The sequence below is a fragment of the Mesorhizobium sp. ESP7-2 genome, from assembly GCF_020164715.1.
GTDB lineage: Bacteria > Pseudomonadota > Alphaproteobacteria > Rhizobiales > Rhizobiaceae > Mesorhizobium.
This window is the reverse complement of record NZ_JAIUGQ010000024.1, coordinates 1-57,671: the sequence shown is the minus strand read 5'-3', so window position 1 is coordinate 57,671 and position 57,671 is coordinate 1. Positions and strand designations below refer to the sequence as shown.

44 protein-coding genes and 1 pseudogene (1 of these 45 running past the window's edge) are annotated in these 57,671 nt (G+C 59.0%); 16 read left to right on the top strand and 29 right to left on the bottom strand.

Annotation, left to right across the window (positions count from 1 at the left end):
- From LB543_RS21475 to LB543_RS21450, 6 genes and pseudogenes are all read right to left on the bottom strand, one after another.
- Positions 1–4,831, bottom strand: the 5' portion of a protein-coding gene (locus LB543_RS21475) for a calcium-binding protein (protein WP_224615486.1). It extends 3,530 nt beyond the left edge of the window; the window shows 4,831 of its 8,361 coding nt (coding positions 1–4,831); it begins with the start codon at positions 4,829–4,831; its stop codon lies off the left edge, out of view.
- A 198-nt stretch (positions 4,832–5,029) separates the two neighbouring features.
- A pseudogene (locus LB543_RS34170) lies at positions 5,030–6,022 on the bottom strand (hypothetical protein); the annotation flags it as partial.
- 1,778 nt (positions 6,023–7,800) lie between these two features.
- Complete coding sequence (locus LB543_RS21465; protein ID WP_224615460.1) at positions 7,801–8,427, bottom strand: toxin-activating lysine-acyltransferase; 627 nt, start codon at positions 8,425–8,427, stop codon at positions 7,801–7,803.
- Positions 8,428–9,202: 775 nt separating this feature from the next.
- Positions 9,203–9,436: a hypothetical protein gene (locus LB543_RS21460; protein ID WP_224615459.1), complete on the bottom strand. Its 234-nt coding sequence runs from the start codon at positions 9,434–9,436 to the stop codon at positions 9,203–9,205.
- A gap of 165 nt (positions 9,437–9,601) precedes the next feature.
- Positions 9,602–9,922, bottom strand: coding sequence for a DUF982 domain-containing protein (locus LB543_RS21455; RefSeq protein ID WP_140813608.1), 321 nt, complete (start codon positions 9,920–9,922; stop codon positions 9,602–9,604).
- Positions 9,923–10,819: 897 nt separating this feature from the next.
- Complete coding sequence (locus tag LB543_RS21450; protein WP_224615458.1) at positions 10,820–12,328, bottom strand: phosphomannomutase/phosphoglucomutase; 1,509 nt, start codon at positions 12,326–12,328, stop codon at positions 10,820–10,822.
- Between the two features lie 404 nt (positions 12,329–12,732).
- On the opposite strand from LB543_RS21450, the gene LB543_RS21445 reads away from it, so the two are divergent.
- Entirely contained in the window at positions 12,733–12,966 is a 234-nt protein-coding gene (locus LB543_RS21445) for a DUF6894 family protein (protein ID WP_140765871.1), read from the top strand.
- Between the two features lie 412 nt (positions 12,967–13,378).
- On the opposite strand, the gene LB543_RS21440 is transcribed toward LB543_RS21445, so the two are convergent.
- Complete coding sequence (locus tag LB543_RS21440) at positions 13,379–14,899, bottom strand: hypothetical protein (RefSeq protein WP_224592906.1); 1,521 nt, start codon at positions 14,897–14,899, stop codon at positions 13,379–13,381.
- A 486-nt stretch (positions 14,900–15,385) separates the two neighbouring features.
- On the opposite strand from LB543_RS21440, the gene LB543_RS21435 reads away from it, so the two are divergent.
- From LB543_RS21435 to LB543_RS21420, 4 genes are all read left to right on the top strand, one after another.
- The gene (locus LB543_RS21435; RefSeq protein WP_140765873.1) at positions 15,386–15,610 is read left to right on the top strand and encodes a hypothetical protein; all 225 of its coding nucleotides are present in this window, start codon (positions 15,386–15,388) and stop codon (positions 15,608–15,610) included.
- Positions 15,611–16,387: 777 nt separating this feature from the next.
- A complete protein-coding gene (locus tag LB543_RS21430) occupies positions 16,388–17,065 on the top strand; it encodes a response regulator transcription factor (protein WP_140765875.1) in 678 nt (225 codons plus the stop codon).
- Between the two features lie 648 nt (positions 17,066–17,713).
- Entirely contained in the window at positions 17,714–19,141 is a 1,428-nt protein-coding gene (locus tag LB543_RS21425; protein ID WP_140764560.1) for a glutamate-1-semialdehyde 2,1-aminomutase, read from the top strand.
- Positions 19,138–19,596: a response regulator gene (locus LB543_RS21420; protein ID WP_224615457.1), complete on the top strand. Its 459-nt coding sequence runs from the start codon at positions 19,138–19,140 to the stop codon at positions 19,594–19,596. Before LB543_RS21425 ends, LB543_RS21420 begins: the two co-directional genes overlap by 4 nt.
- Before the next feature lie 164 nt (positions 19,597–19,760).
- Here LB543_RS21420 and LB543_RS21415 read toward each other — a convergent pair whose 3' ends face one another.
- Genes LB543_RS21415 through LB543_RS21405 form a run of 3 tightly spaced genes read right to left on the bottom strand, consistent with a single transcriptional unit; the run spans position 19,761 to position 22,518 of the window.
- Positions 19,761–20,414: a PIG-L deacetylase family protein gene (locus tag LB543_RS21415; RefSeq protein WP_140764563.1), complete on the bottom strand. Its 654-nt coding sequence runs from the start codon at positions 20,412–20,414 to the stop codon at positions 19,761–19,763.
- Complete coding sequence (locus LB543_RS21410; protein WP_224615456.1) at positions 20,411–21,226, bottom strand: sugar phosphate nucleotidyltransferase; 816 nt, start codon at positions 21,224–21,226, stop codon at positions 20,411–20,413. Before LB543_RS21410 ends, LB543_RS21415 begins: the two co-directional genes overlap by 4 nt.
- Positions 21,223–22,518, bottom strand: coding sequence for a class I SAM-dependent methyltransferase (locus tag LB543_RS21405; RefSeq protein ID WP_224615455.1), 1,296 nt, complete (start codon positions 22,516–22,518; stop codon positions 21,223–21,225). The genes LB543_RS21410 and LB543_RS21405 overlap by 4 nt, the downstream gene beginning before the upstream one ends.
- A gap of 320 nt (positions 22,519–22,838) precedes the next feature.
- Between LB543_RS21405 and rfbC the strand changes: the two genes are divergently transcribed.
- Positions 22,839–23,387: a dTDP-4-dehydrorhamnose 3,5-epimerase gene (gene rfbC, locus LB543_RS21400; protein WP_140813498.1), complete on the top strand. Its 549-nt coding sequence runs from the start codon at positions 22,839–22,841 to the stop codon at positions 23,385–23,387.
- Here the strand turns inward: rfbC and LB543_RS21395 are convergent.
- From LB543_RS21395 to LB543_RS21380, 4 genes are all read right to left on the bottom strand, one after another.
- Positions 23,382–24,695 (bottom strand): DUF4910 domain-containing protein, encoded by a 1,314-nt coding sequence (locus LB543_RS21395; protein ID WP_224615454.1) that lies wholly within the window; start codon positions 24,693–24,695, stop codon positions 23,382–23,384. The genes rfbC and LB543_RS21395 overlap by 6 nt on opposite strands.
- 5 nt (positions 24,696–24,700) lie before the next feature.
- A complete protein-coding gene (locus LB543_RS21390; protein WP_224615453.1) occupies positions 24,701–25,762 on the bottom strand; it encodes an NAD-dependent epimerase/dehydratase family protein in 1,062 nt (353 codons plus the stop codon).
- A gap of 208 nt (positions 25,763–25,970) precedes the next feature.
- Complete coding sequence (locus LB543_RS21385; RefSeq protein ID WP_224615485.1) at positions 25,971–27,350, bottom strand: DUF4038 domain-containing protein; 1,380 nt, start codon at positions 27,348–27,350, stop codon at positions 25,971–25,973.
- Between the two features lie 2 nt (positions 27,351–27,352).
- The gene (locus tag LB543_RS21380) at positions 27,353–28,786 is read right to left on the bottom strand and encodes a DUF4214 domain-containing protein (protein ID WP_224615452.1); all 1,434 of its coding nucleotides are present in this window, start codon (positions 28,784–28,786) and stop codon (positions 27,353–27,355) included.
- A 357-nt stretch (positions 28,787–29,143) separates the two neighbouring features.
- Between LB543_RS21380 and LB543_RS21375 the strand changes: the two genes are divergently transcribed.
- Together LB543_RS21375 and LB543_RS21370 are read left to right on the top strand one after the other, a co-directional pair.
- The gene (locus LB543_RS21375; protein ID WP_224615451.1) at positions 29,144–30,577 is read left to right on the top strand and encodes an oligosaccharide flippase family protein; all 1,434 of its coding nucleotides are present in this window, start codon (positions 29,144–29,146) and stop codon (positions 30,575–30,577) included.
- Positions 30,578–30,824: 247 nt separating this feature from the next.
- The gene (locus LB543_RS21370) at positions 30,825–32,126 is read left to right on the top strand and encodes a polysaccharide pyruvyl transferase family protein (RefSeq protein WP_318012993.1); all 1,302 of its coding nucleotides are present in this window, start codon (positions 30,825–30,827) and stop codon (positions 32,124–32,126) included.
- 114 nt (positions 32,127–32,240) lie between these two features.
- Here LB543_RS21370 and LB543_RS21365 read toward each other — a convergent pair whose 3' ends face one another.
- From LB543_RS21365 to LB543_RS21355, 3 genes are all read right to left on the bottom strand, one after another.
- The gene (locus tag LB543_RS21365) at positions 32,241–33,251 is read right to left on the bottom strand and encodes a glycosyltransferase family A protein (RefSeq protein ID WP_224615450.1); all 1,011 of its coding nucleotides are present in this window, start codon (positions 33,249–33,251) and stop codon (positions 32,241–32,243) included.
- Between the two features lie 144 nt (positions 33,252–33,395).
- Positions 33,396–34,595 carry an acyltransferase family protein gene (locus tag LB543_RS21360; RefSeq protein ID WP_224615449.1) on the bottom strand — a complete coding sequence of 400 codons (1,200 nt, stop codon included), beginning with the start codon at positions 34,593–34,595 and terminating at the stop codon, positions 33,396–33,398.
- Positions 34,596–34,739: 144 nt separating this feature from the next.
- Positions 34,740–36,119 (bottom strand): glycosyltransferase family 4 protein, encoded by a 1,380-nt coding sequence (locus tag LB543_RS21355; RefSeq protein ID WP_224615448.1) that lies wholly within the window; start codon positions 36,117–36,119, stop codon positions 34,740–34,742.
- 369 nt (positions 36,120–36,488) lie between these two features.
- Here LB543_RS21355 and LB543_RS21350 point away from each other — a divergent pair, with 369 nt between their 5' ends.
- A complete protein-coding gene (locus LB543_RS21350) occupies positions 36,489–37,442 on the top strand; it encodes a glycosyltransferase family 4 protein (protein ID WP_224615447.1) in 954 nt (317 codons plus the stop codon).
- Here the strand turns inward: LB543_RS21350 and LB543_RS21345 are convergent.
- Entirely contained in the window at positions 37,435–38,664 is a 1,230-nt protein-coding gene (locus LB543_RS21345) for a glycosyltransferase (RefSeq protein WP_224615446.1), read from the bottom strand. The two genes, LB543_RS21350 and LB543_RS21345, sit on opposite strands and share 8 nt — an antisense overlap.
- Positions 38,665–38,921: 257 nt before the next feature.
- Between LB543_RS21345 and LB543_RS21340 the strand changes: the two genes are divergently transcribed.
- From LB543_RS21340 to LB543_RS21330, 3 genes are all read left to right on the top strand, one after another.
- Positions 38,922–39,794: a glycosyltransferase family 2 protein gene (locus LB543_RS21340; RefSeq protein ID WP_224615445.1), complete on the top strand. Its 873-nt coding sequence runs from the start codon at positions 38,922–38,924 to the stop codon at positions 39,792–39,794.
- 14 nt (positions 39,795–39,808) lie between these two features.
- Positions 39,809–41,119, top strand: a complete 1,311-nt coding sequence (locus tag LB543_RS21335; protein ID WP_140764610.1) for a polysaccharide biosynthesis/export family protein — start codon at positions 39,809–39,811, stop codon at positions 41,117–41,119.
- 319 nt (positions 41,120–41,438) lie between these two features.
- Positions 41,439–41,669, top strand: coding sequence for a hypothetical protein (locus LB543_RS21330; RefSeq protein WP_140764613.1), 231 nt, complete (start codon positions 41,439–41,441; stop codon positions 41,667–41,669).
- A 12-nt stretch (positions 41,670–41,681) separates the two neighbouring features.
- Here LB543_RS21330 and LB543_RS21325 read toward each other — a convergent pair whose 3' ends face one another.
- The 4 genes from LB543_RS21325 to LB543_RS21310 form a co-directional block, all read right to left on the bottom strand.
- Entirely contained in the window at positions 41,682–42,485 is an 804-nt protein-coding gene (locus LB543_RS21325; RefSeq protein WP_318012992.1) for a sugar transferase, read from the bottom strand.
- Between the two features lie 156 nt (positions 42,486–42,641).
- Entirely contained in the window at positions 42,642–44,498 is a 1,857-nt protein-coding gene (locus LB543_RS21320) for a GumC family protein (RefSeq protein WP_224615444.1), read from the bottom strand.
- Positions 44,499–44,672: 174 nt separating this feature from the next.
- Positions 44,673–44,996 carry a hypothetical protein gene (locus tag LB543_RS21315; protein WP_224615443.1) on the bottom strand — a complete coding sequence of 108 codons (324 nt, stop codon included), beginning with the start codon at positions 44,994–44,996 and terminating at the stop codon, positions 44,673–44,675.
- A gap of 247 nt (positions 44,997–45,243) precedes the next feature.
- Positions 45,244–45,456, bottom strand: a complete 213-nt coding sequence (locus LB543_RS21310; RefSeq protein WP_140764625.1) for a hypothetical protein — start codon at positions 45,454–45,456, stop codon at positions 45,244–45,246.
- 134 nt (positions 45,457–45,590) lie between these two features.
- On the opposite strand from LB543_RS21310, the gene LB543_RS21305 reads away from it, so the two are divergent.
- From LB543_RS21305 to LB543_RS21295, 3 genes are all read left to right on the top strand, one after another.
- Positions 45,591–47,891, top strand: coding sequence for a mannose-1-phosphate guanylyltransferase/mannose-6-phosphate isomerase (locus LB543_RS21305; RefSeq protein WP_140764628.1), 2,301 nt, complete (start codon positions 45,591–45,593; stop codon positions 47,889–47,891).
- A gap of 429 nt (positions 47,892–48,320) precedes the next feature.
- Positions 48,321–48,602, top strand: coding sequence for a hypothetical protein (locus LB543_RS21300; RefSeq protein ID WP_140764631.1), 282 nt, complete (start codon positions 48,321–48,323; stop codon positions 48,600–48,602).
- A 223-nt stretch (positions 48,603–48,825) separates the two neighbouring features.
- Positions 48,826–49,461, top strand: coding sequence for a Crp/Fnr family transcriptional regulator (locus LB543_RS21295; RefSeq protein ID WP_224615442.1), 636 nt, complete (start codon positions 48,826–48,828; stop codon positions 49,459–49,461).
- Positions 49,462–49,993: 532 nt separating this feature from the next.
- Here LB543_RS21295 and LB543_RS21290 read toward each other — a convergent pair.
- The 7 genes from LB543_RS21290 to LB543_RS21260 all read right to left on the bottom strand — a co-directional run bounded on the left by LB543_RS21290 (position 49,994) and on the right by LB543_RS21260 (position 56,102).
- On the bottom strand, positions 49,994–50,806 hold the full coding sequence (locus LB543_RS21290; protein WP_224592853.1) for a 3-methyl-2-oxobutanoate hydroxymethyltransferase: 813 nt from the start codon (positions 50,804–50,806) through the stop codon (positions 49,994–49,996).
- A 9-nt stretch (positions 50,807–50,815) separates the two neighbouring features.
- On the bottom strand, positions 50,816–51,598 hold the full coding sequence (locus LB543_RS21285; RefSeq protein WP_140813482.1) for a hydroxypyruvate isomerase family protein: 783 nt from the start codon (positions 51,596–51,598) through the stop codon (positions 50,816–50,818).
- A gap of 1 nt (position 51,599) precedes the next feature.
- Positions 51,600–51,911 carry a MocE family 2Fe-2S type ferredoxin gene (locus LB543_RS21280; RefSeq protein WP_140764643.1) on the bottom strand — a complete coding sequence of 104 codons (312 nt, stop codon included), beginning with the start codon at positions 51,909–51,911 and terminating at the stop codon, positions 51,600–51,602.
- Positions 51,912–52,042: 131 nt separating this feature from the next.
- The gene (locus LB543_RS21275; protein WP_224592850.1) at positions 52,043–52,840 is read right to left on the bottom strand and encodes an ATP-binding cassette domain-containing protein; all 798 of its coding nucleotides are present in this window, start codon (positions 52,838–52,840) and stop codon (positions 52,043–52,045) included.
- Complete coding sequence (locus LB543_RS21270; RefSeq protein WP_224592942.1) at positions 52,840–53,841, bottom strand: ABC transporter permease; 1,002 nt, start codon at positions 53,839–53,841, stop codon at positions 52,840–52,842. Before LB543_RS21270 ends, LB543_RS21275 begins: the two co-directional genes overlap by 1 nt.
- A 168-nt stretch (positions 53,842–54,009) precedes the next feature.
- The gene (locus tag LB543_RS21265) at positions 54,010–54,987 is read right to left on the bottom strand and encodes a sugar ABC transporter substrate-binding protein (RefSeq protein ID WP_224615441.1); all 978 of its coding nucleotides are present in this window, start codon (positions 54,985–54,987) and stop codon (positions 54,010–54,012) included.
- Between the two features lie 95 nt (positions 54,988–55,082).
- On the bottom strand, positions 55,083–56,102 hold the full coding sequence (locus LB543_RS21260) for a sterol desaturase family protein (RefSeq protein WP_224615440.1): 1,020 nt from the start codon (positions 56,100–56,102) through the stop codon (positions 55,083–55,085).
- 284 nt (positions 56,103–56,386) lie between these two features.
- Here LB543_RS21260 and LB543_RS21255 point away from each other — a divergent pair, with 284 nt between their 5' ends.
- The gene (locus tag LB543_RS21255) at positions 56,387–57,424 is read left to right on the top strand and encodes a LacI family DNA-binding transcriptional regulator (RefSeq protein ID WP_140764655.1); all 1,038 of its coding nucleotides are present in this window, start codon (positions 56,387–56,389) and stop codon (positions 57,422–57,424) included.
- Positions 57,425–57,671: the final 247 nt, after the last annotated feature.

Here is a 57,671-nt window from a genome sequence, read left to right as displayed (position 1 = left end):
TGTCGTTGCCGGACGTCGCCTGCGCGGCGATCAGCTGCTGAGCGACATCGAACTTGGTCAGGACCGTACTGTCTTCGAAAACGAACTGCTCGATATCGTACCAGGTGAACCAGTTCCACAGGGCGTACTCGCCCGAGATGGTGAGCGTTTCGCCGGTCGAATTCAGCGTTGCTATAAGATCATTGCGATCGGCACCAAGCGAGAAGGTGACGTCGTCTACCCCTATGCCGGCGCCGAAGCGGACCGTGTCGTTGTCACCCGACAAAACGACTTCCAGACTCTCGTGAATAGAATCATGTCCATCACCGTAGCCGAAGAGATAGGTATCATCGCCGTCGCCGCCAGCCAGAACGTCGTTGCCGGGCCCACCGGCGAGCGTATCGTTCCAGGGAGATCCGTAGATTTCGTCGTCGCCTGGCGTCGCCTGATCGGCAAGATAGCGCGCGACGAAATCGGTCTCGGTCCAGACCGTGCCGTCGGCGAAATGTATTTCCTCAATTCCATCCGGCCGCCAGTTGATGTTGGTGTGCCAGAACTGGTTGACCAGGCGGATGGTGCCACCGTCAGGCATGTTGATGATCAGGTCGTTGGCCGCAGCTGGATCGCGGCTGAAATGGACATCGTCGGGATCGATGCCAGTCAGCTCGATGACATCGAAGGTGCCGCCAAGGGGGGCCTGGCCGTTGTCCCATATGCTGTCATGACCATCGCCAAGCGTATAGCGATAGACATCGTTGCCATTGCCGCCACTCATGAGATCGTCACCGAGCCCACCTTCGATGAGGTCAGCGGTGCTGAAGGCATAAATGGTGTCGTTGCCGTCGGTGCTTGCCCTGTCGAGCATCACGAGTTGCAGGTCGAGCCATGAGAGCGTATGCGCCTGGCCCGCACGGTCGACATAGTTGAAATTGTCGATGCGGTTGAAATAGACGACATCAGGTATGAACGGGTAGATCGCATAGAACTGGTTGGCGATCGTCACATCGCTGCCGTCGGGCAGCCGCAATGTCAGATCCCACGAATTCCCGTCCCTCAGAAGCTGCAGCTCTTCGAGATTGAACCGCGTGGTGAAGGTCAACGCGTCGCCGTCCAGGCCGCCGAATATGTTGCCGGCACCATCGTCGATACGATCGTGACCATAGCCCTCGCCGAACAGGTACGTATCGTTGCCGTTGCCGCCCTGGGCAAAGTCGTTTCCACGGCCGAGGTCGATGCGGTCATCGGCGTTGAAGCCATAGATATTGTCATCGCCATCGGTCGACTGATAGTCGATGAGGCGGTCCATGATCTGGCGTTCGGTGATCGAGGAGCCGTCGGTGAAGACGATGTACTCGATGCTGCTGGTGAAGAACTCTGGATAGAACGCCGGATAAATCTTGTCGTTGGCGCCCTCGACGACAATCTGGTCGCCGAGATTGCCGTAGTGAATGGTGTAGTCGCTGGAATTGCCTTCCCGGGTGAACGAGACGTTGGCGGCGGTGATACCGGCGCCGAAATAGATCGAATCCGCCATCGAGCGGAAGGGATTGCTCTCGAAGTCGTGGATGACGTCATGGCCGTCGCCAAGGTCGAAACGATAGATGTCGAAGTCGCCGCCGCCTTCGAGCCGGTCGTCGCCCTTGCCGCCCCAGATGTAGTCGGTGTCGTTCGAGCCGATGACGGTGGTGGCGCCGGCATCGACCGTCGCCGCCTCGCGGGTCAGGTCGGCGTCGTTCCAGGTCGTGCCGTCGGCGAAGACGATCTGGTCGATGCCTGATACGGGCCAGGCATTGCCGATCAGGTCGCTCGGCCACTCGCCGGCGAACTGGTCCTTGATCGTCACCGTCTCGCCCGTCGAAAGCAAGGTCAGCACGAGGTTCGAGCCGTCGCGCGTGACGTCGAAATCGGACGCGACATGGTGCGAGAAGCGCATCTGGTTGCCGGTGCCATCGGCCAGCACGACCGTATCCTCGATGATGACATGGCCGAGATTGCGCCCGAAGACGTACGCGTCGGCTCCCGCCTTGCCGGAGACGTTGGTCTCGTCACCATTGAGATAGAACAGGTCGATATCGTTGCTGCCCACGACATTGCCGCTGCCGGCGATGATCGCTTCGCCAGGCAAGCCGATCGCGGTCGCCACATCGACGAAGTCGAGCGTCGAGCCTGCCGTCTCGTAGCCGTCGACGACGTTCTGCAGCAGGAACGGGTTCGAGTTCTGCAGAAAGGCCTCGCCGCGCTGGAAATTGCCGATGACGTAGTCGAGCAGCGGCTTCCAGTCATGCAGCCAGTCGATCGGATCGGCCTGGGTTCCTGCCTCGGCGATGATCTTTTCGAACGACCCGCCGAGCTGGCGCAGATGATTGGTGGCGACGAACACATTGGCATCGGTGTCGTAGGCGAGATCGCTGAAATAGCTGGACAGCGGACCGCCCTGCACAGCGACCCGGACAGCCAGTTGTTTGTAGCCTTCCTCCATGCGGGTGATCGTCTCGATCAGCGTCGTGACGGGCGCTGATTGCGGCGCCGGCCGCTGGTAGAAGACGGACAGGTCCGTGCCCGTGTAGCGCTCGAAGAAGGCCAGGTCTTCGCCCTGCACCCAATCGAGAACCGTACCCGGCGTCAGGCCGAGGTCACCGGTAGCGCCGTCGATCACCGGCCGGGGCGTGCCGCCGACCGATCCCGCCTGATAGCTTATGAGGCCGCCATCGGTGCCTTTCAAATTGTTCCAGACGGAGGTCGGGTCAAGTTCGTAGGCGTCGCCGGTGCCGAACAGGGCATCATAGAGATCATGCCAGTCGCCGATGGCCGACCCCGTCGACAGATCGGAATCGTGGCTGTGCACGATCCTGGCGCCGCTGGCGAATTCGACTGTGGTCAGCGTGATCGTGCTGCCGTCCGTGTCCAGCACGGTCGATTGCGTGCCGCCCCAGACATAATCCACGATCTGGCCGCCGACACGCACCACCCGAAGGTCGGGCAGGTCCTCGAGCCCGGTGACGATGGCGCCGGTGTCGTCGCGCACGGGCGCCGCATTGCCCCAGATCTGGGCGATGGGGCGCACCGCCGCCACGAGCGCACCGAGGTCGTTGGTGTCGAATGCCGCCAGCAGATCCTCGATCGCCGCCGCCCGGTCATGAGCCGCCTGCTGCTGCACAGGATCGGCGGGATTTTGCATATAGCTGATCGCCGAGCGCAGATCGGTCAGCGTGCCGAAGCCCTTGAGGTTCGGCAGCGCGGCCGCCTCGGTGGTGACCGTGATCGGCGGACCGTCATAGCGGGTGTTCATGTCGTCGATGTTGAACAGCACCTCGCCGACCGTTCCGGTCGAGCCGTCCGCCCGGGTGAAGCCCGAGGTTCCGATGACATGGTTGCCGTTGACGGTATCGAGGATCACGGCTTCGCCGTTCGGGCCGATCTCGACGGCGCCGTTGCCGGCTGTCGGCAGAGTGAACGAGACGATGCCATGCTGGCCGACCGTCTTCAGTTCGGCCGCTTCGGAAATCAGATTGCCGTTGAAATCCTGCCAGACGAGCAGGCTGCCGAACGTGTCGGAGGCGTTGACGACGCCGTCGCCATTGAAGTCGGCGAGACCGTTGTCGGCGGCGTCGACGACGCCGTCATGATTGCCGTCGAGCCCGGCCAGGATGCTGTAGCCATAGGTATCGCCATAGCCGAACAGCTCGCCGCCGCCGTCGATGACGCCATTGCCGTTGATGTCGCGCGCCAGCATGCCGTCATCGGGCTTCGCCCAAGCGGTGCGCTCGGAATAAAGGTCGAAATCGACGTCGAACCGCGCAGAGGTGCCGGTGCGCATCGTCAGTTCAAGTCCGTCCCCGTCGAGGTCGAGCACCAACGGATCGGCGGTTTCGGGACCGCAAGAACCGGTGAGCATACGCAACTGAAGGTCGACCAGACTCCAGAGATCGATCTCGTTCGCCATCTTTGGCCGCTCGTCCATCAGCCGATGCGACGTGATGGTGATTTCCGCGAGAAGGATGTTGCCGGGCCCGGTGCCGACACCGAATTCCCCGCCTTGCACCTGCTGCTGCCAGCCTTCGATGAACATGTGGGGATCGCGGCCGTCAGCCGGGATCATCCAGGGATTGATGACGAGCAGGTCGCCGTCCTGGTTGATGCCATACTGCACACCGTAGGCGCCGATGGCGTAGGGTGATTCCGAGGCCGAATTCTTCCAGCCGCCATATAGATTGAGCGTGCCGAACAGCGTCAGCCTATCGTCGGCATCGAAACCCTGCACGAGGATGCCGGGCTGTAGCCAGACTTTGTCCTGGCCGCCGCCGAGTTCGACGATCGAACCATATTGCGCGCCGATGAACACATCGTCCTTGTTCGTCAGGACAATCCTGTCGGCCCCTTCGACGCGCAGATTATCGACGTTGCCGAGGCCACTTATGAGCCCCAGCTCAGTCGCTAACCCGCCGGTTTGCGAAATGCCGGCAGTGAGCAGGCCCTGTTCGCGTTCTGTCGTTAGGCCGTTGAAATAGACCAGACCATGGCCGACGCCGGAATAGTCGACCGTGTCGACATTGTGAATGAAGGCATCGTGATCGAGCGTGTCGCCGGGCTTCAGTTCCGACTGGACGCGGCGTGACGTGCCCATGTCGATGATGATTTCGGCATCGAGAGACTGGTCGGTGACCTTCAGGATGTCGCCATTGTCCGACAGCTTCACACGCTCGATCGAGACCAGTGTATCGGTTCCCGAAGTGTGGCCCGTTTGCATGTCGCGGACGACGACTTCTATGCTTTTATGACCTTCCTCGGAAACAGTTTCCAGTCGCTCAACGATGACGCCGCTTCGGCTTTGCACCGCAGGTTCGTGCGTCACTGGTTCGATCAGATCAGGGGATTGGCCACCTGAATAGTACTTTATCGTGTCAGTCTCATCCGAGCCGTGGTCTCCAAGAACCCATTGCCTCCAAGAGATGGCGCGCTCGGCGCCGCCGACACAGGTGTCGTCATCGTCACCGCCACTAGGCAAGCCCGCATTGGCCATCCCCGGCAATGCGATGAATGTGTCATCTCCTTTGCCGCCGGCCAGAAAATCTTGCCCTGCCCCGCCCCCAAACGTGTCGTTTCCATCACCTCCGAAAAGGATGTCCGATCCACGGCCTCCTTCTAAAAAGTCAGCGCCCGCCCCACCGACCAGGATGTCGTCACCTGCGAGACCGACCAGATGATCGCCGCCGGCCCCACCCACGAGAGCTGAATTGATATCAACGCCATTGTGGGTCTGCGCATGAATTGTGACACCCGTTCCCCCTTGAGCATCAAACCCGTAGTATTGGATTTTCTTGATAGCAGTCTCTCGGGCGGTATCATCACCAGTCTCCCAGATCGTCCTGATTGCGCTCTCAAGGAGAGAGGCGGCATCGGCGTCTGGCTTTCCTGAAGACGCCAGCCCCCGATATACCGCATCTAGGGCGAATTGCCTTGGTTGCTCTTTCTCCAAGGAGCTCAGGCCCACTGAGCTGGGCGCGACATAATCAATGACGGCATTGATCTCGTCCGAAAACTCGACGGATAGAACACCGGAGTCGATCAGACCTGATTTAAGAATACCTGTGGATGTGCCACCTCCGACCGTGCCCGCACCCTCCGTTTTAGCAAAGCGGTCGGCGTACCAGGTGGCCAACTGCGCAAGCAGAATCTGGGCCTCGCCAGTAGAAACGTATGACTGGGGCGCTTGGTGCAAGATAGCGTTCAATTCACGCGTATCGTCAGCTAAGGCGTCCAGCCCGCCCCGCGCAGCCAATCCATGATCGGGGTTTGGCGAATTGAAAGCGGGATCATCGGCAAGCCTAATGCGAACCGCGTAACGAGTGTTAAGCTGCGCTATCAGCGTCTCATCAGTGACCTCAACGCCAATTTCGGTCTCCGTATTGTGTCGCCACCCGACAACGTCGTCGTTCTCCCCAATGATTGGAGTGAACCCATCAATATTATACGGATCACCGGCTAGGCTGGGGACTTCATGCGTGATGGCATATTCGTAAATACGCGTGATAATATCTGCCATGACTGACGATGGAACTTGCGCACTGACTGCGGACATAGCCTGTTCGGCCGTTAAACCAAACTTTGCCATGACATCGTAAGTTGACTTCGCGTTCGCCGCTATAAATTTGTCGTAGTCGAGGAGGTTGTTCGTGATTCTTTGACCTACGGTATCGCCCGGCGTCTCGGATAACTGAAAATTCCAATAGTAGAACGCACCGCCCCAGCCGCCATATGTTTGCCCACCATTCAATACGGCCTGACCGACATCTTTTTTTACGATTTCCTCAATCGGCGGCATCACGCGATTGGAGATCACGTCTCTGAGTACTGATTTACCTATGAACGTCGAATTTTGCTGAATATCGAAGTTAGTTATGCCATCGAACAAGAAGCCATTTCTGGTAACACCGCGCACGAAATTGGCGGCTTCGCTTGTCGAATCATTAATATTTATCTCACTGGCTTTCGTCAGCCAGTACACCGCTGATGAAGAGGCGGCATCCGATTCTATTGCCGATCGAATGAAAATATAACCTGCCCAAAAATTGTCGGTTCCATAGTTGGTGATAGCCTTTAACGTCTCTACCTGATCATCCGACAGCGCAACCATAACAAATCCTCATACGAATATAAATTTAATTTTTCTCAAGCTTCCAACGCATGAGAAGTGTCCTGATGCCCCGAGATGCATGCTGATACTCCCTGAGAACCTCCCTACGTATTGCGAATTGTGCTGTGAGATTCATATCTTTTAGGTCGAGGTACGCCTGGCAGTATGTTGGCATGCATGACAACAGCAGGCTATCCGTATCACTTCTAAAGTAATAGTCAGCATCTGTATTTGTAGTGTATTTTGTCTGCATTTTCGACAATCCGTACTGTTCGAGGATAATTAGCTGGTCGTTGCGATATAATCTTAACAGCCTGTCGATGCGATCGTCCGCGTTACTTTCCCCAAGTGGGAATCCTTGCCCGTAATACTGTATTCCGGTGACCCTAATTATCGAGTCTTCCGGCCCGGGATTCGGCCTGTCCGTTTCACTCGGATGGAACTCCGGCACCCCCCAAAGGTCGCGCTCGGGTGCCTTCAAGTCTGGTATCCAGAAAATAATCCCGACCGACTTGCGGTTCGGATTGCAATTGAGATGAGTGGAGAATGGGCGAGGATAGATATAAGCCCATGGCATCTTGAACTTCAGTGGCCCAAGATTGATGGCCACTGGGTGCGCGGGGTCGATCAGGCGCCTGCGGACGGCCTCCTTGCTTACATGCCCTGGTTCCGCACTAAGGTCGGGCTCCGTGCAGGGAAGGTTGTAGATATCTTGAGCCGTTTCAGCGGCGAAAGCCCCTGGCATCAGCAAAAAAAAGGTCAGTAGCCCGACTACAGATGGGAGACGAAACAGAAGCTGTAGCCTTGCCCTCCAATGGGCAGAACCGTCAGCCGAAGCACGCCTACGCGATGCCGGCTTCCACCCGCACACGTTACCAGCCATGCCAAGCGTGACGCCCGACATCATTAAACCCTCGCCGCATTTTTGGGTGGGCGGCGATCACCGCCGCGTTACCCCCGCAACGAATCTGGTAACATGGCCGTGATCGACTGTTAAGGCCTGACGGGAAAACAACTTAAGAAATTCTTGTCATTTTCTATCAGCTACATCTAATTTAAACTTCTATCTACTGGGCATGTATGAATGGAGCCCGCCGCCGTTCGTTGGGAGCAATATTCCCCGCCAGATTGGAGGTCGTGCAAAAAAATATACCTCTAACTGCCGCACAACTCTGCTTCTCCAAAATTCACGACGGCACGGGGGCACGCTTTTCACTGAGCTTGTCCAGTATGTCCTTGTCGACCAGTCGCCGGATCATCGGATGGACGCGAACCGGCGAGCCCTTGGAGAGCTGGCCGAAATTGATCAGCACGCTGGTGGCAAGCGCACGGTTTGCGGCAACGACGTCGAGCAGCCAGACGATGTCGCCGCTGTCCCAGTCATTGCCCTTGAGCCGGACCGGGAAATTGCCGGAGCGGGCCTGCTCCTCGATCCTGGCGCTGACAGCCTCCGAGACCTTTGCCCAGATCGCCATGCCCACCATCGGCCCTTCCTCGGCATTTGTCGGCAGCTTGCCGGAGGCGATCGCGATGCGGTCGCGCAGCAGCGGTTCGAGCACCAGCCACTCCAGATCGGAGATCGACAAGTTGCGATAACGCGGCGTCGCCATCAACGCCATGGTAACTTGGGAGAACGCAGTGGCGAGCTTGCTGCGCATCTCGCGCAGCTTCGCCTGCGCGTCCTCAGACAATTGAGGCTGAGCCGGCTTCAGTCCGCTCGCCGTGTCATTGTCCTTACCAGACTCGCGCGCACCGCCGTTCTGCTTCAACGATGGTTTTGAACCATCGCCATTACCGCTCTTTTCGTTCGCCATCAAATCCTCGCCATTCCTGTACTTCCGAAGCTCTTATGGTTGCTGCAACGCTCGTTCGGGTCAACAGCCGAATGTCTCTGATAGGAATGTGTTGCGTTTATAACTGGATGTCCGGAAAATGACCGATTTCCATACATCGCCGTAAGTGGTGCCCGGATAGCGATCCCAGGATAGTTTCACGTACGGAAACCATGTGCGGAATTCTATTGTGCGGATAACGTCCCACCAGCCAACCGAACAGACCTCATATGACCGTTAATTCCACCTCAGGCATTTGCACGTGGGCCTTCTTGGCCGATGCCGACAATTCCAAGCGGCGATGGGTCGTCAATTTTACCTAAGCAAGCGCACGTAGTTCGGGCTGGGACACGACCCAAAACGTTCGAAAACTTTCAGGAACCTCAGGCGAATTGGACGCTGCGGCCTACAATCACGCGGCATGTCGGCGATAGGAAAAAAACGCCTCCTCAATAGTGGGTCTGGCGATGTAGCGGTCTCCCGCTACCATCAATACAGCGTTAGGCGCCTCTCCTGTGGTTTGCCAGGTTGAGGAGCTCCGCCAGCGCACCGTGGACCTTGAGCTCAATCTGCCCCTGCCCTCCGCCGGTATGATCTCGATCCTCGCAACTAGCGAGCGGATAACCGGCCTCCTCGGCGGCCGCATCCCAGCGTGCCTAATGCGAAATCAGCTTCGGCCTTCTTGCGTAGAGCCGCCATATCCGGCCCCTTGCCAAGCGCTTCATTGAGCGCTTCGATCGAGTGGATCGTCACGTCCTCACCCTCTGGCAGGCGGGACGGTCGCACAAGGAAAGCCGACGCTCTCGACAAGCCTCGTCTCCAGGCGCTGCTGCCTGCGGCAAAGCCGCTCGGTCAGCTTGTGGGCTGTCTCCCATTCACGCTGATTACCGATGCGGATCGCGTCGATGAGGGCGAGATAGGCGTAGAACCGTTTATCTTTCTCGCAGGCCTCCGGCACGCTTTTGAACAGCGGATCGACCGATTGACACATGTCTTTCGCGTGCGCTTGGGGCCAGACGCAGATGAGATTGCCGTCGCTGTGGAGGCGCTCTGGTCATAGCCTAGAGCGGCTCAGTGGACTCGCCCAACCGCTTTAACTCTTTGTTTTCACGCAATTCCGGACGGAAAACCGCTTCGCACTTTTCCTGGAATTGCTTTAGCCGTCAACCACGACATCGGACCGCCTGTCATAGGCTGTCATCCAATCTTCTGCAGCACCACCAAAGGACTCGATTGCGTCCTGGCCCAGAATTCCCCGCGATCGAGCAAATGCCTCAAAGGCAAGGCGAGCCGTTTCAGCGTCCTTGTCGTCTGCAAGCGCAGACCGAAAAAGCGCAAGTGTGGCCGCATGCGTTGGGCTGCGGACCCCGACCCATTCGTCAAGAAGCTGATAGGCGTCCATGACAGATGACACCTCATGCGCAAAGCCAAGTTCCACAATCACTTGAATAGGGCGAGTGAATCGCTTGGGCGTCATTGCTGAGCTCCGTTAACCGCGACCGGTAGTCCGACTGCCACCAGCTGAGCACCTGAGGCGGGGCGGCCAAGGACCATCTGTGGCCTCAAGGATGCATCATGCTCTGGCAAGTATTCAAGTAGGTCTTACGGACTAAGATCTTCCGGCGAATTCAGGAGCCGCGCGTACTTGCAGGCAGCTGCAATAGATCGCGGTTGGGGCCGGTACATTCATTGCTCGGCACAGCACGCCAGAGCGGCTTTTCAAATAGGTACCTTGCAGGTTGCATACTGTCCGGAAATCGTTCGGCTGGGGAAGGACCTTGTAGACAGTCGAGGAGTACAGGTTCCCGTTACGGCCCCCGACCAGGTCACCAGAAGGGCCTGATCTTGGCGTCGGCTACGCAAGGGTCGATCGCCAGCGCGATGCTACTGCCGATCTTTGACTTCGGCACGCACGAGCCGCCCAAGCAAAAGCGCAAAACGGTAGACTTTTGTCCGACCCGTTCTTCCATCCCGCAGTTCAGGACGGCAAAGAGCGCGCGAAAGTGCTTCGGCTCGCCTTTCGTCGATCTCCAGCATCACATTCTCGCACGTGTCTGCAGCCCCACAACCAGGGCATCTCAAAAGATTCGATGGTCGTGTCTCATCGCCGACAAGAGCAAGTTTGCACCTGTTGCAGCCGAGCCGCAGTGTGTTTCCTATCATGATGGTTATCCCAGCGCTCGCCAAAGGTTCACCTCTGACGCCGGATGGGAGATGCAATTAAGGGACCATATGCGGGTGACCCATAACGGCACACCTTTGACGCTGCGAACCCGGGCAGAGCCTGCCTTGGAGCGTGAGGATGCAAGAGCCCGTCGTCCCACTTTGCAATGAATCAGTTGCACCAAGCCGCCATTCTCGCGGCTTGAGCCTCTCAAAAAGTCTGGTTATAGGTGCCGACTTCCGGACTGCGGCGCAGCACGGCGTCGACGGCATCGAACATCTGCCGGCGACGCTCGGACGAGACCGGGCTTTCGACGACCACGACCAGTTCCGGCTTGTTCGACGAGGCGCGCACCAGACCCCAGGTGCCGTCCTCGGCAACGACGCGCACGCCGTTGACGGTGACGAGGTCCGCGATCTTCTGGCCGGCGAAACTGCCACCGTCCCGCTTCATCGCCTGAAAATCGGAAACCACCCGTTCGACGACGCCGTACTTCACCTCGTCCGCGCAGTGCGGAGACATGGTGGGCGTGCCGAAGGTCAGCGGCAGCGTACGATAGAGATCGGCCATCGAACTGGCCGGGTTGCGGTCCAGCATCTGGCAGATGGCGATTGCCGTGACCAACCCGTCGTCATAACCGCGCCCGATCGGAGGGTTGAAGAAGAAATGACCTGACTTTTCGAAGCCGGCGACCGCGCCGAGTTCGGCAACGCGGCGCTTGATGTAGGAATGGCCGGTCTTCCAGTAGTCGGTAGCCGCGCCATTGGCGCGCAGCACCGCGTCGGTGTTGAACAGTCCGGTCGACTTGACGTCGACCACGAAGGTCGAACCCGGATATTGGCTGGAAATATCCCGCGCGAGCATGACGCCGACCTTGTCGGCGAAGATCTCGCTGCCTTCATTGTCGACGACGCCGCAGCGGTCGCCGTCGCCATCGAAGCCCAACCCGACATCGGCCCCCGTCTCCAGCACCTTGTCCCTGATGGCATGCAGCATCTGCATGTCTTCCGGATTGGGATTGTAGCGCGGGAAGGTGTGGTCGAGTTCGACATCGAGCGGGATCACCTCGCAGCCGATCCGTTCCAGCGCGTCAGGTGCAAAGGCGCCGGCAGTGCCATTGCCGCAAGCGGCAACCACTTTGAGCTTGCGCGTGATGCGCTTGTCTCGGGTCAGATCGTCGAGATATGTCTCTCGAAAGTTGGAAACGAAATCATAAGAGCCGCCGCCTGTAAGGTCGAAATCGCCGGCCAGCACGATCGCCTTCAGCGCGCTCATCTCCTCGGGCCCGAAGGTCAGCGGCCGCGCCGCACCCATCTTGACGCCGGTCCAGCCATTTTCGTTGTGCGAGGCAGTGACCATCGCCACCGACTGCGTCTCCAGTGCGAACTGCGCGAAATAGGCCATCGGCGACAGCGCCAGGCCGATATCCTTCACCCGTGCGCCGGCCGCCATGAGTCCGGAAACCAATGCCAGCTTGATGCCAAGCGAATAGGAACGGAAATCATGTCCGGTGACGATGTCGGGTCCAACGCCGAGACGGCGGATCATCGTGCCGAGCCCCATGCCAAGCGCCTGGACGCCGATCAGATTGAGTTCCGGCGCGACCTGTCCAAACCACCAGCGCGCATCATATTCTCGAAAGCCGCATGCCTTGATCAGCGCAGAGGATTCAAACGCGAACGTGTTGGGCCGGGCTTCGGCAATGAAATTCAGAGGCACGACAGGAAACTCCGAACGGATGCAAACGACATAATGCGGTTGTCGAGGCGGTAGCTTACCGGAACCATTCCTCGGGCCTATCTATCAGTTTGGTTGAGCCTGTCGCGACAGCCGTCGAGCAAGGGTGTCGGGGGTTTTCGATGGCCTGCTGTACAGTTTGGCGCCCTCAGCGGCAGGCCGACACTGCTTTTGGAATCGCGACAGCTGTCGCGCTACGTGGTGTTTTCTGCCGGCCAATCATGCTTTAATATTTTGTGATCGATGCGATTTGAGTTCTCCACAACCGTCTCCGGTTGACCATCTGCGGTTGCTAGAATGTTGCGGGAGAATGCCCTAAGCAGCCTTGAGCAAGATGCAAAACCCTCTGCTCTGACGATCGGTTTGTTGTTAAGCGCGGAGGCAAAATGCCACTGTTTTTTTTCGATGTCCGGGACGGCAAATCCCATTTTCCCGACACGGAGGGCACCCACTACGTTGGTGCGCTTGAGGCCCGGGTAGACGCAGTCAGAATGCTAGTCGCTATGGCGCAGGACGAAGTTCAGGGCGAGTTGCAAAGCAAACTTTCGGTAATTGTGTCCGACGAAAGCCGTCGCCCCGTCATGGAAGCAAATATTGATTGCAATATAAAAGTCTTCTGAAAATTCCCAAAACCCGGGTCAACTTCGCACGAACGGGTTGCCCTGGAACGATATAGCCGTGCGATGCGCAGGTGAGCTTAGACAAGCTTGTGGCGTCGGGCGCTCATCACTTCGATGTCGCGGTTGACGCTGACGCTGCCCGTTTCCCGCCCTAATAGCTCGGCCTTCCACTCACGGACATGCCCGTATTGGTCGCTTCCCTGGCAGCTTTGCCGCCCTGCGGCCAAGCATCCTTTTTGGCAACAGAAGGCCCTAACGGTAAGCAGGATGGTGCGTGTTGTTTGCGGGCACGACCTTGCTTCAATTCTTCGGCACAGCTTGCACGCTCCGAAAGGTCTGGCGGCAGCCCTCCTGCTCGTTGCCGGGCCGACCGGCGCCCCAGCCAAGGGCGTTCGCGCCCGGGGATCGCCGGTCACTCGACATCGCCGTCCATTTTGAACATGACCGGGCCCTGACTCATCGCTAGCAACCTTTGCCGTCGCGAAGCCAATGCGGCGGAACCGGAGTACACGACGTTGGCCCCGCCATGGCCGGACGCCGGGGCAGATCGTTCCAATGCGGCCATGGTGCGCCGAGCGCTGGCTCTCGTGGCGCAAACGACTGCAAGTGCGATGAAAAAGAGGATGCCTGGATCAGCGCTGCCGCCCGACACCGACATGGCAATTATGCTTGCAAGGGCCGCATTCCTGACGCTCGCCACGACGGCATCTGTTTCTGGATCCACCCATTCCCGAACCGCCCCCCTAGCCAGGACACACAGGAGGACACCCATCATAAGCGACCCGAACAAGCCCAACTGGGACAGGACAGCAATCGGCCAACTCGATGCTCTTGAGCTGCCGAACCCCACGCCCAGTCCGCTGGTATCGAGAAACGACTGCAGGCTCTTCACATTCCAATACGTGCGTTCATGGCCCGACCCGGAATCCGCTTTGTTGATGATGGTGCTGTTGATCAGCCTGACGAACGGGTCAAACGCCTCGGCCTTGTAAAGACTTATGCCCAATATGGCGGCCCCGCCCACCACCATGAGAGCCATTATCAGTATCTCTTCGCTCTCGACTTTTCCCCTCAGGACCGAGGCCAGCATCGACAAAGCAACCGGGATGCATAGCAGTGTCAGCCCTACGTAAGCGGTCGACGAAGTCGACAGAATGGTCAGGAAGAGCAAGATGGCAGATAGCCATTTGGCCAGCGGTGATTTCGTCTTTCTCCAGTAGCTGTAGCAGAATGCCAGACAGGCGAGGGAAACGCTGGCGAATGACGAGGCCTCCGAAAAAGGTCCGGTGATCCGCACGAATCCTGCCTCCGTCGCGTTCGATATGATCGCGTAGTTGGCGGTTCTAATCGGGGCCAGCAGGTCTCCCGCGCCCACGTTCTTGCTGATGAAATCGAAGACTCCCATCCCCGCGTGGAGGCCGCACCACAAGAAGAAGCCGCGCCGGACCTGCTCGATCCGGTCTGAGTGCAGCAGCAGCGCGCAAAGCGCTATAGCGGTGAGTCCACCAAGAATGAAATACGCGGTCTGAGAAATGTTGCCGGAAACCGGCGCCAAAGAATCTTCTATGACTATGCCGCGGGTCTTGGACTGCACGAATACGGCGGTCTGTCCGGCAAAGAACCTCGGAAACAACCATGATCCGATGATTGCGTACAGCATTAGGCTTGTCAGGATCCAGACCGGCCGGATGCTTCCGAACACGATTCCAAGATCAAGCCATATACGGCGTCTTGCGGCGACGGCCGTGACGAGCAAGGCCGCGAACATGGTATAGATCAACGGAGATGACCCGCCCAGAAAGGTCAGTGTCATGACGGCCGTCGCGCCGAAAGCCTGGGAAGCGATCAAGCCGATGATCAGCATTCCCCTTGAATAGTAGGACGTGACCAAAATAGCCGCGCATATTAGCAGTCCCGGCAGAGACACCTGCATGCCGACGAGTTCCCGCTTAGTTGGCCCGGTGACGCGGATACAACGAGCTGTCCGATCGCTGATCTTTCGACAGCTGAATGCCCCGGGCAAGAGAGTCAAAGGGGGTAGCCTTCCACCGGCGAAGGTAGGTCGCGCGAATGCTCGTCCCCACGTCCCTTGCGAGGTCTTGATAATCAAGGTGATGGTGCGCCCAAAAAGCGCTGAGGGCTGAATGGTCGAATGGCCCCTTCAAAGTCGCACTAAACATGCACCTGATCACGATGGGAGAACAAAACAGATCGGCGAAGGAGCGGGAAACGGGTCGTACCCTCCCGCGAATGGCTAAGCCTTGGTTCCGGCAGGCCCCCTAAAGAACGCCTCGACCCGGGAAGCCGACGATCTTACTACAGTCGCACGCAGTTTTTGCTTTCAGCCAGAAAACCTGTGTCAATGCAGACGCATAGAAGGCCGGGGAGCGGAGAGTTCCACTACAGGAGGAGAGGCGATATGACCAGCCAGGGAGTATATCGCGCGTTAGGGCTCAAGCAGGTTAGGCAACTCAAGGAAGTTTACGAGTGTGCACGGGCCGTGAAGGCCAACTACCCTGAGAGCCATATCGCCAGCAAGGCCGCCAAAAGGCTGATCGACGCCTTCGAAGCCGAGATCCAGAATGGCGGACCCGTTCTGGACTCATATTGGCTGACCGAGAGCGATCCCCAGGGGATTGCCTGAGCCCGAGCTTAACATCGCGGAACTCTGTATGGGTAAGTGCGGCGGGGCCGTGTGCTGCTTCGGAGCCACATGTCCGCACGGGATGCTGGCGGATTTGCCTTGCCATTCCCAATTAATCGAGCTGGCATTTGCCGCATCGTCCAAGGAGCGCCAGGGAGCTTCCCTACCCGGTCCTTTCCTTTCGTTGATCGTTGCGCGAAGCAGGCGCTTAGATGACAGTGCCGGCGCCTGTGCAGTCAACCGAGGTTTTGGAGATACGCGGCTTTTGACTTGCCGGGAGAGGGAAGCGGCCCTCGGCTACGCCTATTGGATGAGGACCGCCGAGGCAGCCATCGCCGGATGAGTTCACGTTCAGAGCGTTGCATACGTCGTGCGGTATTCAGACGCTCCACAGGGACGATCGACTGGCCAGCGCACATGTTTACCCAAACCCTAGCGCCCGCGGCGGGGTTCGCCATCAGTGTTTTTCGCAGATTCGAAAATTTAACGAAATGTTAATCTATGTTAGCGCCGGCTGATAAATAGCCCATAAGCTCAGGTTGTTCTAGTTGGGGTTGGGAATAGGGAACAGCAGTGGGTGCAAGGCTGGGCAATTCCAGCTGAACCTCCCAAAACGGTGGGCACTAAATTTTCAATTTCTGAAGGAACTGAAGGTTGAGGAGCTATTTGGCCGCAAGGCGGATTGCGTGGAAAAGGGTGGGCAAAAGTATGGGTTCCATATTAGGACTGCATAACACTTCGGCAGATCAGGCAGAAATCCCGTCCGGCAGAACGGGAATGGTCCATCAACCAGCAGGGAGGGAATGTCTGCTCATCCTGGACGGAAGGGCGCTCGACCGCGAATGTCTCGCATCGGCTTTGGAAGATCACGAACTCGGCATGGCCGTCGAGGCCATGGGATCGATTGCAGAATGGCGCGTGAAAGAGGGGATGACGCTTGCAGCCATTCTCTTCAACCTGGGTGGCCGGAAAGTCACCGACCAGGGTATCGCGGACCAGATCAGGCGAATTTCGTCCGAATTCAAGTCGGTGCCCGTGGTGATTTTGGCGGACACAGAAGACCTTGCACAGATACTGACGGCTCTCGAATGTGGCGCACGTGGCTACATTCCAACCTCTGTGGGGATCGACGTCTGTGTCGAGGCAATCAATCTTGCGGCAGCCGGAGGCATCTTCGTTCCGGCAAGTAGCGTTCTGTCTATGCGGCACCTTATAGATTCAGGCAGCCGTGACGCGCCCTTGACCGGCATGTTCACGCTCAGGCAGGCTGAGGTCGCGCAGGCGCTCCGACGCGGCAAGGCCAACAAGATCATCGCCTTTGAACTGAACCTGCGCGAAAGCACGGTGAAGGTGCACATCCGCAACATCATGAAGAAGCTCAAGGCGACCAACCGCACGGAAGTCGCATACAAGGTCAATGATCTCTTCGCGGAAGGAGCTCCGGCCGAAAGGTGATCGCAATCACAAGCGGCCTTCCTTTCAATTGTACGATCGCCGTCGTAGCAAACGCACCAAGCACGTCACGGTCGACGAAAAGCCCGCCACGGTAGCGACCCGGGCGGGCTCATCCTGAGCGGCTACATCCTGAGGAATCGGCCGCTCCTAGCTGTTTACCATAAGGTTCGTTCCCGTGAATGCGTGATCACGTAGGGGACGGCTATTTGGCAGCATCGCCTGGAACTTCCGGGATGTCCGCGGGTCAGTAATCGTAGTTCGCGGCAGCCGCGGCGCCATGCTCATGAGCGTTTCGGACACGCGAACTGTTCTGCCAGGTTCCTAGCATTGACCCTACTTCAACCAAGCTGCGTTGGATTAGCTGATCCCGGCATGAGGAAACGTTGCGCGAGCGCATTCGCTAGCGCCTCAATGCTGTTTGTCAGACCCCCGCCAGAGGCCATCGGGGTACAAATCAAAATGGCAATTTCACGCCGTGGTGAACCGGCGCCGCACACGCAGTTGGCGCGTTTGCTGCACCAGACCGCAGGACCGCGTCTTCCATCCGCTATATTCCATCCACCATAAGTGCTAAAGGGGTGACCTTATGGAGAACGCGAAAATCCAGCGCCAGACATCTAGACTTTCCATCGAACTGGAGCAGTCCGCATGCCTGAGCAAAGCCTCTGTTTTCGCAAATCGGGACGCCTTCAAGAACGTGCCCGTGAGCTGATCCCGGGCGGCAGCCACACCTACGCGAAGGGCGCGGATCAGTATCCCGTTCTAGCGCCGGGCTTTATCGAACGTGGTCTGGGGTGCCACGTCTGGGATGTCGATGGGAACCAATACATCGAATACGGCATGGGCAACCGTTCCGTCGGGCTGGGGCATGCCTACCCAACTGTGCTCAGGGCGGTGGAGGCGGCGCTCGCCGGCGGAGCCAACTTCACGCGCCCCGCAAGGATCGAAGTTGACTGCGCCGAAACGTTCCTTGAACTCGTCGGCGCCCAGATGGTAAAATTCTGCAAGGACGGATCAGACGCGACTTCAGGGGCCGTCCGCCTTGCCCGCGCGTATACGGGTCGTGATCTCGTCGCATGCTGCGCCGACCATCCCTTCTTTTCCACAGACGATTGGTTCATCGGGACCACACCGATGAATGCAGGAATTCCAGAAGCGGTTCGAAACCTGACCCTCACTTTCCGGTTCAACGACATCGCTAGCGTGAAGGATTTGTTCGACAAGCACCCGGGCAAGGTGGCCGCCCTGATCTTGGAACCTTCCCGAGGCGACGATCCGGCGGACGGCTTCCTGCATAATGTCCAGCGTCTTTGCCGAGAAAACGGCGCGCTGTTCATACTCGACGAAATGATCACCGGGTTCAGGTGGCATGCAGCGGGAGCACAAAGGCTCTATGGCATCGAACCGGACTTGTCGACATTCGGCAAGGCTCTTGGCAATGGATTTTCGGTCTCCGCCCTGGCAGGCAAACGCGAATATATGCGGCTCGGCGGGCTCGAGCATACGGATCGCCCCCGCGTGTTTCTGCTGTCGACCACGCATGGCGCGGAAACCCACGCGCTTGCCGCGGCCATCGCGACCGTGCGGGTTTATCGGGACCAATCCGTCATCGAACACCTGCACCGTCAGGGAACGAAATTGAAGGAAGCTATCACAGAGGTTTCCAGACGCCATGGAGTGGATCGGCACTTCAAAGTTGTCGGCCGTCCCAGTTGTCTCGCCTACGCCACGCTTGACCAGGACGGCAAGCCCTCGCAGACATACCGTTCCCTGTTCCTGCAGGAGACGATCAAGCGTGGTGTCCTCATGCCATCTCTCGTCGTCAGCTACACGCACGACGACGCGGCCGTCATGAAAACCATAGAAGCCGTCGATGGTGCCCTGGCCGTGTACGCACAGGCCCTGGATTCGGGAGCAAGCCAATTTTTGGTCGGCCGCCCCTCGCAGGTCGTCTTCCGTCGCTTCAACAATGGCGATGCGCAGGCCCAGATACCGGCGGTCCCCAGAACCCTCGGGCAGCGAGCAGTGAGACCAAACGGCAATTCAGAAAGCCACCGGCTCTTGTCGACTTCATGACGCTGGTCAGCCCAGATCTGGCAGAGCGTGCTATCCCAAAAGAATTAGGCCTAGGTGACGGCGCAATTCTGGTCGTGGAAGATCACGTGCTGGTCCGCATGGATATTGTATCCGGCTTGGAGGATGCGGGTTTCGTGATCGTCAGTGCGAAAAATGCGGAGCTTGCAATTGAGATGTTCGATGCAGACCCACCAAGGATCCGCGCTCTGGTTACCGACGTTCGTCTAGGCAGTGGAAAGCTGGGATGGGAAATCGCCAGGCATTTGCGCCACGCCGTTCCTGCGATGCCGGTCATCTATGTCAGTGGCGAAAGCGCCAGGAATTGGGGTAAACACGGCGTTTCAAACAGCATCATGATTTCAAAACCGTTCGAAATGGCGCGTCTCGTAACGGAGCTGTCCAACCTTCTTGATCAGCAATCACTAGGTGAGCACATCGCACCGGCCGACGCCTGATTTTAACCCATGCACCACCGCTTTTTATTCTCTTTTTCGTCCCGAAGATCGCCAACAAGGTCGGGATGTTTCCTGAAGGCACAGCGCGGTCCGAAGCCCTTCTCCAGGAACCATGTGCCCCTTGGTTCAGACAAATCCACAAGCAAATCGTGGCGGAAAATCCGCTAAAGAAGTCTGGCTTTTCTGAGTGTAAACGCCTCGGCGAAATGTTCGGGGGCCCTGCACTCCATCCCGCGCAATCTCGCGAGCCCCGCGAATGTGTCACGGTCGAACCAGTCCTTGGAGCGCTGCGTGCCGAAGTGCTCTTGCAGGAGGTCGATCTTGCGATCCAGCACTGCGGCAGAGAGCGGCACGTACGCATTTGGCTGGCCAAGATCGCCATCCCATTTGGGAATCTCGTATTCGATCACGAGATGATCGCGAAAGACATTCCAGGTCAGTTGATTGACCTCCCGATGATCTTGATGGGCATCGAACCTCGCGTGGGTCAGTACCAGGTCGGCATGGACGCGGGATCTTAGATCTATCAACCATTGCTTTATCGCCCGGCTATGGGCCGGGAAATAGCTGTCTTCGAAATCCGCGATGTCGATGACCGACGACTTCGATCCTTTCAGGAACGCTTCGGCCGAAGCGCTGGCCTCGACCGACCGCTGGCCGCCGGCGCTCAGCACACACCAGTGGACGTCCAGTTTCACCCCCGACGCGATCAGACCGAGGATAGTGCCCCCGGCGCCGATCTCGATGTCGTCGGAATGGGCGCCGAGGCAGAGGATCGAGAGTTCCTCCCCGCGACGTGCGAGACCAAGTCCTCTCATGAACCAGCCATTACCAAACCGCGCCTGGTTTTTTCGGCGGTAACTTTTCTATTCCAGGGCATATCGCCCCGTTCGACCATGTCTTCGAGCGATTGCCAATCGCGCAGCGTATCCATCGATCGCCAGAAGCCATCGTGCTTGTACGCCATGAGCATGTTGTCGTCGATCAGTCGCCTGAAAGGCTCCAGAACGAGCTCCTCGCCATCGCGCATATAGTCGAAGATTTGCGGGCGGAACAAGAAGTAGCCGCCGTTGATCCAGATCTCCGAGGTATCGGTTGTGCGGAACTCACGCACGCGACCGTCTTCCGCGATATCGGCCAAATGGTATGTCAGCGGTGCGCGCACCGCGAGAAAACAGCCGATCTTACCGCTGGCTTCGAACTTCGCGACCACGTCGTCGAGATCGACGTTGGTCAGACCATCGGAGTAGTTGGCCAGGAACATGTTCTCGTTCTTGACTTGGTCCCTTGCCGCCCAGAGGCGTTCGCCGATGTTACGCCAGACCCCCGTATCAAGCAGGGTAATGCTCCAGTCCTTGACTTGATCTCCCAGCAGTTTCACGTCTTGACCTCCCTGCGTGACCACGCAATCGGAAAAGGTCTGCGGCCGTGTGTTGAGGAAGAAATCCTTGATGACATTGGCTTTGTAGCCCAGGCACAAGACGAATTCGTCATGTCCATAGTCGCTGTACCACTGCATAACGTGGCGCAGGATCGGCTGGTGGCCAAGCGGGATCATCGGCTTGGGTATACTGTCGGAATAGTCGCGGATCCGGGTCCCGCGACCGCCGCAGAAAAGGACGACTTTCATCTGCCTAACTCCGATGGATCGATCACCGCCACAAACGGAATTGGGACCACAAACCTTGCACCCCAGGCGGCGACATGGCGCATCTGTTCGATGATCTCGTCCTTCAGGTTCCACGGGAGGATCAGGATGTAATCTGGCCGGACTTCGTCGATGGCATCGACGGATTTGATCGGGATATGCATCCCCGGGGTGAAGCGACCATGCTTGTAAGGATTGCGGTCGACCGTGAAGTCAAGGAAGTCGGTGCCGATAGCGCAGTAATTGAGCAGCGTGTTGCCCTTGCCTGGAGCGCCGTAGCCACAAATCTTCCTCCCTTCGTTTTTGGCCGAGATAAGGAACGCCAAGAGGTCGCGCTTGGCACGCTGCGCCTTGTGACCGAAGGAGGCATAGGTGACCATCTCCGTTAGCCCGTGGCGCTTTTCTCGGTCGAGAAGTCTGTCCACCCTGTCATCCTTGCCCCAGCGACTGCCCTCATGGGCGAGATAGACGCGCAGCGAGCCGCCATGGGTGGGCAACTCCTCGACGTCGATCAGCCGCAATCCGTGGCGCGCCGCCATCAGCTCGACCGTCAGCAGCGAGAAATATGAGAAATGCTCATGATAAATCGTGTCGAACTGGTTCTCCGCCATCAGCCGCTCGATATGTGGAAATTCGAGCGTGACCACGCCCTGAGGTTTGAGTAGGATTTTCATCCCAGCGACGAAGTCATTGAGGTCCGGCACCTGTGCCAGCACGTTGTTGCCGATGATCAGGTCGGCGCAATGTCCTTCGCCCACCATTTGATTTGCCAGCCGAACCCCGAAGAAGTCGACCCGGGTGGCCACGCCTTTCTCGATCGCGGCGCGCGCAACATTGGCTGCCGGTTCGACGCCCAGTACAGGAACGCCCAGTGGCAAAAAGTGCTGCAGCAGGTAACCATCGTTGCTTGCGAGCTCCACCGCAAGACTGTCACAGCCAAGCCCAAGCCGTCTGGTGATCGCCTCGCAATACACTTTCGAATGGGCCACCCAGCTGGTGGAGAACGAAGAGAAATAGGCATATTCGCTGAAAATGGTGTCCGGGCTCAGATACTCCTTGAGCTGGACCAGGTAGCAAGTGTCGCAGACAAGCACGTTGAGCGGATAGTAGGCTTCCATTTGGTCAAGCTGCTCGGCCTGCAGGAAGCTTTCGCACGGTGGAGACATGCCTAGATCGACCAATGTGTGGCGCAGGCGCGACCCGCAGAGCCTGCAACCGACATTCCGGCTTGCCGTACTGTGACCGCGAACCGTTTCGATAGCCTGAATGTTCATTCCCCGCTCCTGTTCGCTGCCTAACGGAGACGCAGTGCGCTACGCAGAACCCATGCCTGCCGCGCCTCCGTAGGCAGATGACGGCAGGTTAGGATCCAGCCCTCTCCGGTTCGATTTGCCAATCCGTCGGGTGCATTAATCCTTATAGCGAGCCGGCGGCGGCGATGCCGACGCCAGGCTCGCCGAACGGGTAGTCAGCTGTCGTCGGCACTTACCGCTATCGGAGAGGCCACCTAAGGCTTAGGTAGCCCTTACAGCGTGGGCTGGCGACGCTGACAATTGACGCCGGCAGTCTCGCGCGGCGCCGGGGGATTCAACGCATGCAGTTTACCGAAACGGAGCTTCAAGGGGTCTGGCTGATCGAGCCTACTCCCATGGTTGACGACCGTGGTTCTTTCACCCGCCTTTTCTGTGAGAAGGAGATGGCCGATTGTGGTCTGGCGACGCGCTTTGTCCAGCACAGCCGGGCTCATTCGATCAAAAAGGGAACTCTCAGGGGGCTGCACTACCAGGAGGAGCCTTACGCAGAGGTCAAGCTGGTCTCCTGTGTCCGCGGCGCGATTTTTGACGTCGTCGTGGACCTGCGACCGAATTCGCCGACACGCTACAAGTGGCTTGGTTTCGAGCTGACTTCCGAAAACATGAAGCAGCTCTATATCCCTGCCGGGTTCGCCCACGGCCTCCAGACCCTTACCGACGGCACCGAGGTCTCGTATCTCATATCACAGTTCTATACGCCCAACGCGTCGACCGGCGTCCACTACAATGACCCTACCTTTTCGATCGGCTGGCCCTTGATGCCGACGGCCATGTCGGAAAGGGACAAAGCCTGGCCCCTTGTCAGACGGCGAACGGCAACGGCCTCATAAGGCTGCCAGGAGATCATGTTCCCATAGCAGTTTCGCAGCGGCGGCCAGTTCCTTGAAGGGCAGGTTCGAGCGCTCTGCCATGGTGAGGAGCGAATGCTGCCCGTCGGCGAGGTTCAGCACCCAAAGCAGGGACATCGACGTCGCGCCCGACGACTTCTGCCCTCCCATCGCTGCATAAAGGCCGCGCTTGCCGAGCTGCGGCTCCCCCTTGGGCAAGCGGTTCAACGGCCTCCAGTCCTCTTCGACAATGTCGATCACCTCCATCAAGATGCGGTAGGAATCCTCGAGATGCTCTGGCCTGATGAAGTCGAGATTGTCGGCCGACGTGTGGTATTCGGGAAATGTGCCGTGGACGCTTCGCTGGAACATGCCGACCGGAAGATTGAAGCCCGGCGAACAATATTGCCTCTCGTCATAACCGTATGGGGAGAAATCCATCAGCTTTGCCCCGCGTCGACGCCCCAGCACGTGGGACATGGCTCGGTCAATGAAGGCGTCGCCGCGGCGACTGCGCTTGTATGCCGGGCTTCCTGCGTCACCAACGCATGACAGCACGAGGCCGTGGTCGATGAGACATGTACGGTCCTCGTTGCGCGACAACCACGCGAGCGCGCCGATCGTGCCCGGGGCGAACAGGAAGCGGTAGCTGTATCGTGTCTTCCTTGCCTTGAGGCTTCTCGCCAGCATTGCCAGCAGGGCCAAGCCCGAACAGTTGTCGTTGGCAAGTGAGGGATGGCAAATGTGCGCCGAAAGGAGGAATTCCCGCTCTGTCTGCCCGCGGTGCAGGTATTCGCCGTATGTGAGACTGCCGTCCTCGAGTTCGGCGTCGATCTCCACACCGTAGAGGCCGTCGGGCATGTTGGCCACATGGTCGTGGGCTGCGCAGAAGCCCCAGGTCGGGGTGTAATAGCAGGTGCGGTAGGGGATCACCTGCGGCTGTTCGGGCAGGGTATGAATATGCGGCTTCAATTCGTCGAGTGTCAGGATCCCCTTGAAGGGCAAGCTGTAGTTGACAACATGCAGGTTGGAGTCCGCAAAATCGACGACCGTCTGTCCGTCCGGGCCTTTGATGATTGCCGAGCGTACGTTCCACTCCTTTGGAACGGTCCAGTCGAACACCTGCGTCCCGGTGGGCACTTCGTGCCGTTCCAAATCGATGTGCCCCGACAATACATCCAGCGTTTCTCGCACGCCGCTTCCGGTGATGCTCCTGCAGATAGGAAACAGACGTTCGGCCAGGGCATAAATTTCGTGACCGACTCCGGTTGCCGGCGGCGGACCGATCCCGTCGGGGTTCACGTGTTCCATCCAGCCTATCCGAGCGCCGCCTCCAATGTCTTGGAGGCTCCAGCGACCCGCATCCGCTCGTCCAGAAGTCCGTTGGTCAATAGATGCCTTATATGGCCGATACGCTGGAAGCGCGGCCCCTCGAACTCCTCAAGCGTGACATTCGACTTCCGGTACGCCTGGTAGAGTTGCTCGGCACCCTTGCGCGCATCCCATTGCGGCCTGAAAGCAGGAAGGGCAAGCGTGATCTTGTCGAAGTTGACGCGATAGGAGCGTTTGTCGGGTCCGGCGTCGGGCGCCAATTCAAGCCGGCAACCGGGCACGATCTCGGCGACGATCTCGGCGATGTCCCGGATCCTGTAATTGTGGTCCGTCCGTCCGACATTGAAGGCTTCGTTGTGAATGGCCCCGCGGGGCGCCTCTAGCCCGGCAATGAACGCCCTGGAAATGTCCTCGATATGGACGATCGGCCGCCACGGCGTTCCATCGGACTTCAGGAGGATGACGCCTTTGGTGACCGCCCACGCGACCAGATTGTTTAGCACGATATCGAAGCGGAGCCGCGGCGAGAGGCCGTAGGCCGTGGCGGGGCGGAAATAAGTGGGAGAAAAGCTGCTGCTGGCCAGTTCGGAAATATCCCGTTCTGAAAGGACCTTCGACCAGCCATAGGGCGTGACCGGATTCAGTTCGCCCGTTTCATCGACCATCCCGTCCCCCGCCTGTCCGTAATTGCTGCACGACGAGGCGAAAAGGAAGCGTGACACGCCGGCGTCCTTGGCTGCCTTGGCAAAGCGGACGCTGCCCTTATGGTTGATTTCATAGGTGATGTCCGGATCAAGGTCGGACAGTGGGTCATTGGAAAGCGCCGCAAGGTGGATGACCGCATCGAACCCTTCGAGGTCGCGCGCATGCACGTCCCTGACGTCCTTTTGGATGGATGGAATCGAAGCCCGCTCTCCACCAGCGGCAAAGGTGCAGCGCCGGTAAAGATCGCTGTCATAGCCCGTCACCGAATGCCCAGCACGAAGCAACATCGGCACCATCACCGATCCGATATAGCCTTGATGGCCGGTTACCATGACTTTCATCGCGCACCTCTTCTCAAGCCGATATCGATCTCCAGGAGGCTACTTGGGCTTGAAGGAATGGGGGAGAACGCCAATGGACACCCAGGATGCCCCGTTCGAGGAAGCGTTGCCGGCGCTTACCTCTTTTGCAGTGGTGTTCGTCTAATCCTTTCAGTGGAATCGGCGCACGTCTTGGGCTTGCGTTACGTGGCTGCAGGCAATTGCGCGTTCATTGGCTTTGAGCTACGGGGCCTTGAGCTATCAGCTCCAGGATCCAATCCCTGTATCCGCGGCTGTTTAGCTCTGGCGGCTGGAAAACCGTGCGCTCCGCCTTGAATGGGGAACCTTCAACATCGGTAACTTCCCCGCTCGTGGGATCGCGCCAGCGAGCGCGGACAAAAGCCGCCGAAAGCCGCGCCAGGTCCACTATGATGCGGTCATTGCCGGGCATGTAGACGACAGCATAGGATCCGTCCCGGGCGGTCGCGGCGACCGCCCTTTCCATGCCCTGGTTCATGCCGCCGACCAGGAAGCTGTTCCTGGCGTCGGGTTCGAGCAACCACCACTTTATCGAAGAGACGAAGGCGATAAGCATTTCCATGCTTTTTGCGCCAGGACTGCCGAGGGCGTCTTTCCACCCCATCGTTTGCCGATGGAGACCGGGCCCCCCGAAATGCCATATCGGGTTGTTGCCGTAGAGGTGTCCGAATGCGCCCGAGAGGATAGCCTGGTAAGCCTGAATGCGGACCCGGTACTCGTCGGTACCACTTTCGAACTCATAGGCGCTCTCAATCAGGAAGAAAGGCATACCCCTGTCGTACTCCCTGATCGCGGCCGTGTAGACAGGTCCGTACGTGTAGATGTTGTTCACGTTCAGCCAGGATTCGTGAGTCCATAAGTCAAGCGGTGCCGTTTCGGGAGCGCCATGGATGGTGCTAAGAGCGCCCGGATCCTCGTCAACGATGCCTTTGGCGATAGCCCTGACTAGATCCTTGTCCGCAGGATTGTCGTCACCACCGTTGACCCAAATGATGTTGTCGAAATGCCGGTAGCGATGTCCGACGAAATGGCCGTACGAAGCAAGCCTTCGTGGCCCTGCAGCCGCCATTTGCTGATACCAACCGTCAATACCACCGCCATAGCCAAGATACGCCGGCGCAAGCAGCACCAGGAAACCGAGGTCGCAAGCCTTCTGCAGGACGCGGTCCGCATGGGCAAAATACGCCTCATTCGGAACGGCGAAATCGTCGTTGCCAGCGAATGGCCTCTCGCCATATGCGTTTGCGGGCGCGTTTCGGGAAAACCGGTGCTCTAGGAGGTTGACCAGCACCGTATTGAAACCACGAGCCTTGCGGTCCTCAAGATAGAGGTCTGCCTCGTCATCCTTCAGATCTGCAATGAGGGACCAGGCCGAGTCACCATGCATCAAGAATGGATGCCCGTCCTTGTCGACCGGAAAGCTCTTTCCAGATTCGATCCGCAAGGGGAAACGCGTCCCCTTGTCGCGTTCGCAGGCTAAGCTTCCGGTCGCCATAGCCACCAAAAAAACGCAGGTCATGAGAACAGACATCAAGCGCATTGCGCTCGCTCGCTCCGGCTCGTCCTTCATGCTCACCCAGGTGTCGGCGCCGCGGAGGCGTCATGGGTGGCGGTGTGCCTGGAGTTAAACTCCGATGAGGTGACAATGCCGAAGGCTGCGTCCTTGCGGGTCATGGTGCCCGCGCGCAGCTGTCGCGTATAGGTTTCAAGGCCGTAGTTGTCTGCGGGGCGGTCAAGAAGCAGCAGGTAGAGAAAACCGATATAAACGCGGTCCGTCAGGCCGATCGTGGCATATCTGCTTTCGAAATCGTCCGTGTCCATCATTTCCACGATCATATCAGCAAGCTTGCTATTTCCGCTTCCAAGAGCTGCCGACCAACGCTCCACGCTGGCCGTGTCGCCATCGTGACCTAGAATGAGGCAATAGACGAAACTTGCCTGCCTCACATAGAGGGACTTGTTTGCAGCCAAGGTCTCTGGATCGCATTCCCGGTACGGCCTGGGCGCCGGCTGCGGGCCGCGGGTGAAGTCACGCACCGTCTTATAGGCAGGCTTAGGCTCGCCGACCCTCCATTTACCGTCGGGGGCCCGGACGAGCCTCACCAATCCCATATTAGCTTCGAAGCTGGGGGCCCAGTAGGCCTCATCGAACAGTTCGTAGATGTGCGCGGCCTCGACCCTGTACTTCTTGGTGAAGTCTTGGAGTCTCGTCATTGTCTGCTTGATGCCGTCGGCCTGCTGCTTCTCGCCGCGCTGGCTTCCGTAAGGATTGTTGAATTCGGTGACCCATATCGGCTTGCCGTAGCCCGACATCTCCCGGAAAGCCCATTCCGGATCGTCGCCGTACATATGCCAGACTGAGATATCCCAAACGATCCCGTCCTGCTTCATCCGCGCGAACGCGCCGACGTGGCCCCATCCGGCGGTGCCGATCGCCTTTCTGATGGTTGGATCGACAGCAATCATCCCTTCGGACAAGCCCTTTAGGACAGCACTCACTTTCACCCAGCGCGGGCCGTAATAATCGAGCGTTCCCGTTCCACCTGCAGGCCCCCAACCACATGGATATTGCGCGCCATCATCGCGCTTCTCACAAGGCTTTATGATTGCGTAGTTCTCCATCTCGTTGCCGAGTTCCCAGACACGGATGTCGTCCTTGAACCTTGAGCCAAGTGCAATCGCAAGTTTCCGGGTCCTGCCGTAAAGTTCTTCCGGGCTATCCTTGTCCATATCGATGCCGGCAGGCGTGAGGACAGGCAGGATCTCGATGCCTCTCACCTTTCCGGCGGAGACAAGATTGGCGAGCATATCCATGTCGCCCTCGCCCGTAACATCGACCCTGTATGACTTCAGGCCGAGATCCTTGATGAAGTCGAGCTGCCTTTCGATCGGGATACCCGGATAAGCAACTATTGGATGGCCGTTAATGCCCCAAAGGAAATTGGCGGAGGCAGACGAGACAAACGCCAGCAGGCAAACCGCAGCGACTGCGAAACGAAAGGACATGGCGACAGTTCTCCCGGTCGGGCACATGGATAGTCAGCAGTGCGGCCGCCGGAAGCAATCTACCCATACGGGTAACCAACGCGTTTGCGATACCCCTTTCGGAGGTCGCCACCAACTCAAGGCCGGTGCTGAAGCTCATACCCCCTATTTTACCCAAATCGGACCAGCCCTTAGCTGATCTGGAACAACGCTCGAGAACTCCGGCTGCCATCCCGTTACCCCTTTCGTCTGTGATCATTCCTTACTTTGAAGGTACTGACCTTTAACCGGGTTTGTCGGACTATTTGGCGTGACGAAGGTGGCCCTCGCCGCTACCGGGAAAGGAAATGTATGCCTTCTGTAAAACGCGCACTTCTGATGAGCACGGGCGAACGTTATGTCCTGCTCGTATCGAATTTCGCTACGACCGCGGTGGTTTCGCGCATATTGACACCACAGGAAATCGGCGTGTCGGTGATCGGGATGGCAATCCTGGCGATAGTCCTGTCTGTCAGGGAGTTCTCCAGTTCAACCTTCCTGATCCAGCGCGGGGAACTCAGCCGCGAGGATATCCGGGGGGCCTTTACGGTGATGTTCGTCCTTACCGGAATTGCCGTCACCGTTCTTTTAGCCGCGTCCCCTGTTCTGGCCTCAGTCTACGCGGAGCCGAACCTCCTTCCCTATTTTCGAGTTATTTCAGCCTGCCTCTTCCTCGACGCCTTGGTCGTCCTGGTCAATGCTCTCCTGCGCCGGGAAATGGCCTTCGGCAAGGTAGCTGCCATTAGCATCACCAACGGGGCGACAGGGTCTGTGGCAACAATCGCTTTGGCGTTCGCGGGCTTCAGCTATATGAGCTTCGCTTGGGCGTGGCTAATCGGCAGTGGGCTTGCCGCATGCCTCGCACTCGCCCTGTGCCCGCATTTCTGGATGTTTAAGCCAACTCTGGCCAATTGGCGCGCAATGATCTCGTTCGGCGGATACAACGGCTCCATCGCCATACTCTTCCGGATATTTGACGCGCTGCCCCTGCTCTTGTTGGGCCGACTCGTGTCACCGAATGCCGCGGCCTTGTTCAGCAGGACCCTCTTGATCAGCCAAATACCCGACAAACTCCTCCTCGGAGGGGCCGTGGCGGTCGTATTGCCCGCCTTTTCGGCAGAGGTCAGACGAGGCAGCGATTTGAAGCGCCCCTATCTCGCGGCCCTTTCTATTGTCACCGCGTTGTACTGGCCCGCTCTTCTCGTGCTCTCAGTGCTGGCCTATCCCGTGGTGGACATCGTGCTCGGTCGACAATGGATCGAGGCTGCGCCGCTCGTTCAGGTCGTCGCGATTGCTCTTCTCTTCTCCTTCAGTTTTGAGCTCAATTACCCGGTATTGGTTGCGGTCGGTGCGATCCGCGACTTGTTCATCCGAGCCCTGATCGTCTTCCCGATTTCCGGCATTCTCTTGTCAATGGCTGGCGTCTTCGGCGGATTGCAGGCGGCCGCCTGGTGTATGCTGGTGACTGTTCCTTTCCAGGCATACGTTGCCCTGAGCTTCGTTCGGCGCAGGCTGGGATTGAAACTGAAGGACATCGCCGCAGAGTTATGGAGAAGCGCGGTCGTGGCCCTAGCGAGCGCAGCTGGTCCGCTGTGCGTGGCTTTCTTGTCGGGCACAGGCTTCGCCCTTTCGCATGGGCTGGCGCTCGCAGCAGGAGTGTTGGCGTTGGGTGGATGGGGAGCGGCATTGGTCCTTACCAGACATCCTTTGGTTGACGAGATATTCAAGTCCATCCCCGGTTTCCGGGGCGCCTCGCTCCGCCCGGCCGAGTGAGGCGAGCACAAGTGAACACGATAGCCGACGAAAAAGTCGGATAGCCAGCGGCTATCCAAACCGCGCCTGGAAGGACGCGAATGTTCGTGGACGACAACAAGCGGGAAAAAAAGCAGGGCCTCGCCCTCCCGAAAGGCTTGGACTGCGAGGCATTCCGAAGCCGCCGGATTTGCCATTCGCGCGTCCTGACCTCTGTCGACCCTTCCAATCAGAGCGTGCACGGCCGCGGTACCATGCTGCCGCTCGCATGCATGCACCGATAGAGAGAGCACACACCATGGTCCTCTCGCGCAGGAATGGATTCTCGCAGGTCATAAGCGCCCCACAGAGAATATGCCTTTTCGGAATGTTTGGCGGAGGTAATTTCGGGAATGACGCGTCGTTGGAATCGTTTTTGCTCTTCTTGCGGGAAGCTAGGCCGGAGGCGGCTATCGCATGCGTTTGTGTTGATCCAGATGCAATTGGTAAAGCGCATCAGATTGTCACAACACCAATCAGCGCTCCAGAGTTTTCCAATACGCTCCTGAGGTTCTGCAATAAAGTCAGCCTGAGAATAATTGGAAGACTAGCGAACTGGTACCGGGCAATCAAATATGTCAGGCAATTCGACATCATAATTGTGCCAGGAACGTCAACGTTAAACGACTACGGCTCAGGTCCATTTGGAACATCCTACGGTCTGTTCCGCTGGGCTGCATCTGCGCGATTGTCCGGGGTGAAGTTCTGCTTTATTGGAACCGGCGCAGGTCCAATCCTGAACTCTACCAGCCGCTGGATGTTGCGGTCTGCAGCAGCTTGGGCATACTTCCGTTCGTTCCGCGATCAGATCTCCAAGGACTTCTTAGCCTCCCTTGGCATCGATACAAGTAGAGATAACCTCTATCCAGATCTTGTTTTCAAGCTGCCTACGCCATTGCCGGTGCAAGACGACACGGGAGGAAAACTGACGACAGTTGGGGTTGGCCTTATGAACTACAATGGCTGGCGCGCCGGCGCGCGCTCAGGGTCGGATACCTCTATCTATCAAACCTACATCGAGAAGATGGGCCGCTTCGTCACCTCGTTGCTAGATCGAGGTTACAGAGTACGCCTTATTATCGGCGAAACCGTGGATATGCGGGCAGTGAGGGATGTCGGTCGAATTGCTAAGGCGAGCGGATATGACCTGATCGACGGCACCCGAACCACTCGGCAGGCCCGTCAGCTTGTCGCGGAGCCAATCAACTCCCTGCATGACGTCATGCGGCAAATTGGCGACACTGACATCGTTGTCGCCACACGTTTTCACAACGTGGTTTGCGCTTTGAAGCTTGCCCTGCCGACGATCTCGATAGGATACGAGGCAAAGAACGATGCGGTGATGACCGACTTCGGCCTTGGGCGGTTCTGTCAATCCGTTGAAAATCTGAAGCTTGAGCTGCTGGAGACGCACCTCACCGAATTGTTAGAAAACAAAGAGCGCTATCGCGCAATCGTTCGGCAGCATCTCGATAAGGTATTGCTTCGTGTAAAGGAGCACGAGCAGGAGTTGTTGTCCAAGATCCTCTGAGATTAAGCTGAGGCGCCGGTTATTGCCTATCAAAAAAATTGTCGATCGCGCAATCGGCCGCGGCTTCACCCACCCAGCAACTCCTGCTGACGGTTCGGTCAGCGGACCTCCGGTTTAAAAAATCTCGGAGCAGAACTTGGCTTCGTCAATCTCAGGACCCGTTGAAAGATGCCAGCTTCGCTTCCAATTCGAATAGGGTACCCATTCGACCAACGATTTGGCCCAATCCGCAGCGGTCGGAGCGACTTGCCGCTCTTTCAGGCCCTTCAAGAGTTCCTGAGCCGCGTCCAGCCTTCCCATCATTGTCCATTTTAGGGCCAAGCGCATCATCCTGGCACGCATACATTCCTTTTTACGTCGGAAAGTCGGCTCGTCCCAGCACTGAGCCCCAAACGCACATAAAATGTCAAAACGCTCAAGTAAGGTTTTCAACTGGTTCGCGCCGAGTTGCTGGCTGGTGAGCGAATTCGCGTGCCAACGCGTGTAGACGAGTGGCGCGTGCAAATAGGCGAGCTTGCCACGCAGGGCACTGCGAACGACTGCAGAAAAATCAAAATGGATCGGGGCATCGTTGAAGAAAACCGGGCTTTGCGCGCTGTCAGGAAAGCGAACAAACAGGTGATGGTACGGCAGCCAATTAATGCTTTCATCTAGCATCTTGGCCGCGATCTCAATTCCTCCAAAAATGCCTTGTTTCAACGGCAAATTCGCGCGATGGACCCTGTCCATGAAAACATCGTCGCAAAGAACGACCTCAATTTTTTCGTCGGATTGAGCAATCTCAACGAAGCGCGAGATGCAATCGCTGCGCATCAGGTCGTCTGCGCATAGCACCTTCACATAAAAGGCCTCGGTGGGAACTGCGCAAAGCGCCTTAGTCCAGTTTTCTCGCAGCGGAAGGACGCTGTCATTGCGAAGAGTAATCAGCTCAAAACGCTCCGACCGAAAGCGATCGATGATTTGTGACGTGTTGTCCGAGCTGCAATTGTCAACGAGAACGTGTACAATGTTATCATAGGTCTGCCGCTGGACGGATCTCATCGTAGCTTCGAGATACGCACCTCCATTGTATACCGGCGTTACCACGGCAACGAGAGGCAGAGCTGGTGCCGAGCGATGTCTCATAACGTTGTCTTTTTCGTATTCGGACCGCGATATTGAATTGACCCTACCTCAAAAGCGACACTGCCGGAGCTGCCGGTCATGAAGTCGACCCCAGCTTCAGTCGATGGCTTCGGTTAAGAGGAGGCGTTCGGCCCAGGATTTTTCTCATGGCAAACGACTCCGATGCTCAGATCGGGGCTGCGCGCCACCTTGATGCCCTGTCGTCGATCTAGGCGTTGCCGCTGAAGGTGATGTTCCTGGTGCGGCGAACCAATCGGACAGATATCGGGTCATAGGCAATTCGGCATAAAGATAAACGAACACCGAAACGCAGGTTACGGCCATGGGGGTCACGAACAACAGCACCGTGGCCAACCATGCCGAATTTCCGCTTTCGACAACGAGCTTCTCGGATATGAGATCCACGAACCAGTGTGTCAGGTAGATCGAGTAGGTGCATTTGGCGAGAAAGTTCAAAAGCTTCGAATCATTGTAGATGCCAAGCTGCTCCAGAGTAACAACCCCCAGCAACAGAAGCGACATCGGCACGCCGAGGGCGAGGACGCGAGGCAGCGCCGGCCAGAAGAACGGACGCAAGACCGCAGCCATGGCGCCGAAGGTGACGGCCGCCGCTGCGAGAGCAACGATGCGACGCTGCGGCATTTTGAAAAGGAACGGCCCAGAGCTGACAAACTTGAAGATGAGAATGCCGAGGGCAAAATCAATCAGTATGGGATTGGTGTAAAATACGACAATTTGGTTATCAATTCTCGATATCTTGCCTGCGGCTGCAAGAAATACGACGAAGGCGGCAGAATAGAAGACACCGTTTTTCACGCTTACAATTTGAAAAGCCGCTATAATCAAGCTGAACTCGACGATAACCAGCAATGTCCAGGTCGGATACAGGATCGGGTAGGAACCGTGGGGGACGAAGGCAAGCGACATGAAGAGTGCAGACAACGGCGTCGAATGGTTATTCATCGCGTAATTTTCGACAAGAAATGCGAGAACCGTGAAGCCCCAGTATAAAGGCACGATGCGAATGAGCCTCGTGCGCAAATAAGCGCCTGCGGACGTGCCATTGTTCCCGAGCACGTGCGCGGTAAGAAAACCAGCCAGGACCACGAACAGGTCCGTTCCGAAACGGAAAATCTCCAAGACAGCCGGACCGATGTGGGCGGCGCCCACCACCCCGGCCATGTGGATGTAGGCGATGGCATAGGCGGATACCAGCCTCAAAAGCTGAGGATTGTGCCAGAACTTCCTAGCCTGAGCAGTCCGGGTCGCGGCGGGAGAGTATTCCGCGTTGACCCTGGACGTTATCGATGCCAGGCCAACCGTGCCGAGCGTTAAGAAGACCATCGCCCTATCCAATGAAGCCGCTACGGTGCCCTGTTTGCCCTCGATCGGCTTCGACCTCAATTTATCGGAGGCGAGTGGACCTGAGAATTGACCCAAATGGCGCATTTCTAAGCAATTTGAGGAATATGGGGTCAATCGTTTCCGTTAGGCCATGGAGCGCGGGTTGGCACCCGGCGCGACACGATGCCTCCGATCACCGTGGCCCTGCGCCGGCTTCGAAAACTCGGCAAGGTCGTTCCCCTCGGAGGGTCTCCTGCCACGGAACCGCTCCCCGAAATCGGCGTCGACCTGGACCATCAGTTCCAGGTATTTCCACGCGATCCACCGCCAGGAATAACTGCTTGCCCTGGCGTTGCCCTTGGTCACCAGCCACTCGCGCAAGGCCGGGGTGACCAAAAGGTGGCGGACCTTTTCGGCCCACGCATGGACGTCGTCAGGATCGACGTAAAGAGCAGAGTCCCCACAGATTTCCGGGAGGCACGGCGAGCTCGATGCAATGACGGGACAGCCAGACGCCATCGCTTCGACCGCCGGAAGCCCGAAACCCTCGATGCGTGAGGGGAACAGGAAGCACAAAGCGCCCTCGAGCGCCTTCTTGAAGTCGTCGTCGTCGATGCGGCCAAGGAAGACGATGTTGTCGGGCAGTTTCGCAACGTATCGCAGGACCGTGGCTTCGTCGACGTCACCAGGCATCCACAAATCCAGACCCATCTCATCGAGGAGCGGGGCCAGCCGGGCGAGAAGCTCAAGGTTCTTGTATTCTTGGTCCCCCCGGCCAAGGCAGAGGACATATGGCCTACGCCGATCCACGGCCAGGGACGATTTCCGGGCATCCCATCTCTTGGCATGGTCGCTGCCGTTGTAGGTGACGACAATATTTTCCTCCGGCGCTATTCCGAACTTGATCAGGTGACTCCGCGCCAACTGCGAGACCGTCGTGATACGAGCAGCCCGCCTGCCGAGCGCTGGCAGGATGAGGCGGTGCGCCCACCGGAAGCCCCTCGGATAGCTCAACGGCATCAGCCTGGTGTGCATGTCGTGAATGCAAGCGATTTGACGGCTCAGCATGACGGGAGCGAGGTTGCAGAAACTCAGCAATCCCCCGGGCACATGCCAGGGCAACTGCGCCTGAACCCAAAGTTGAGGAAGTCGTGGTCTGTTGAATTCCGGAATGATCCGTACGGTGATGGCCTTGAGGGGCAAGGGTTCGGTTAGCGGGCGTGGGATCACGAGATCCATTTCCAGATCGCGACCAAGCGGATGCCCTTCCGAAATGAGGGCGTCGAGTGCCATGGTCACTTCGCGAGCATAACGGGCTACTCCATTACGGCGAAGCGTCGTGAAGTCTCCGTTTATCGTCCAGCGCCGCCTCGCCGCCCCTTGATCCGCTGACCTGAGCTCGGGTATACCGATCAGGTAGTTGGCGTCTTCGACAAGGGATCCCGCCAGCTGTGTGCCGCTGTCGCGGCCATTCAACCGCCTTGATGACGGCGACTGCGTCGCTTCGAATTCGGAATTACCCATAACCCTCTCCGGTCCGGCTGCACCTGTGGTCAGATTAGCATTCTCGGTCGCGCACGGCCCTCCAACGTTCGAGGTAGGTACAACGCCGCCCTCGCCCGGCCGGATGAGCCCCCCGCGCAAACAGGTGACCGAATGGCCGTAGTGACCGCGCCCCTATGGCCGCTCCACAGTGAGGGTCTCGGGGGTAAGGGCATGCCACGACGTTGGACAATCAATGGGCGTTTTCTTTCCCAGCCGACAACCGGCGTGCAACGCTATGCCTATGAAATCGTCCGTTCGCTGGACGCGTTGATTGAGGAGCGGGTGCCACTTGCTAGCGATCTCCAGGTCCGCCTGCTCTGTCCACCCGGATCTGGGGACATCCCCCTCATGTCCATCGAACGCCGCGAGATCGGCGGCGCGCGCGGGCATGTTTGGGAGCAAGCGCGACTTCCCGTCGCTCTCGACGGCGGCGGTCTGCTCAGCCTCTGCAACACGGGGCCTCTGCTTTCCCACAAACATATCGTTTGTATTCATGACGCAAATGTCTGGAACGCGCCGCAGAGCTATTCCCTCGCCTTCAGATGCCTTTACAGAACGCTGTTGCCTTGCCTCGGCAAGACGGCATGGGGTATTTCGACTGTCTCCGCTTTCTCGCTCGGTGAACTCATCCGCCAAGGCGTGATCCCGGCGCACAGGGCCTTCGTGGCCTCTAACGGCCATGAGCATGTCTTGCGTTGGAAGCCTGAACACTCGGCGCCAATCCAATTGGCGGCCTCGCGGGACACCATAGTCATGATCGGAAGTGCCGCACCCCACAAGAACGTAGACCTCATCTTGAACATGGCTGACCGCCTCGGAGCAGTCGGGCTCAGGCTAGCGATCGTCGGCATGTCGGAATCGCGCGTCTACAAGTCAGGATCCGCGCGCACACAAGCGCGAAACATCCACTGGCTCGGCCGCGTTTCCGATGGCGAGTTGGCCGCTCTGCTTGGGGACTCGCTGTGCCTGGCTTTCCCCTCGCTTACCGAAGGCTTCGGCCTGCCGGCCCTCGAGGCGATGGCTGTCGGCTGCCCCGTGGTGGTTTCAGAACGCGCAAGCCTGCCTGAGGTCTGCACGAGCGCGGCACTATACGCCTCTCCCGACAATCCGGAGGCATGGTTCGACAGCTTCATGCGACTTCATCGTTCTCAGGCGTTGCGAACGGAGATGGTGGCAAAGGGAAAAGCAAGAGCCTCAGCATACAGCTGGAGGGCGACGGCGTTACTTTATCTCAAGGCCATGGCGGCCGCCGATGGCCGCGACGCGCAAACCAATCGCGTCAGGATGCGCGAACTCATATGACGTCGTGAAGTGACTGGACGGCCCCGATCGATTCCAGAATCGCGCGATCGAAGTTCTCTTCGGAAAAGCGTGCTGCATTGGCGGTGCAGGCACGGGGGGTGATAGCGTGGCTGTTTTCTTCGAACCGTACGACGGCCGCCTTGAGAGACTCGATAGTCTGCGCCTTGAACAGCACCCCCGTCGGCTCGGCGGATGACCCCAGGCGCCGCACGATGTCAACCGCGCCGCCTCGGCCGAACGCGATCAGCGGGGTCCCACAGGCTTGCGCCTCGGCCAACGCGATGCCGAAGTCCTCGCAGCCCGCAAAGACCATGGCCTTTGCCCGCGCCAGCGTCTCGACATACTCCTTGCGGGGTAGAAAACCCGAAAACGTGATGTTAGGCCCAGCCAGCGATCGCAAGCTGGCGGATTGCTGTCCTTCGCCAACGATGACCAGCCGCCGCGATGGCATATCGTTGAAGGCCCTGATCACCAGGTCGGTTCGCTTGTATGGGGCTAGGAAGGATGCCGAGACGTAGTAGTCATCCTTGTCTTCCACACACGGCAGTTCTCCTACGCAAACCGGCGGGAAAACGACGCGCGCGTCGCGCCCGTAAATGTGCTGGATGCGGGAACGGACATAGTTCGAGTTCGCCAACATCAGGTCCGGACCATGCGCGGTCCTGGTATCCCACGTCCTCAGCCGGTGCAGCATGTACCGATAGAGCATTCCCTTGGGACCAAAGCCCAGCCTTCCCTGCTGAAGATAGGAGAACTGCTCATCCCATGCATAGCGGACGGGGCTGTGCACATAACATAAATGCGGTTGATCCGGCCTGGTGATCACGCCACGCGAAAACGCGGCCGAAGAGGAGATCACCGCGTCGTAACCTGTCACGTCGAACTGCTCGATCAGGAAAGGGCAAAAGAAGAAAAGAGACCGGTAGAATTTCCGCACCATGGGAATCCGGTTGGCTGCCGACGTATGGAATTCCACATCCCGGAAATATTGCTCTTTGACGTCGGCTGGCAGAAAATCGAAAAGCGTGAAGACTTCGGCATTCGGAAACTGCTTGCAGATTTGCGCAAGAACCCGCTCCCCTCCCCGGAAGTTCGGGCACCAGTCGTGAACGACCGCTATTCTTGCATATCTGTCGACAATCCCCGGCGCGGCCGGCAGTTTCTCGATTGGCACCGTGAGCTTGGCGGCGATTGCCAGGTCGGAAGAACGTTCGTGGAGCATGGTTCCCCCTTGCCGCAGCCAGCAATCGCAATCCCGGCAGTCTCTCTTCCATGCCATGGCTCCTGCAAGTCGTCCGATCGGTTACAGGACGCTGCGGGCGCTGGACGGCCTAGTACTTTTGGTTGGGGCGCGTCCGCCCGGAATACGCCAAAAGCCTGTGCTGCGAGGTAACCCGGACTCGTCCCTAACCTTTTATGCAGGCTGTCCAGGTGTGTTCGCCGTTCTAGGGTCGACGGGCACCGAAACATGGACCTGGCATGAGACTGGCAGTGATTATCCCAACCCTAGGCCGCAGCGCACAGGTCGCGCGCCTGCTCGGCTATTTGGGCAGCCAGAACAGACTTCCCGACGAAGTCATATTGTCCGCGCCCGACGCCACGCATATTGAATTACCAGCCAGTTGCCCCTTTCCTGTATCGTGTGTTTTCGGACCGAGGGGGCTGACCGCGCAGCGGAACACGGCTCTCGCGCCGTCGCTCGCGCGTTTCGACATCATCACGTTCTTCGACGACGATTTCGTCCCATCGGCCGAATACCTGAAACAAATCGAAGAAGCCTTCATCACCAATCACGAATGGGCGGTGGTGATGGGCAGGGTCATCAAGGACGGGGCTGCCAATGCTGGCCTGACCTGGGAAGATGCCGAAGCCGCGCTGCAGGCAGCAGAGGGCACCAGCAGTGCCGGACCTTCGGCAATCGACCATGTGGGCGCATACGGATGTAACATGTCCGTCCGTTCCTCGCTTGTAGGCGATTTGCGTTTCGACGAGCGCCTCGTCCTCTATGGCTGGCAGGAGGACATCGACTTCACCAGCCAACTGAGATCGAAAGGTCGCGTGGTCTGCGTAACCTCGATCAGGGGGGTCCATCTGGGCATCAAGACAGGTCGCGTCAGCGGAGAGCGATTCGGCTACTCCCAGGTTGCGAATGCGATCTATCTGATCAGGAAGGGGTCCGTGCCGGCATCTTTCGCGCTTCCCCTGATGCTCAGGAATATTGCGGCCAATCTGGCAAAGAGCCTTTGGCCCGAGCCCTATGTCGACCGTAGGGGCAGGCTCAGGGGCAACCTGCTCGCCATCCTGCACGTCGCGATTGGACGAATCGAACCCGAGTACATCTTGAGAATCTGACGAAGGGGAAGACAATGCGCAAATGGGTCTTGACGATCGCGTCTGCCTCACTCGCCGCGGTGGTCGCCGGCGCCTTGCCCTCGGTGGCTGCCGAGTATCTCCTCGGGCCCCAAGATAAGGTCAGGCTCAAGGTTTATGAATGGCGCGCGTCACGTGATGTGATTTTTGAATGGACGGCTCTCAACGACGCTTTCGTCGTCGGTGCCGACGGCACGCTCTTCCTTCCGTTTGTCGGCCAGATACGCGCGCAGGGCACCGCTCCCGGCGACCTCGCCAGGGCCATCGGCGATCGCTTGATGCGGAACATGGGGCTCGGCCGCCAGCCCGATGTCGCTGTAGAAATCGTGCAGTACAGACCTTTCTACATCGTCGGCAACGTCAAGCAGCCCGGTGAGTTTCCTTATCGGCCCGGACTGACCGTGCTGCAGGCGGTGGGGATCGCGGGCGGCTTGCCGATACGCCAGGACGACATATCGCGGCTCGGGCGGGAAGTCATCTCAGGCCAGGGCGACGTGGGATTACTAGCGCTGAACAATGTCAGCCTTCTTGCCCGCAAGGCGCGCCTTGAAGCCGAACTGGCCGGCAGCGAGGAGATCTCTTTTCCTGCCGAATTGAACGACAGGGTCTCCAACCAAACCGTTGCATCGACAATGGACCAGGAGCGCAAGATCTTTGCGATCCGCAAGGACGCGCTGACGACACAACTGCGTTCGCTCCATGAACTCAGGGAATTCCTGGAAAAGGAACTGGACTCGCTGGGACAGCAACTGACGTTCCACGACAAACAGATTGAGCTTGTCCAGAAGGAACTCGCGAGTGTTTCGACGCTTGTCGAGAAGGGACTGGCCGTTGCACCACGCGAGCTATCGCTTGAGGGGACAGTCGCGCAGATGCAAGGGGACAGGCTCGCTGCCGAGACCTCACTCTTGCGCGTGAGGCAGGAGATCAGCAAGACGGACATCGAGATTCTCGACATCAGCAACCGGCACGCCAGCGAAGTCGCTGAAAGCTTGCGCGAAACCCAGCTGCAGCTTAACGAAGTCACCAGCAAGGCCGATACCGCGGTGCAGTTGCTGCACGAAACCGAGATTGCAGTCCCTGCCCTGCTCGCTCTGAGGCAACGCGCCGAAAGTGCCAAGCCAATCTTCAAGATCGTCAGGACGACGGATAGCAGCACAGCCGAACTTCCCGCCGAGGAAACCACAGCAGTCAACCCCGGCGACACAGTGAAGGTCGAGATCCCGGCGCCGGACTCAGGTTTGGCTAGCATACCTGCAGGCGGGAGCCTTCAGGCCGAGACGGTCCCGGTTCAGGGCATCAATTGAACAAGCCCGCGATCCGCCAGGGCAACTGAGGTAGTTGGCTGATCGATCCCCACCGCGTCAGATCCTGTGACGCTCTCGATCGCCTACGCATGATCGACTTGGCCCGGGCGCGGAAAACCGCGGCTAGCCGAACCATTCAGGAAAGATCAGGAAGATGAAGCAGGGTTCGACGCTCAACCCGACCGTCTACGCAATGCTCGGAGCACTTGCCTTGCTCTTTGAGGCCGCATATCAGTGAGCAACATGGGCCCTCAGGCCCCGGACGGAACCTTGTGCCGCAGTGAGTTGATCCGTCCTGCCACTGGAGATGTCGGTGCTCATGACACTAATCGCCCTGGCGGCTGCGGGCGCTCTGATAGGCCTGCGGTTCAAGGTTCCCGCCCTGCTCGCGGCGACCGCCCTGCTTGCCATTGGAAGCTTGGCCTGGAACGGCTTTGGATTTCCCGGCCATGTGAGCGTCCTCAAATTCCTTATCCTGGCATTCGTGTTGGCAGGCGCGTACATCATCGGCGTGTTTCTGTCCGTCCGCTGGAGGCGAACCACAGAGTGACGCGTGAGGACGTTAGGAGGTCCTGTCGAAGCGCATCACCGCGAAGACGGTCCTGAACAGGATCACGATGTCGGACCAGACAGACCAGTTCCGAACATACTGGCTGTCCAGCGCCACGCGTGTGGCATAGTCCACGCTGCTTCTTCCGCTCACCTGCCAAAGACCGGTCAGTCCCGGCCTGGCGCGGAGATAGTCCGCCACGTGGTCGCCGTAAAGCTCGAGTTCTTCCTTCACGACGGGCCTCGGCCCCACGCAACTCATGTCGCCGCGGATAATGTTATAGAGTTGGGGGAGTTCATCGAGGCTTGACCTTCGGAGCATTCGCCCGAGGAACGTCACGCGCGGGTCGTTCCTGATCTTGTGGGTCTTTTCCCACTCCATTTTGATGTCGGGATTGGATTCGAGGCAGGCTTTCAAAACGGCTTCCGAATTGCCGACCATCGAACGGAACTTATAGCAGTTGAACGGTCTTCCGCCGAAGCCGATCCGGCTGTGCGGGAACACCGCCGAGCCCCCTGTCGTGGTCCTGATGAGCAGGGCAACAGCAATCATTACCGGCGCTGCCATGACAAGCGCCGTGACTGCTATGATCAAATCCAGAATTCGCTTCAGAAGACCTCCCACGGGAGGATTCATCGAGCCTGCCCTGATGATGGGCGACGAGTCGATCAACAACACCCCGCCACTGTCGTGGTCGGGAGCGGAAACAACATGCAGGACCGGTCGGTTGTCGACTGCCACCGGAACGGATGGCTGGTCCCAAATCGGGGGTGCGAGATGTGACTGCTTCTCGAAGGCGTTTGTCATGACGATCATTGTTTCGAGTTGTTTGACTTTGACACTTTCCCAATCTCGGGGAGGGTCGGCAAGAAAGGCAAAGGAGGTAGCGGTACGCGCCCCACACCAACCCCTAATGCCAAGGGATGATCCTGAACGTCTTCCAGGCTTTCGACGACTTCGCATCTACCCTTTTCATGTCGTGCGATGTTTGGATGTCATCGCCCGAGCGTTCGCCAGAAGGACTCCAAGCACATGCGCCCTGCTGGCCTGCAACGCTCGGACAAGGTCCCGCAGCGTTTCGGAATGCGTCTTGCCCCATTCTGCAACGATGACGACACCGTCCAGAACGGACCCGACAATCAGTTCGTCGGCTCCCGAGGCCAGTGTGGGCAGGTCTACGATGACAACGTCGTAGGCGCCAAGTTCGTGATCGGCGAGAGCAAAAGCGGTAACCTCCGAGAGGAACGCCTCCATATTGCGGGGCATCAACAGGTCGGTGCCCTCCACCACGGAACTGCGAAGCAGGTCGAACGACCGGCCTGGTGCGCGCACGATGCTGAGCCGGATCGGGTCCTGGCACAGTCTGTCGTAGGCAACTGAACGGCCGAGCAGCCGGATGGTGGTCACCGATCGCCGGACATCGGCGTCGATCACCAGCGTCTTCAGACCGGACATCGAGTACAGCGTGGCGAGATTGCTGGCCACGGAACTCTTGGGACTGCCGTTGGACACGGCGGTCAACCCGAGGAATTTGACCTGATGGTTGGTTTCCGCAAGGCTGATCTCGGCCCGTGCCTTCCTGAGGCACTGGCTGTATCGTGAGTAAGGATGTCTCTTGACCTCGTCAACGTGGCCGGATTCCATTCGCTTGCTCGTCAAAGGCAACTCTCCGACGCACTCGATACCCAGGTTCTCCCTGATGTGCCGCGGCGACCTGACAGTCCAGTCGAGCGTGTGCCTCACAAACGAAATCCCGATGCCGACAATGAGCCCCGCAATCGCGGCGAAGGCAAGGATCAGTTTCGGCCTTGGAGCGCTCGGATAAAGCGGCGCTGTCGCGGCCGTGATCACCCTCGCGTCGGCCACCGGATACGATTGCTGGCTCACCGAGTTGGTGTAGGCCTGGAGGAAGCTTTCGTACATCTTCTGATAGGTTTCGGCAGTCACCTCGAGCTCTTCGAGCGTCGGCACGGCGTTGACGCCATCCGCGGTATTGGCATCTTCATTTTGCGACTCGTTGCCGACGCTGTAGTCGTGCCGAGAACGGAATTCCTGAGCCTTCGCCATGGCCGCGTTCATTTGCGCGCGAAGCTGCTGAAGACGCTTCTCGAGCCACGCGCCGCCTTCCCTTGCCGCGTCGGCTTTGGTTTCGATCTGTTCATGCACGAAGGCGTCGGCCGTGGCGTTGGCAATATTGGATGCGCCCTCGGGATCGACGGACGTGAAGGAAATGTCAATCGCGTAGGAAACACCGACCCTGCGTATATCGAGGCCGTCGCGGAAACTCGACATTGTGTGCCGGAATTTTTGATAGTCGGTCAGTGATGTGGGGGGTTCTGGCATGCCCAAGCCGAAATACTCCCACAGCGACGTCAGCCTGGCGCTTTTCTGGGCGCCCAAAGCATCAGCCAGGACCATTTTTATCTTTCTGAATGCCTCCGGCAAAATCGGCGCGTGTGGACGATTGAACTTAGGATCTTCGACGAGTTTCAGCTGCTCGATGACCATCGCAGCGATCTTTTCCGACTGCATCACCGCGATCTGGCTCTCCACCTGTGCGGTGTCCAATGACAGGTTTACTTCTCCGCCCTCCTGTAGATGTTGGGGCACTTTCGGCTCGATCAGGATCTGCGCACTGGCGGTAAAGACCGGGTCGGTGGTCGAGTTGTAGAACCACGCTACCAAGAGCGCAGCGCCAAGGCAGGCAATGATCGTTCCGAAGTAACGCCGAGAAAATCCGGTTATATCAGCGAAGCCAATAAACTCCTGGCTGATGCCACCCTGCTTGTTCGTTGTCGCAGGCCATTGATGAGGCAACATGCGGTCCATTCAACTTCTCCTGCAGGCGTGCGGGAAACTCCGGCACACGCGCCATCCTGACGCAGGCGAAGCATGGTGTCCGGCCGATGTCTGCATGGAAAGCTGCGGCCCCGCGATCCCAGGTTGCCGCGAAAGACTAACCCGGCGGTGCGGAAGGTAAACGCCGCCAATTGGCGTATGCGACTACGTCCTATGGGAGGGAAGAAGGCGCTGCAATTCCGCTTGAGTCCTGCGCAAAAATGACAGCTGCCGCTGCAGCGAGGCCTGCCGTGTGTGATTCAACATCACCTTATTTGTGAGCGTGTCGATCCTCGCGGAAATGATTTCTAGGTTTTCGCCGTTGTCGAGCGCCTGCACCGAAAACGCGGCGCAGTCCGCTTCTGATAGATGGAGTTGCGTTTCCCTCTCGATTTCGACTTGCATGGCCTGAAGAAGGCGGACCAGCCGGCCAAGGCGCCTTTCATCGACATCTTCGCGCGGTGGGGACCTCAATGCGGGAAACGGCATTATGCGGCTCAATCCTTGACGTGAGCGCCCGAATGGAACGCATGTTCCAGAATACAAAACACTCTCGCCTGGACGAGGCATCCTTTCGGCGGTCGACTGGCATCTCCTATTGGATGAGGGGTGCGTGTCTGGGCGTCAGGACTGCCCGAATTCCTGACGAGGCCGGCGCCCTACGGCATGCTAAGACCCTCCTTCATGTCGGAGTGCGATTTCGGAGCGGAACGTGTCCTTAACAAAGTCAATTGCGTCACGCGGCGGTGTCGGGCTGGCCGCCGCGATGGACGGCAGTGGACGCGACTTCGGCAACCATCTCATCGCCGCCAAGATGGCGCCCAATCGCCGGGCTGATCCTGGGCGGCTTGCGTCCAGGACGTCGGCAAGGCATCTTCGCTGTCTGCCTGCTTCCCGCCGCCGCTGCCATCTCCTTGCCGGTGGCCACGGTGACGGCGTCATCGGACAAGCCGAACGTCCGGCTCTGGTGCGCTGCTCCGTCCAAAAGGCGCCGGCGGATGTTCAGTGCTCTCGACCTGCCGCTGCGCCAAGATCCGTAGGTCGGAGCCTGCAGCCAGAGATTTCTTGAGAAGGGGCTCGAGTATGGCATCCCAGCTGGTTTGTTTTGTCATGAGCGGGGGCGTGGGCTCGCGCCTGTGGCCGCTTTCGCGCGAAGACAATCCCAAGCAATTCCACGACCTTTCGGGCGACGGCTCAATGCTCGCAAAGACCGTCCGACGGCTCAAGGCGCGGCCCGACAGTCAGACACCGATCTACCTGATCGCTTCCGAACGACATGCCGATCGCGTTATCTCAGACATTGCTTCGCTCGGCCTGAACGGCGGTAAACCGATCTTCGAGCCTGTCGGTCGCAATACCGCCGCGGCCGTCGCCATAGCCACCCTGCAGACGATCTCGGAACATGGCAGCGATGCGCTTGTGCTCGTGGTTCCCTCCGACCATCAGATATCGACCGACGCGCAATTCTGGGAGACCGTCGAGTCGGGCGTTCCTGCCGCCGTTGCAGGGAGCATCGTCGTCTTCGGCATCAAGCCGACGCATCCGGAAACTGGATACGGCTACATCGAGGTTGCCGCAAATGACGATCGCGTGGCTGCGGTTTCGTGCTTCGTCGAAAAGCCGAATGCCGAGACAGCGCTCGAATACCTGGCGTCAGGACGATTCTACTGGAACGCCGGCATTTTCCTGTTTCGTGCCGACACCATGCGGCGGGCATTTCTCGATTTCCAACCGGACATCTGGGAAACTGCAGACCGGGCCCACAAGACTGCACGCACGGACCTCTCAGGTATCTGTCTCCCCCAGGGCTTGTACTCGGCCGTCCCCTCCACCTCGATCGACTATGCCGTCATGGAGCATGCACGCGATATTGCCATGGTTACGGCTTCCTTCCGCTGGGACGACCTTGGATCGTGGCAATCGCTGCTCGAAGCCAGCCCGACGGACGGCAACGGCAATGTCGTCATGGGCGACATCGTCGCCATGGACTGCGACAGCTCCTACCTTAGAAGCCAAGGCAGGCTGCTGACCGTCATCGGAATGAAGGGGGTGGCGGTAGTGGCGACACCGGACGCGGTGTTCGTCGCCCCTGTCAGCCACAGCCAGAACGTGAAGAAGGTCGTCGAGCAGTTGGAAAAAAGTGGGCGGCTTGAGACGAAGTACACGCCATCGGAAGACCGAGTCATCATCAGCGGTTCGTGGCGCAAGCGCGTCGAACATTGGCTCTTCAATGAAACCCTGCCGCTTTGGTCCACCGCAGGGGTCGATGATGTATACGGCGGCTTTCACGAGGCTCTCGGTTTCGACACAAGGCCGCTGGGCAAGTCCAAGCGCATGCGCACCATGGCTCGCCAGATCTACGCCTTCGCGGTAGCCAAGGAACGCGGTTGGGCCGGACCGGCCGACAAGCTGATCGCCCATGGCATAGACTTCATTGCCAAACATGGCCGCACAACCCGTGGCGGCTGGGTGCGCACCCTTAATGTCAATGGCAGCGTGGCTGACCCTGCGGAGGACGCGTACGATCATTCCTGCGTACTCCTGGCACTTTGCCATGCTCATCGATGCGGCCATCGGGACGCCTTGCGACTGGCACAAGAGACATTTCATTTCCTCGACGCCCATCTCGAAGACGACCGTCTGAACGGCTTTCTGGAAACCTCCGGCTCCAACGGGATGCGGTTTTCGAACCCGCACATGCACATGCTGGAGGCTTTCCTTGCATGGCATGCCGTCACTGGCGACCGCACCTATCTGCGCCGGGCGGCTCGCGTGGTTGATCTCTTCAGATGCCATTTCTTCGATCAGGAAAGCTGGACGGTAGGAGAAAATTTCGACGTCGACTGGCTACCTCTGCCTGGCGAAAAAGGCCTGTCGACCGAACCCGGCCACCATTTCGAATGGGCCTCGCTCCTCATCGATTTCGCTAAAAAAAGCGGACAAAAGGACTTGGCAAGTTATGCACGGAAGCTCTATTCGTCGGCGATCGCCAGCGGATTGAATCGGGCGACGGGTCTGGCTTACGCGGCTGTGTCGCGGCAGGGAATGCCCATCGACCGGCTCTCCCGCAGCTGGCCGCAATGCGAGGCCATCAAGGCAGCCATCGCCCTGGACGGCATAGGCGGGCCTGATTTGAAACCAGAGATAGAAGCCCGTGTCGCCCGTCTCTTTCGATGGCATATCGATCCCGCCCCCCTTGGCTTGTGGATCGACAGGATTGACGAGCGCGGAAGGTCACAGGCCACGGAGGTTCCCGCCAGTATCTTCTACCACTTGGTGACCGCGTTGATGCAGTATTTGGACAAGACCGAAGGTCAGGTCGAACCTTTCCCGATACCAGCTTTGGACCTGGGCAAGACTGTCCCCGCGCGGGCTTTAGGCTAAACTTCACCACACTATTCATCCGGCTGGGGTCCGGAAGCATTCGACACCGTGGCAGGCGAGCGATGGACGTGCCCGTCCGATCAAAGGTGACGAGACCCGTCGCGGTCGGCAAGCGGCGACCCGTCAGCTGGGTAAGTGACCATGGGTTTCTACGAGAGAAGACTTGTCGACCGTTCTCCAATGCGACGTCTGCGGTGATGGCGGCATCGTGGTGTCCCAAGGTGGAGGGGCAAGCTACGGCTAATTCGGTATGCTTGCCTCTGTGTCGTCGCTCGGAACCGGGATAGCATGCTTAAAAATAGGTCTAAAGGGACGCCGAGATTGAGCTTTTCCAATTTCGTTGCCGCCGCGGATAGCGACTAAATCGCTGAAAGCAAGGTGATTGTGTGTCTAAACACCCGTCTTGTCCGGACAGTTGAGAAGCATATTATGGCAAAAAAGAAATCGCGTACTAGGCCCACCAGTGATCTCTTGAAACTGCTTGCCACCAGGCCTCGAGCTGTTGCCCTTGCCGCGTTGCACGTGAGTGAATCGGTGCTGCTTGAACTTGAGGCATCGGAATTGTTGTCGGCAAGACAGATAAGAGGGTTGCTCAAGGACGCATCAAGGACCTTGCGAAATGCCGCCGGCCAAGTGGACAATCGCAGCAGCTTCATCGCCGCGGAAATAGTCGAGTCCATGCAAGAAAATTTCACAAGAAATAAAAGCTAGCTGCTGCGGTTGCGACCGTACGACTCTTTGCTTTCCCATGCTGCGTAGCTGTGGCGACGTCGCACAAGTACCCATCACGCCAAATTTTGATGTACATTCGATCCGAGGGGATAGAAAGTGAAGACATCGGGCGGGGTTATAAATGTTGTACGCTTCACAGTCTTTGGGCGGGAACGAAAAGCGGTCATCGTATATCAGGCTTGCCGACGAAGATTCGGCGCTCATGAAGACGCTGGGGTTCACACCGAAGCGTTATCCACCTGGGACGGTCATTTTCAGCCAGGGTGAGGACAATGACCGCGTATTCATCGTCGAGTCGGGGTGGGGTTGCCTGTCGCACGAACTTGCAGGGGGGCAGCGACAGATCCTGGATTTTGCCCTGAGAGGCGATCTCGTCATGTCCCGGTCGAACGGGGGTGGCGCGCTTGAAACGTTTGTTGCTCAAACCGACCTGAACGTCTTGGTAGCCTCAACCAAGACATTTACGCTCACAGCCATGAAATCCCCCCATCTTTTCTCCCTGATCGTCGAGGCTCTTGGGCACAACGGTGCCGTCATCGCTGAACATCTCACCAATGTTGGTCGACGCAGTGCCTTGGCGCGGACCGCACATCTGTTCCTCGAATTGAGAACGCGCCTGGAACTCATAGGCTCCGTTACCCGCGATAGCTATGAATGCCCGTTGACCCAGTACGATCTCGCGGACGCCCTTGGCCTCACTCCGATTCATGTCAACAGGATGCTGCGCGAACTGCGTGAGCGAAAATTTCTCGAATTCCGGCAAGGCCGTGTTCGCGTGCTCGACCTACGAGGCATGACGGAATATGCGGGTTTCGAGCGCAGCTATATCGACAGTTGACATCTGGGTGTAGGAGCGACTTGGCATCGAAATGCGGTCCTGAGCGAGGAGGGCATTGCCGTCCCAGTGCACGGCTGGGGCGAAACGCTTAATCCCCGGATGGGACACAACGCTGGAATGGCCGGGGCGGTTTTGGGGTTTTGGGGACGTGGACCGCACCGGCCATCGCGGTCGGGGGGCCTCCCGCAAGGATTGGTATATCTTATGTTAGCGAGAGCGCAATTAATCCTATCGGACGACCACCATCGCCGGGAACGGAAGGGATCGAGTGCAAACCGAGCATTGCGGACTCGCTGTTCAGACCGATTTGGAGAGCCCAGCCATCCAAGTCGGGCTTGCCCTTGCTTTTAGGGCAGTCCTACAATTTTGAACGAGGACGCAGAGCCTGAAGGACGGCATGCTAGAACTTCGATATACGACAGACCGTTTGAAACGAGCTTTGATCCGTACACCAGATTGTCCGCCTTTGTGTCCGTAGCGGAGATAGCTGACCTTCAAGAGAATCTCGCGGCCTGTTGAGTATCTTGGCTTCCTAAAGCCTGAGAGCGGTCCTGAAGGTGGAGAACTCGTCATCAGTGATCTGAACCACGTGCTGTGGCTCGGGATAGGCGCCGGTCTGGACGTCGGAGATGAACTCGCGATAGGCGGCGATGCGCTCGTGCTGCAGCCGCTCATACTCGGCGGCGAAGTTGCGGTAGGTCTTTGCATGGCGCGGCTTGTGGCCTGATGTGTGGCCGAGCACGTCCTCGCTGAACAGATACTGCGCGTCGGCATGCGGTCCGGCGCCCATCCCAAGCATGATCATCGGTGTGCTCTTCGTAATCAGTTCGGCAATGCGGTCTGGCACCACTTCCAGTTCGGCGCCGAAGCAGCGAATGGCTTCAAGGCGTTTGACGTGGTCCCACACCGCACGCGCGCTCTCGGCCGTCCTGCCGACAGCCTTGAAACCGCCGGTCCAAGTGCATTGCGAGGGGATCAGGCCAACATGGGCAACGACAGGCACGGCGTTGTCGCAGAGCGTCTTCTGGATATCGAGCGAGGCGGCACAGTAGAAGCAGTCGCCGCCGATGCGCATAAAGTGGTAGGCGGTTTTCAGATAGTCCTCCGCCGTGACCAGATTGCCGGATGGCCCGTAAGGCAGCCCGACCTGTACGAAGCAGCGGCCCGCCGCCTCGCGCATCTCAGGCGAGAAGAATCGGCCCTCGATCGAAAGCATGTCGACGCCGGCCGCATCCGCCGCTGCCGCCTCGTCGAGCGAGGTGACATACAGCATGGAAATCTTTTGTCCGCGGCCCTTCATGGCGCGGATGTCGGCGACGGTGGGCCGGGTGCTCTTGGTGACCATTTTGTTCCCTCAGATCGTGAAAGCTTCGCGGAAGGCTTGCAGCGCCGCCTCGGGATTGCCGGAGGCGAATGCCTCCATGCCCACCGGTCCGCGATAGCCCATGTCCTTCAGCGCACGGGCGATACCCCGGTAATTGATCTCGCCGGTGCCGGGCTCCATGCGTCCGGGCACATCGGCCACCTGGACCTCGCCGATCCAAGGTAGGCAGGCGCGGCACAGCTCGATCAGGTTCCCTTCGCCGATTTGCGCGTGATAGAGGTCGAGATTGAGGCGGAGCCCCGAACGGTTGACGCTCGAGACCAGCGCCAGTGTGTCCTCAGCGCGCCCGAACGGCACGCCGGGATGGTCGACCGGCAGGTTCAGATTCTCCAGCGTGAAGGTCACGCCTTCCGTCTCGGCAAGGTCGGCAATGCGGTTCAGCGTGTCGCGCGCCTTGAGCCACATGGCGCCGGTGACGATCTCGCACGGCGTGACTGGCAGACCGCCATCACCCAGCCCGGTGCCGTGCAGATTGAGCCGCGCGACGCCGAGGCGTTTGCCGACCGCCGCGGTCTCCTTCGCCGTCTTCAACAGTTCGGCAGCACCTTCGTCATCGGCCAGCCGGCCGCGCAGATAACCGTTCATGATCGAGAAAGTCGCGCCGGATCTTTCCAGCATTGCGAGATCGTGCTCGGGCCAGTTCCAGAGGCCGACCTGAAAACCCATTTCGGTGAGGCGCCGCACGCGCCATTCCATCGGCTTGTCGCGCCACAGCATTTCGACACAAGCCGCCAGTGTAAAAGTATCGGACATGTCAGACCTCGATGTACACGCGGCCGTCCTCGACCTTCGTGGCGTAGGTTTTCAGGTTCACGCAGACCGGTGCGCGTAGCGCTTCGCCGGTCCGGTAATCGAACACGCCGCTGTGCTTCGGGCATTCGATCCTGTGCTCCATAACCAGCCCGTCGCTGAGATGCACCTTCTCATGCGTGCACAGCCCGTCGGTGCAGAAGAATGCATCGTCGGGGCTGCGGTAGATGGCGAATGTCCGGGCCTCGTGATCGAAGCGGATGACGTCCTCTTCATCGATGTCATCGGTCGCGCACGCATCAATCCATTTTGCCATTGTCACTCTGCCGTCTGTTCTTTGGTTGGTCGAAAATGCGGCCGGCAGAATTCCGCCGGCCGCACAGGAAGATGCCCGGGAGGAAGGAGGGGCGTCTTCACTGGTCACGCATTGCTCGTGCCGCGCGGCGCTTACCCGACATCAGCTGCGGAGAACCTCTCGATCTCGGCTTCGAGTTCAGCCATCTGCTCGCCGCCGGCCATCAGGTCGGTAATGGCCTCGCGGCTTTTCTCACCCTTGCGGAAGTCGGCGGCCTTGGAACCTCTGATGAGGACGGCGAAGTGGTCGCCGACGGTCAGCGCGTGGACGACATTGTGGGTGATGAAGATGACCGCGATGCCCTTGCGGCGCGCTTGCAGGACGATGCGCAGCACGTGCGCCGCCTCCTTGACACCGAGTGCCGCGGTCGGCTCGTCGAGGATCAGCACGCTGGCGCCGAAGTGGACGGCGCGCGCGATGGCCAGCGCCTGGCGTTCGCCACCGGACAGTCCGCCGACGAGGCGGTCGCCGTCGTCGATGCGGGTGATGCCGAGCTGGCGCATCTCGGTGACGGCGATCTCGTTGGCCCGTTTCCGGTCGTAGATGGTCAGCGGCCCCCAGCGCCGCGTCGGCTCGGCGCCGACGAAGAAGGAGCGGCCGATGCTCATCAGCGGGAATGTCCCGCCGAACTGGTGGACGGTGGCGATGCCATGGTCACCGGCGTCGCGGGGGCTATCGAAGGCCACGGATTTGCCGTCCATCTCCATCGTACCCGACGTGGGCTTGTGGACACCGGAGAGGATCTTGATCAGCGTCGACTTGCCGGCACCATTGTCGCCGAGCAGGCACAGCACCTCGCCTCTGTTGACCTCGAGCGAAATGTCATGGAGCACGTCGATCGGGCCGAACGACTTGTTGATCCCAGTCAGCCTGAGCAGGGGCGTGGTCATCAGCGTGCCCTCGGTTTGGTGCGCGGCGCGTAGGTCAACGCCATGGTGCGGAAAGTGTTGTTCATCAGCACGGCCGCCAGCAGCAGGACGCCGATGATCAGGCTTGCCCAGTTGGCGTCGAAGCCGGTGTAGAAAATGCCCTGATTGACGATGGCGAAGGTCAGTGTGCCCAAAACGATGCCGACCACCGATCCGTAGCCGCCGGTGAGCAGCACGCCACCGATGACCACCGCGATGATCGAGTTGAAGATGAAGGACTGGCCGGCGGCCACCTGGGCACTGTTGTAGAGGATGGCCTGCGACATGCCGACGAAGGAGGCGCACAGGCCGCTGCTCATGAAGAGCGCGATGGTCACCCGGTCGGTCGGGATGCCGGCATTGCGGGCGCTCACCGCGTCGCCGCCCATGGCCAGGATCCAGTTGCCGAAGCGCGAGAAGTTCAGGATGAAGCCGACGATGAGGATGGCGGCGATCCACCAGAACAGCGTCACCTCGAACTTGCCGCCGAGATAGTCGCCGAACAGCAGCTTGGCGGTCGGCCCGCTCTTCAGCGCGACGCTGGTGCTGCCGGACAGGATGACCGAGAGGCCGAGCGTCAGGCCAGCCAATGCGAACAGCGTGGCGAGCGTAACGACGAAGGACGGCACCTTGGTGCGGATCACCAGCACGCCGTTGATGAAGCCGACGGCGAGCCCAAGGCCAAGCGCGGCGAGGATGCCGACGATGATCGGCAGGTCGTAGTGGCCCGACAGGATGGCAATGGTCATCGAACTGGCGGGGACCATCGAGCCGACGGAGAGATCGAGGTGCCCGGCGATCATCAGCAACCCGATGGGAAGCGCGATGATGCCGAGTTCCGAGGCGACGTTGAGCCAGCTCGCGGCACCTCCGGCCGACATGAAATTGGCACCGCCGAAGATCGAGAAGAACACCAGAACGGCAATCATGCCGATCAGCGAACCGACCTCGGGCCGGCGCACGAGACTGCCGATCGAGGGCATCGAAGATTGCGGGGGCGCGGTGGCTGCCGCGGCGAGTTGGTCATGGGCTTGGGATGTCATCGAAATGTCCCTGGCTTGAACAATGGGAGCCTGGCGCTGCCAGTAGTCGGCGGCGCGTGGCAGATGATGTCCGGCCCGCGGATGGGCCGGACATTCTGTCTGCAGAAGCTAGCGAGCGCCGGCCGCGGCACCAGCCATCGTCGCATCGACATTGGCGGCGTCCACGATCCCCGGCCCGGTCAGCACCGGCTTGGTCGGCAGGTCGAGCCCATAATTGACGAAGCCGTTCAGCAGCGACACCGCGAGAAAGCCCTGCAGATAAGGCTGCTGGTCGACAGCGAACATCTGCGTGCCAGCCTTGATGCGCTGCAGGCCGGTCTCATCCATGTCGAACGAAGCCAGCTTGACCTTTTCGCCGGCATTGGCCTGGCTGATGGCGTTGGCGGCACTGTTGGCGTCGCCGGCGCTGATGGTGATGACACCGTCGATGGTGTTGTCCTTCAGCACGGCGGCCTTGATCGCCTCTGCGACTGCTGTCGGGTTGCCGAAGCTCGACGACGGCAGCGGCAACTGGCTCGATTTGCCGCCGCTCTTGGCGATGGCGTCGGCAATGCCCTTGCAGCGGTCTTCGGTGTTGGTGGCGCCCGGCAAAGTGTTGACGCACAGCACGTTCTTGGAACCATGGCTGCCGTAATAGGTGCCGCCGCCCAGGCCAGCGGCGTATTCTTCATTGCCGACATAGTTCATGGCACCGAGCCGCTTGGCCGCGTCCATGCCGCCGGAATTGTAGATGATGAGCGGCACGCCTGCCGCAACGACTTCCTTGAAAGCATCGTCCATGGCCTCCGGCACCCAGTCAGGGCCGACAATGGCGCTCGGCTTCTGGCTGAGCGCGGTGCGGATCAGCTTGGCCGCGTCCGGACCGAGATTGTCGTAGTTCTGCGGACCGAGCCAGGTCACCGAGCCGCCGGTCAGTTCGGCGACCTTGCCGGCGTCGTCGGCGCCCTTCTTGACCTTCGACCAGAACGGGTCGTCCGCCTTACCGCCGATGACGAATATCTTCGCGCCATCGGCCATGGCTGCCGTGGACGATATCGCCGCCACGCCCGCAAGCATGATCGCCGTCATTTTCGTGATCGTTTTCATTTCATTTCCTCCCGGTTGCCGTCGTCAGACGGTTTAGAAAAAATCGAATTCATCCGCAGGCGCGCACCTCTCCCGTTGCGCGTTGCGTCGCTTGATCAATGGTTCGCCCCGGCCTTGGCGTTCATACGTTCCTTCTTTTTCTGGAAGCGGGCGTCCATCATGGCGTCGCCTTGCTTGGTGCCGTCGTGCCAAGTGCCGAACCATCGATCGAGCGGGATCAGCCCGTCACCGCCGTAGTTCACCTCGAAATATTTGTGATGCAGGTAGTGTGCGTAAGCGTGGCTCTCGACCGCTGTGTCCTCGGTTACCTCCAGCTTATCGAAGCCGAGATGGCCGTTGACCGCACCGAAGCCGGCGATATGCAGCTGGAACAGCGCGACAATCGGATTGGACGGGATGACCAGATGCCAGAAGGCGACCGCGTGATAGAGGAACCCCTCCACCGGATGCATCGACAGCGATGACCACGGCGACGGGTTGATCGAGTTGTGGTGGACCGAATGGATCCAGCGATAGAGCGGGGCCCAGTGGATCAGGCGGTGGATGAAGAAGAAATGCACCTCGTGGATGGCCGGTGCGACCAGCACAAGTGCGGCGAGGTAGACCGGGTGATCTTGCCAGCCAACCCACGGCACGTAGCCATTGGCAAAGCACCACAGGAAGACGACTTCGACCACCGTCCATAGCGGAATGGTGATGAAGAACGAGCGCAGGAAGTTGTCGAGGTTCTGGCTCTGGAACCAGAACACGTCGGAGGGCGCGTCGGCAGGGAATTTGTGGTTGTACTTGAACCGCGTCGCCTGGGTTCGCTTGATGTAGTAGCGCAGCTCGAAGATGCCGTAGAAGACGAGGATCGCTGCCGCGTTGACGGCGTAGAGCCACAGCGCCCAGCCCCAGCTGATCGTCTTCATCGTCTCGACGCTCGGGACGATATAGAACCAGTAGAGCAGCGCCGTGGCCATGTGGAAAGCATTCCACGGCCAGATATAGCCGGGCAGCCACGCCAGGATCTTCGGCAGCCCGGGCGGCCAGTTCCACAACGGCGCTCCCTCGATGCGTCCGTTCGGCTTCCAGTCGCCGCGCTTGTCGCGCACGCCGTATTTGAGATCGTCCATGCAATCCTCCACCCGCAATGCCGCACCTGCAACGCCTTGGGACGGGCCGCACGCGCGCGCTGCCTCACACCGCCTGAGAGCGATGGGCCAAACCCGTATGCGCTGTGCTGCTGCTATCCCTAGGCTGGCGGTGCGCCCGCCTTGCTTGCTTTTGACGAGATAAACATCTTGATCCAAAATGAATCAAGAATAGAATTTTTGTTCCAAACTGATTGTGTCATTCATATCAATCTGGCACGATAAATGATATCTTCATATCAATTACTACAGGCGGATGAGACGAAATGGATCAGAACAAGCGGCCGACGATCAGGGATGTGGCCGCCGAGGCGAATGTTTCGGTGGCCACCGTCAACCGGGTGCTGAGCGGCATCGGCGCCGTCCGCCAAGGCACGCGCGAGCGCGTCAGGCTGGCGGCGGAGCAGATCGGCTTCTACGGAATGGGCGCGCTGCGCAGCCGCATAGCGGCCGCCCGGCCGCACTACCGCTTTGGCTTCCTGCTGCACCAGCCCGGCCGCGCCTTCTACCGCAACATCGCCGAGGCGCTGCGCGCGGTGGCGCCGACCATGCCCGACTGCGAGATAGAGCTGCGAATCGAGTTTCTCGACGACCTGTCGCCGCAGAATGTCGGAGCGCGCCTGCTGGCGCTCGGCGCCGAATGCGACGCCGTCGGCGTCGTCGCCGCCGTCCATCCGCTTGTCACCCAGGCGGTCGATGCGCTGCAGGCCCGCAACGTTCCGGTGTTTGCGCTGATCTCGCAGATATCGGCGACGGGTCAGGTTCATTACGTCGGACTAGACGGCTGGAAGGTCGGCCGCACCGCAGCCTGGGTGTTCGAGCATGTCTGCAGGGCGCCCGGCAAGCTCGGCATCCTTGTCGGCAATCACCGCTATCGCTGCCAGGAAATGAACGAGAGCGGCTTCCGCTCCTATTTCCGCGAGCACGCCCCTGATTTCACGCTGCTGGAGCCGCTGCTGACCTTCGAATCGAGCGCCATCGCACAGGAGATGACCGAGAAGCTACTGAACGAAAATCCGGATCTGTCCGGCCTCTATGTCGCCGGTGGTGGCATCACCGGGACTATCGCGGCCCTGCGCTCCACCGGCCGCGCCGGCAGCATCGTCGTCGTCGGCTACGAGTTGATGGAGTCGACCCGCCCGGCGCTGCTTGACGGCACGCTGACCTTCATCATCTCGCACCCGCTCGCCCGAATCGCGCTCGAAGCGCTGACCGGTATGGTCCGCGCCGTTGCCGCCCCGAACGATGGTGGCAATTTGACCGCCATCTTGCCGTTCGAGATATACACGCGGGAGAATATTTAGAGCAAAGATTACAGCACAGCGTTAGGAGATTCATATGGAGGTTCCGACAACAAACGCTGAGCCTATCCTCATCAGGGGCGAGATGGGGCACGACATTTCTGGCATCGACGCATAGCTTTCCACGGACGTCCGCTCTTGGACAAAGTCCAACACGCCGGAAAACGGCCGACATTGGGAAGGGTTTCGGGTGCCGTCAGGCGTACGAAAGCCTCTCATGCAGGAACCCGCGGGCTACAGTCGATGTCTA

What these genes read in the sequence shown, in the direction of transcription:
- LB543_RS21465 (WP_224615460.1), bottom strand. Translation starts at nt 8,427, where the DNA reads ATGGCGAACGAAAAGAGCGGTAATGGCGATGGTTCAAAACCATCGTTG.
- LB543_RS21460 (WP_224615459.1), bottom strand. Translation starts at nt 9,436, where the DNA reads ATGTGTCAATCGGTCGATCCGCTGTTCAAAAGCGTGCCGGAGGCCTGC.
- LB543_RS21455 (WP_140813608.1), bottom strand. Translation starts at nt 9,922, where the DNA reads ATGACGCCCAAGCGATTCACTCGCCCTATTCAAGTGATTGTGGAACTT.
- LB543_RS21445 (WP_140765871.1), top strand. Translation starts at nt 12,733, where the DNA reads ATGCCACTGTTTTTTTTCGATGTCCGGGACGGCAAATCCCATTTTCCC.
- LB543_RS21440 (WP_224592906.1), bottom strand. Translation starts at nt 14,899, where the DNA reads ATGCAGGTGTCTCTGCCGGGACTGCTAATATGCGCGGCTATTTTGGTC.
- LB543_RS21435 (WP_140765873.1), top strand. Translation starts at nt 15,386, where the DNA reads ATGACCAGCCAGGGAGTATATCGCGCGTTAGGGCTCAAGCAGGTTAGG.
- LB543_RS21430 (WP_140765875.1), top strand. Translation starts at nt 16,388, where the DNA reads ATGGTCCATCAACCAGCAGGGAGGGAATGTCTGCTCATCCTGGACGGA.
- LB543_RS21425 (WP_140764560.1), top strand. Translation starts at nt 17,714, where the DNA reads ATGCCTGAGCAAAGCCTCTGTTTTCGCAAATCGGGACGCCTTCAAGAA.
- LB543_RS21420 (WP_224615457.1), top strand. Translation starts at nt 19,138, where the DNA reads ATGACGCTGGTCAGCCCAGATCTGGCAGAGCGTGCTATCCCAAAAGAA.
- LB543_RS21415 (WP_140764563.1), bottom strand. Translation starts at nt 20,414, where the DNA reads ATGAGAGGACTTGGTCTCGCACGTCGCGGGGAGGAACTCTCGATCCTC.
- LB543_RS21410 (WP_224615456.1), bottom strand. Translation starts at nt 21,226, where the DNA reads ATGAAAGTCGTCCTTTTCTGCGGCGGTCGCGGGACCCGGATCCGCGAC.
- LB543_RS21405 (WP_224615455.1), bottom strand. Translation starts at nt 22,518, where the DNA reads ATGAACATTCAGGCTATCGAAACGGTTCGCGGTCACAGTACGGCAAGC.
- rfbC (WP_140813498.1), top strand. Translation starts at nt 22,839, where the DNA reads ATGCAGTTTACCGAAACGGAGCTTCAAGGGGTCTGGCTGATCGAGCCT.
- LB543_RS21395 (WP_224615454.1), bottom strand. Translation starts at nt 24,695, where the DNA reads ATGGAACACGTGAACCCCGACGGGATCGGTCCGCCGCCGGCAACCGGA.
- LB543_RS21390 (WP_224615453.1), bottom strand. Translation starts at nt 25,762, where the DNA reads ATGAAAGTCATGGTAACCGGCCATCAAGGCTATATCGGATCGGTGATG.
- LB543_RS21385 (WP_224615485.1), bottom strand. Translation starts at nt 27,350, where the DNA reads ATGAAGGACGAGCCGGAGCGAGCGAGCGCAATGCGCTTGATGTCTGTT.
- LB543_RS21380 (WP_224615452.1), bottom strand. Translation starts at nt 28,786, where the DNA reads ATGTCCTTTCGTTTCGCAGTCGCTGCGGTTTGCCTGCTGGCGTTTGTC.
- LB543_RS21375 (WP_224615451.1), top strand. Translation starts at nt 29,144, where the DNA reads ATGAGCACGGGCGAACGTTATGTCCTGCTCGTATCGAATTTCGCTACG.
- LB543_RS21370 (WP_318012993.1), top strand. Translation starts at nt 30,825, where the DNA reads ATGCATGCACCGATAGAGAGAGCACACACCATGGTCCTCTCGCGCAGG.
- LB543_RS21365 (WP_224615450.1), bottom strand. Translation starts at nt 33,251, where the DNA reads ATGAGACATCGCTCGGCACCAGCTCTGCCTCTCGTTGCCGTGGTAACG.
- LB543_RS21360 (WP_224615449.1), bottom strand. Translation starts at nt 34,595, where the DNA reads ATGGTCTTCTTAACGCTCGGCACGGTTGGCCTGGCATCGATAACGTCC.
- LB543_RS21355 (WP_224615448.1), bottom strand. Translation starts at nt 36,119, where the DNA reads ATGGGTAATTCCGAATTCGAAGCGACGCAGTCGCCGTCATCAAGGCGG.
- LB543_RS21350 (WP_224615447.1), top strand. Translation starts at nt 36,489, where the DNA reads ATGTCCATCGAACGCCGCGAGATCGGCGGCGCGCGCGGGCATGTTTGG.
- LB543_RS21345 (WP_224615446.1), bottom strand. Translation starts at nt 38,664, where the DNA reads ATGCTCCACGAACGTTCTTCCGACCTGGCAATCGCCGCCAAGCTCACG.
- LB543_RS21340 (WP_224615445.1), top strand. Translation starts at nt 38,922, where the DNA reads ATGAGACTGGCAGTGATTATCCCAACCCTAGGCCGCAGCGCACAGGTC.
- LB543_RS21335 (WP_140764610.1), top strand. Translation starts at nt 39,809, where the DNA reads ATGCGCAAATGGGTCTTGACGATCGCGTCTGCCTCACTCGCCGCGGTG.
- LB543_RS21330 (WP_140764613.1), top strand. Translation starts at nt 41,439, where the DNA reads ATGACACTAATCGCCCTGGCGGCTGCGGGCGCTCTGATAGGCCTGCGG.
- LB543_RS21325 (WP_318012992.1), bottom strand. Translation starts at nt 42,485, where the DNA reads ATGATCGTCATGACAAACGCCTTCGAGAAGCAGTCACATCTCGCACCC.
- LB543_RS21320 (WP_224615444.1), bottom strand. Translation starts at nt 44,498, where the DNA reads ATGGACCGCATGTTGCCTCATCAATGGCCTGCGACAACGAACAAGCAG.
- LB543_RS21315 (WP_224615443.1), bottom strand. Translation starts at nt 44,996, where the DNA reads ATGCCGTTTCCCGCATTGAGGTCCCCACCGCGCGAAGATGTCGATGAA.
- LB543_RS21305 (WP_140764628.1), top strand. Translation starts at nt 45,591, where the DNA reads ATGGCATCCCAGCTGGTTTGTTTTGTCATGAGCGGGGGCGTGGGCTCG.
- LB543_RS21300 (WP_140764631.1), top strand. Translation starts at nt 48,321, where the DNA reads ATGGCAAAAAAGAAATCGCGTACTAGGCCCACCAGTGATCTCTTGAAA.
- LB543_RS21295 (WP_224615442.1), top strand. Translation starts at nt 48,826, where the DNA reads ATGAAGACGCTGGGGTTCACACCGAAGCGTTATCCACCTGGGACGGTC.
- LB543_RS21290 (WP_224592853.1), bottom strand. Translation starts at nt 50,806, where the DNA reads ATGGTCACCAAGAGCACCCGGCCCACCGTCGCCGACATCCGCGCCATG.
- LB543_RS21285 (WP_140813482.1), bottom strand. Translation starts at nt 51,598, where the DNA reads ATGTCCGATACTTTTACACTGGCGGCTTGTGTCGAAATGCTGTGGCGC.
- LB543_RS21280 (WP_140764643.1), bottom strand. Translation starts at nt 51,911, where the DNA reads ATGGCAAAATGGATTGATGCGTGCGCGACCGATGACATCGATGAAGAG.
- LB543_RS21275 (WP_224592850.1), bottom strand. Translation starts at nt 52,840, where the DNA reads ATGACCACGCCCCTGCTCAGGCTGACTGGGATCAACAAGTCGTTCGGC.
- LB543_RS21270 (WP_224592942.1), bottom strand. Translation starts at nt 53,841, where the DNA reads ATGCCCTCGATCGGCAGTCTCGTGCGCCGGCCCGAGGTCGGTTCGCTG.
- LB543_RS21265 (WP_224615441.1), bottom strand. Translation starts at nt 54,987, where the DNA reads ATGAAAACGATCACGAAAATGACGGCGATCATGCTTGCGGGCGTGGCG.
- LB543_RS21260 (WP_224615440.1), bottom strand. Translation starts at nt 56,102, where the DNA reads ATGGACGATCTCAAATACGGCGTGCGCGACAAGCGCGGCGACTGGAAG.
- LB543_RS21255 (WP_140764655.1), top strand. Translation starts at nt 56,387, where the DNA reads ATGGATCAGAACAAGCGGCCGACGATCAGGGATGTGGCCGCCGAGGCG.